Annotated in this window: 49 protein-coding genes and 1 riboswitch (1 of these 50 cut by a window edge); of the genes, 22 read left to right on the forward strand and 27 right to left on the reverse strand. The window is 70.9% G+C overall.

What is annotated here, in order from left to right; genetic code table 11:
- Positions 1 to 670, reverse strand: a 670-nt coding sequence (locus tag ACZ6TB_RS42375; protein ID WP_465565362.1) for a hypothetical protein, incomplete at its 3' end; no start/stop codon positions are given.
- Between the two features lie 278 nt (positions 671 to 948).
- On the opposite strand from ACZ6TB_RS42375, the gene ahcY reads away from it, so the two are divergent.
- On the forward strand, positions 949 to 2,406 hold the full coding sequence (ahcY, locus tag ACZ6TB_RS42380) for an adenosylhomocysteinase (protein ID WP_465565588.1): 1,458 nt from the start codon (positions 949 to 951) through the stop codon (positions 2,404 to 2,406).
- Positions 2,407 to 2,455: 49 nt separating this feature from the next.
- Positions 2,456 to 4,090 carry a Na+/H+ antiporter gene (locus ACZ6TB_RS42385; RefSeq protein WP_465565365.1) on the forward strand — a complete coding sequence of 545 codons (1,635 nt, stop codon included), beginning with the start codon at positions 2,456 to 2,458 and terminating at the stop codon, positions 4,088 to 4,090.
- A 27-nt stretch (positions 4,091 to 4,117) separates the two neighbouring features.
- Here ACZ6TB_RS42385 and ACZ6TB_RS42390 read toward each other — a convergent pair whose 3' ends face one another.
- The 9 genes from ACZ6TB_RS42390 to ACZ6TB_RS42430 form a co-directional block, all read right to left on the reverse strand.
- Entirely contained in the window at positions 4,118 to 5,590 is a 1,473-nt protein-coding gene (locus ACZ6TB_RS42390; RefSeq protein ID WP_465565368.1) for an Ig-like domain-containing protein, read from the reverse strand.
- 185 nt (positions 5,591 to 5,775) lie between these two features.
- Positions 5,776 to 6,147 (reverse strand): hypothetical protein, encoded by a 372-nt coding sequence (locus ACZ6TB_RS42395; RefSeq protein WP_465565371.1) that lies wholly within the window; start codon positions 6,145 to 6,147, stop codon positions 5,776 to 5,778.
- 216 nt (positions 6,148 to 6,363) lie between these two features.
- Positions 6,364 to 7,941, reverse strand: coding sequence for an ABC transporter permease (locus ACZ6TB_RS42400; RefSeq protein WP_465565374.1), 1,578 nt, complete (start codon positions 7,939 to 7,941; stop codon positions 6,364 to 6,366).
- Positions 7,941 to 8,831 carry an ABC transporter ATP-binding protein gene (locus ACZ6TB_RS42405; protein ID WP_465565376.1) on the reverse strand — a complete coding sequence of 297 codons (891 nt, stop codon included), beginning with the start codon at positions 8,829 to 8,831 and terminating at the stop codon, positions 7,941 to 7,943. Before ACZ6TB_RS42405 ends, ACZ6TB_RS42400 begins: the two co-directional genes overlap by 1 nt.
- Positions 8,832 to 8,833: 2 nt before the next feature.
- The gene (locus ACZ6TB_RS42410; RefSeq protein ID WP_465565379.1) at positions 8,834 to 9,439 is read right to left on the reverse strand and encodes a TetR/AcrR family transcriptional regulator; all 606 of its coding nucleotides are present in this window, start codon (positions 9,437 to 9,439) and stop codon (positions 8,834 to 8,836) included.
- Positions 9,440 to 9,473: 34 nt separating this feature from the next.
- Positions 9,474 to 10,370: an ABC transporter substrate-binding protein gene (locus ACZ6TB_RS42415; protein ID WP_465565381.1), complete on the reverse strand. Its 897-nt coding sequence runs from the start codon at positions 10,368 to 10,370 to the stop codon at positions 9,474 to 9,476.
- A complete protein-coding gene (locus tag ACZ6TB_RS42420) occupies positions 10,367 to 12,355 on the reverse strand; it encodes a putative bifunctional diguanylate cyclase/phosphodiesterase (RefSeq protein ID WP_465565384.1) in 1,989 nt (662 codons plus the stop codon). The genes ACZ6TB_RS42415 and ACZ6TB_RS42420 overlap by 4 nt, the downstream gene beginning before the upstream one ends.
- Positions 12,356 to 12,408: 53 nt before the next feature.
- On the reverse strand, positions 12,409 to 13,566 hold the full coding sequence (gene nhaA / locus ACZ6TB_RS42425) for a Na+/H+ antiporter NhaA (protein ID WP_465565386.1): 1,158 nt from the start codon (positions 13,564 to 13,566) through the stop codon (positions 12,409 to 12,411).
- An 80-nt stretch (positions 13,567 to 13,646) separates the two neighbouring features.
- Positions 13,647 to 14,000 (reverse strand): hypothetical protein, encoded by a 354-nt coding sequence (locus ACZ6TB_RS42430; protein WP_465565388.1) that lies wholly within the window; start codon positions 13,998 to 14,000, stop codon positions 13,647 to 13,649.
- A gap of 125 nt (positions 14,001 to 14,125) precedes the next feature.
- On the opposite strand from ACZ6TB_RS42430, the gene ACZ6TB_RS42435 reads away from it, so the two are divergent.
- Both ACZ6TB_RS42435 and ACZ6TB_RS42440 read left to right on the forward strand, forming a co-directional pair.
- A complete protein-coding gene (locus tag ACZ6TB_RS42435) occupies positions 14,126 to 15,268 on the forward strand; it encodes an NHL repeat-containing protein (protein ID WP_465565390.1) in 1,143 nt (380 codons plus the stop codon).
- Positions 15,268 to 15,996 (forward strand): LamG-like jellyroll fold domain-containing protein, encoded by a 729-nt coding sequence (locus ACZ6TB_RS42440; protein ID WP_465565393.1) that lies wholly within the window; start codon positions 15,268 to 15,270, stop codon positions 15,994 to 15,996. The genes ACZ6TB_RS42435 and ACZ6TB_RS42440 overlap by 1 nt, the downstream gene beginning before the upstream one ends.
- On the opposite strand, the gene ACZ6TB_RS42445 is transcribed toward ACZ6TB_RS42440, so the two are convergent.
- From ACZ6TB_RS42445 to ACZ6TB_RS42455, 3 genes are read right to left on the reverse strand one after another with little or no spacing between them, the layout of a single operon-like run.
- Complete coding sequence (locus tag ACZ6TB_RS42445; RefSeq protein ID WP_465565396.1) at positions 15,982 to 16,542, reverse strand: DUF1707 SHOCT-like domain-containing protein; 561 nt, start codon at positions 16,540 to 16,542, stop codon at positions 15,982 to 15,984. The genes ACZ6TB_RS42440 and ACZ6TB_RS42445 overlap by 15 nt on opposite strands.
- Before the next feature lie 26 nt (positions 16,543 to 16,568).
- Complete coding sequence (locus ACZ6TB_RS42450) at positions 16,569 to 17,288, reverse strand: ABC transporter permease (RefSeq protein WP_465565399.1); 720 nt, start codon at positions 17,286 to 17,288, stop codon at positions 16,569 to 16,571.
- On the reverse strand, positions 17,285 to 17,977 hold the full coding sequence (locus ACZ6TB_RS42455) for an ABC transporter ATP-binding protein (RefSeq protein WP_465565402.1): 693 nt from the start codon (positions 17,975 to 17,977) through the stop codon (positions 17,285 to 17,287). Before ACZ6TB_RS42455 ends, ACZ6TB_RS42450 begins: the two co-directional genes overlap by 4 nt.
- Before the next feature lie 113 nt (positions 17,978 to 18,090).
- Here ACZ6TB_RS42455 and ACZ6TB_RS42460 point away from each other — a divergent pair, with 113 nt between their 5' ends.
- Together ACZ6TB_RS42460 and ACZ6TB_RS42465 are read left to right on the forward strand one after the other, a co-directional pair.
- Positions 18,091 to 19,206 carry a sensor histidine kinase gene (locus tag ACZ6TB_RS42460; protein ID WP_465565405.1) on the forward strand — a complete coding sequence of 372 codons (1,116 nt, stop codon included), beginning with the start codon at positions 18,091 to 18,093 and terminating at the stop codon, positions 19,204 to 19,206.
- Positions 19,203 to 19,880, forward strand: coding sequence for a response regulator transcription factor (locus tag ACZ6TB_RS42465; protein ID WP_465565408.1), 678 nt, complete (start codon positions 19,203 to 19,205; stop codon positions 19,878 to 19,880). The genes ACZ6TB_RS42460 and ACZ6TB_RS42465 overlap by 4 nt, the downstream gene beginning before the upstream one ends.
- Here the strand turns inward: ACZ6TB_RS42465 and ACZ6TB_RS42470 are convergent.
- The 7 genes from ACZ6TB_RS42470 to ACZ6TB_RS42500 all read right to left on the reverse strand — a co-directional run bounded on the left by ACZ6TB_RS42470 (position 19,846) and on the right by ACZ6TB_RS42500 (position 29,112).
- The gene (locus ACZ6TB_RS42470) at positions 19,846 to 21,267 is read right to left on the reverse strand and encodes an arabinose isomerase (protein WP_465565411.1); all 1,422 of its coding nucleotides are present in this window, start codon (positions 21,265 to 21,267) and stop codon (positions 19,846 to 19,848) included. The two genes, ACZ6TB_RS42465 and ACZ6TB_RS42470, sit on opposite strands and share 35 nt — an antisense overlap.
- Positions 21,264 to 21,893, reverse strand: a complete 630-nt coding sequence (locus ACZ6TB_RS42475; RefSeq protein ID WP_465565414.1) for a LutC/YkgG family protein — start codon at positions 21,891 to 21,893, stop codon at positions 21,264 to 21,266. Before ACZ6TB_RS42475 ends, ACZ6TB_RS42470 begins: the two co-directional genes overlap by 4 nt.
- The gene (locus ACZ6TB_RS42480) at positions 21,890 to 23,314 is read right to left on the reverse strand and encodes a lactate utilization protein B (RefSeq protein WP_465565417.1); all 1,425 of its coding nucleotides are present in this window, start codon (positions 23,312 to 23,314) and stop codon (positions 21,890 to 21,892) included. The genes ACZ6TB_RS42475 and ACZ6TB_RS42480 overlap by 4 nt, the downstream gene beginning before the upstream one ends.
- A complete protein-coding gene (locus ACZ6TB_RS42485; RefSeq protein WP_465565420.1) occupies positions 23,311 to 24,042 on the reverse strand; it encodes a (Fe-S)-binding protein in 732 nt (243 codons plus the stop codon). Before ACZ6TB_RS42485 ends, ACZ6TB_RS42480 begins: the two co-directional genes overlap by 4 nt.
- A gap of 10 nt (positions 24,043 to 24,052) precedes the next feature.
- Positions 24,053 to 25,432: a rhamnulokinase gene (locus tag ACZ6TB_RS42490; protein ID WP_465565423.1), complete on the reverse strand. Its 1,380-nt coding sequence runs from the start codon at positions 25,430 to 25,432 to the stop codon at positions 24,053 to 24,055.
- Entirely contained in the window at positions 25,429 to 27,453 is a 2,025-nt protein-coding gene (locus ACZ6TB_RS42495; protein ID WP_465565426.1) for a bifunctional aldolase/short-chain dehydrogenase, read from the reverse strand. The genes ACZ6TB_RS42490 and ACZ6TB_RS42495 overlap by 4 nt, the downstream gene beginning before the upstream one ends.
- A 612-nt stretch (positions 27,454 to 28,065) precedes the next feature.
- A complete protein-coding gene (locus ACZ6TB_RS42500) occupies positions 28,066 to 29,112 on the reverse strand; it encodes a LacI family DNA-binding transcriptional regulator (protein ID WP_465565428.1) in 1,047 nt (348 codons plus the stop codon).
- A 147-nt stretch (positions 29,113 to 29,259) separates the two neighbouring features.
- On the opposite strand from ACZ6TB_RS42500, the gene ACZ6TB_RS42505 reads away from it, so the two are divergent.
- The 7 genes from ACZ6TB_RS42505 to ACZ6TB_RS42535 all read left to right on the forward strand — a co-directional run bounded on the left by ACZ6TB_RS42505 (position 29,260) and on the right by ACZ6TB_RS42535 (position 35,984).
- Positions 29,260 to 30,765, forward strand: coding sequence for a sugar ABC transporter ATP-binding protein (locus tag ACZ6TB_RS42505; RefSeq protein WP_465565431.1), 1,506 nt, complete (start codon positions 29,260 to 29,262; stop codon positions 30,763 to 30,765).
- A complete protein-coding gene (locus ACZ6TB_RS42510; protein WP_465565433.1) occupies positions 30,762 to 31,772 on the forward strand; it encodes an ABC transporter permease in 1,011 nt (336 codons plus the stop codon). Before ACZ6TB_RS42505 ends, ACZ6TB_RS42510 begins: the two co-directional genes overlap by 4 nt.
- Positions 31,773 to 31,805: 33 nt before the next feature.
- Positions 31,806 to 32,783 carry an ABC transporter permease gene (locus ACZ6TB_RS42515; RefSeq protein WP_465565436.1) on the forward strand — a complete coding sequence of 326 codons (978 nt, stop codon included), beginning with the start codon at positions 31,806 to 31,808 and terminating at the stop codon, positions 32,781 to 32,783.
- A 15-nt stretch (positions 32,784 to 32,798) separates the two neighbouring features.
- Entirely contained in the window at positions 32,799 to 33,872 is a 1,074-nt protein-coding gene (gene rhaS / locus ACZ6TB_RS42520) for a rhamnose ABC transporter substrate-binding protein (protein WP_465565438.1), read from the forward strand.
- Between the two features lie 5 nt (positions 33,873 to 33,877).
- Positions 33,878 to 34,189: an L-rhamnose mutarotase gene (locus tag ACZ6TB_RS42525; RefSeq protein WP_465565441.1), complete on the forward strand. Its 312-nt coding sequence runs from the start codon at positions 33,878 to 33,880 to the stop codon at positions 34,187 to 34,189.
- A 17-nt stretch (positions 34,190 to 34,206) separates the two neighbouring features.
- Positions 34,207 to 35,373, forward strand: coding sequence for an L-rhamnose isomerase (gene rhaI / locus ACZ6TB_RS42530; protein ID WP_465565444.1), 1,167 nt, complete (start codon positions 34,207 to 34,209; stop codon positions 35,371 to 35,373).
- A 374-nt stretch (positions 35,374 to 35,747) separates the two neighbouring features.
- On the forward strand, positions 35,748 to 35,984 hold the full coding sequence (locus tag ACZ6TB_RS42535; protein WP_465565447.1) for a hypothetical protein: 237 nt from the start codon (positions 35,748 to 35,750) through the stop codon (positions 35,982 to 35,984).
- A gap of 1 nt (position 35,985) precedes the next feature.
- On the opposite strand, the gene ACZ6TB_RS42540 is transcribed toward ACZ6TB_RS42535, so the two are convergent.
- Positions 35,986 to 36,507 carry a TetR/AcrR family transcriptional regulator gene (locus ACZ6TB_RS42540; protein ID WP_465565449.1) on the reverse strand — a complete coding sequence of 174 codons (522 nt, stop codon included), beginning with the start codon at positions 36,505 to 36,507 and terminating at the stop codon, positions 35,986 to 35,988.
- Positions 36,508 to 36,599: 92 nt separating this feature from the next.
- Here ACZ6TB_RS42540 and ACZ6TB_RS42545 point away from each other — a divergent pair, with 92 nt between their 5' ends.
- Both ACZ6TB_RS42545 and ACZ6TB_RS42550 read left to right on the forward strand, forming a co-directional pair.
- Positions 36,600 to 37,493 (forward strand): oxidoreductase, encoded by an 894-nt coding sequence (locus ACZ6TB_RS42545; RefSeq protein WP_465565452.1) that lies wholly within the window; start codon positions 36,600 to 36,602, stop codon positions 37,491 to 37,493.
- Positions 37,480 to 37,570: riboswitch (ZMP/ZTP riboswitch) on the forward strand. (Overlaps the previous gene by 14 nt.)
- Positions 37,571 to 37,590: 20 nt before the next feature.
- Entirely contained in the window at positions 37,591 to 39,015 is a 1,425-nt protein-coding gene (locus ACZ6TB_RS42550; RefSeq protein WP_465565454.1) for a glycine hydroxymethyltransferase, read from the forward strand.
- 3 nt (positions 39,016 to 39,018) lie between these two features.
- On the opposite strand, the gene ACZ6TB_RS42555 is transcribed toward ACZ6TB_RS42550, so the two are convergent.
- Entirely contained in the window at positions 39,019 to 39,810 is a 792-nt protein-coding gene (locus tag ACZ6TB_RS42555) for an SDR family oxidoreductase (protein WP_465565457.1), read from the reverse strand.
- A gap of 66 nt (positions 39,811 to 39,876) precedes the next feature.
- Between ACZ6TB_RS42555 and ACZ6TB_RS42560 the strand changes: the two genes are divergently transcribed.
- Positions 39,877 to 40,635 carry a helix-turn-helix domain-containing protein gene (locus ACZ6TB_RS42560; RefSeq protein ID WP_465565460.1) on the forward strand — a complete coding sequence of 253 codons (759 nt, stop codon included), beginning with the start codon at positions 39,877 to 39,879 and terminating at the stop codon, positions 40,633 to 40,635.
- A 158-nt stretch (positions 40,636 to 40,793) separates the two neighbouring features.
- On the opposite strand, the gene ACZ6TB_RS42565 is transcribed toward ACZ6TB_RS42560, so the two are convergent.
- Both ACZ6TB_RS42565 and ACZ6TB_RS42570 read right to left on the reverse strand, forming a co-directional pair.
- Complete coding sequence (locus ACZ6TB_RS42565; protein ID WP_465565462.1) at positions 40,794 to 40,937, reverse strand: hypothetical protein; 144 nt, start codon at positions 40,935 to 40,937, stop codon at positions 40,794 to 40,796.
- Between the two features lie 32 nt (positions 40,938 to 40,969).
- Complete coding sequence (locus ACZ6TB_RS42570; RefSeq protein WP_465565466.1) at positions 40,970 to 41,482, reverse strand: metallophosphoesterase family protein; 513 nt, start codon at positions 41,480 to 41,482, stop codon at positions 40,970 to 40,972.
- A gap of 408 nt (positions 41,483 to 41,890) precedes the next feature.
- Between ACZ6TB_RS42570 and ACZ6TB_RS42575 the strand changes: the two genes are divergently transcribed.
- Positions 41,891 to 44,104 (forward strand): galactose-binding domain-containing protein, encoded by a 2,214-nt coding sequence (locus ACZ6TB_RS42575; RefSeq protein ID WP_465565469.1) that lies wholly within the window; start codon positions 41,891 to 41,893, stop codon positions 44,102 to 44,104.
- Here ACZ6TB_RS42575 and ACZ6TB_RS42580 read toward each other — a convergent pair.
- Complete coding sequence (locus tag ACZ6TB_RS42580; RefSeq protein ID WP_465565472.1) at positions 44,101 to 45,063, reverse strand: LacI family DNA-binding transcriptional regulator; 963 nt, start codon at positions 45,061 to 45,063, stop codon at positions 44,101 to 44,103. The two genes, ACZ6TB_RS42575 and ACZ6TB_RS42580, sit on opposite strands and share 4 nt — an antisense overlap.
- Before the next feature lie 150 nt (positions 45,064 to 45,213).
- Here ACZ6TB_RS42580 and ACZ6TB_RS42585 point away from each other — a divergent pair, with 150 nt between their 5' ends.
- From ACZ6TB_RS42585 to ACZ6TB_RS42595, 3 genes are read left to right on the forward strand one after another with little or no spacing between them, the layout of a single operon-like run.
- Positions 45,214 to 46,263, forward strand: coding sequence for a substrate-binding domain-containing protein (locus ACZ6TB_RS42585; protein ID WP_465565475.1), 1,050 nt, complete (start codon positions 45,214 to 45,216; stop codon positions 46,261 to 46,263).
- Position 46,264: 1 nt separating this feature from the next.
- Entirely contained in the window at positions 46,265 to 47,278 is a 1,014-nt protein-coding gene (locus ACZ6TB_RS42590) for an ABC transporter permease (RefSeq protein ID WP_465565478.1), read from the forward strand.
- Entirely contained in the window at positions 47,275 to 48,054 is a 780-nt protein-coding gene (locus tag ACZ6TB_RS42595; RefSeq protein WP_465565481.1) for an ATP-binding cassette domain-containing protein, read from the forward strand. The genes ACZ6TB_RS42590 and ACZ6TB_RS42595 overlap by 4 nt, the downstream gene beginning before the upstream one ends.
- A 151-nt stretch (positions 48,055 to 48,205) precedes the next feature.
- Here the strand turns inward: ACZ6TB_RS42595 and ACZ6TB_RS42600 are convergent, their stop codons facing one another.
- Positions 48,206 to 49,003 (reverse strand): SAM-dependent methyltransferase, encoded by a 798-nt coding sequence (locus tag ACZ6TB_RS42600; RefSeq protein ID WP_465565483.1) that lies wholly within the window; start codon positions 49,001 to 49,003, stop codon positions 48,206 to 48,208.
- A gap of 32 nt (positions 49,004 to 49,035) precedes the next feature.
- On the opposite strand from ACZ6TB_RS42600, the gene ACZ6TB_RS42605 reads away from it, so the two are divergent.
- A complete protein-coding gene (locus ACZ6TB_RS42605) occupies positions 49,036 to 50,709 on the forward strand; it encodes a cation:proton antiporter (protein ID WP_465565486.1) in 1,674 nt (557 codons plus the stop codon).
- Positions 50,710 to 50,724: 15 nt separating this feature from the next.
- Here ACZ6TB_RS42605 and ACZ6TB_RS42610 read toward each other — a convergent pair whose 3' ends face one another.
- Positions 50,725 to 56,268 (reverse strand): pentapeptide repeat-containing protein, encoded by a 5,544-nt coding sequence (locus ACZ6TB_RS42610; RefSeq protein ID WP_465565489.1) that lies wholly within the window; start codon positions 56,266 to 56,268, stop codon positions 50,725 to 50,727.
- 195 nt (positions 56,269 to 56,463) lie between these two features.
- Between ACZ6TB_RS42610 and ACZ6TB_RS42615 the strand changes: the two genes are divergently transcribed.
- Positions 56,464 to 56,877: the 5' portion of a helix-turn-helix transcriptional regulator gene (locus tag ACZ6TB_RS42615; RefSeq protein WP_465565492.1), read on the forward strand. The gene runs 405 nt beyond the window's last position; only the first 414 of its 819 coding nucleotides appear in the window; it begins with the start codon at positions 56,464 to 56,466; the stop codon falls past the right edge of the window.

Below are 56,877 nucleotides of genomic sequence, written 5' to 3' on the forward strand. Positions count from 1 at the left end.
CGGCGCCCTCACCCAGCGCGGCGCCCTCACCCAGCGCGGCGCCCTCACCCAGCGCGGCGCCCTCACCCAGCGCGGCGCCCTCACCCAGCGCGGCGCCTCCACCCAGCGCGGCGCCTCCACCCAGCGCGGCGCCCTCAAACCTCTCGCCCGACATTTCCGAAATGTCGGGCGAGTTAGGACCCATGGCGGGGGTGGGCGCGTCGCCGGAGGCCTGCGCGCTCTCGGCCATCTTGATCAGGGGGCGCAGGACGAGGCCGCCCACGAACCAGGTGCCCGCGGCGGCGACGATGGCGGCGAGGACCACAATGATGTCAATCATCCTGACATTTCCGGAATGTCGGCTTTCTACGTCTCGCAGCGGGAGCAGGACCTGCAACTGGGCGCCGGTCTTGAGCGTCTCGGCCCATGACCGCCAGTGTGACCCGTCATCGGCGGTGACGGTCGAATAGCCGTCCTTTACCGGTATCGAGAATTTCGCCGTCGAGCCCCGCTCGGCTCGCACGTCGGCGCCCTGGAGCAGGCGTACGACATATCCGTCGGTCGGCAGCGACCCATTCTTGGCCGCCGCCGCGCGCACCTGAGCGGCACGGGTCGTGAGCGTGTTGTCCACGTCCGCGCGGTCACGGTGGTCGGCGTAGAGCACGACCGCCAGACCGGCCAGCGCCACCACGAGGGCGACGACCGCCGTGATGGCGAGCGTGAGTTGTACGCGAACGGTCCTGGGCCGAAAAACCCGAGGTAGCGCCTCTGGCACGTCCCTACCCTGCCAGTCGAATCACATGGGGCGGCTAAGAATCGCAGTCTCGGGTTACCCTGTAAAGGCCCGGCCGAGAGGCGCTGCAACGGATCACACCCTTCCGCGGTGTTCCGCCACGCTCGGCCGCCAGGCTTGCTGAACGCAAGGGCGCCTCCTGATGAGGGAGGAGCCCTCTTTTCGTGTCCGAAAACGTGTCCGAGAAGCTGCAGGTAGTCAACGGCCTCGAGTTCGCCGTCGCCGATCTCTCGCTCGCCGAGGCCGGCCGTCACCAGCTGCGCCTCGCCGAGCACGAGATGCCCGGCCTCATGTCGATCCGCGAGGAGTTCCGCGAGGCTCAGCCGCTGCGCGGCGCCCGCATCGCCGGCTCGCTGCACATGACCGTGCAGACCGCGGTGCTGATCGAGACCCTGGTCGCCCTCGGCGCCGACGTGCGCTGGGTGTCCTGCAACATCTTCTCCACCCAGGACGAGGCGGCCGCCGCGGTCGTCGTCGGCCGGGGCACCGTCGACGCGCCCACCGGCACCCCGGTCTTCGCCTGGAAGGGCGAGTCGCTGGAGGAGTACTGGTGGTGCACGATGCGCCTGTTCGACTTCGGTAACGGCGCCGGCCCCAACATGATCCTGGACGACGGCGGCGACGCCACCCTGCTCGTGCACAAGGGTGTCGAGTTCGAGGGCGCCGGCGCGGTGCCGCAGGCGACCGAGGCCGACAGCCACGAGTACTCGATCATCCTCGACACGCTGCGCGCCTCGCTCGCCGAGGACGGTCAGCGATTCACCCGGATCGCTTCGGAGATCCGCGGCGTCACCGAGGAGACCACCACCGGCGTCGCGCGGCTCTACAAGCTCGCCAAGGAGGGCACGCTGCTCTTCCCGGCGATCAACGTCAACGACGCGGTCACCAAGAGCAAGTTCGACAACAAGTACGGCATCCGGCACTCGCTGGTCGACGGCCTGAACCGGGCCACCGACGTGATGCTGGGCGGCAAGCTCGCGGTCGTCTGCGGCTACGGCGACGTCGGCAAGGGCGCGGCGGAGACGCTGCGCGGCCAGGGCGCCCGCGTCGTGGTCACCGAGATCGACCCGATCTGCGCGCTGCAGGCCGCGATGGACGGCATGCAGGTCGCCCGTATCGAGGACGTGCTCGCCCAGGCCGACCTCTTCGTCACCACCACCGGCGGCACCGACATCATCACGGTCGAGCACCTGTCCGGCATGAAGCACAACGCCATCGTCGGCAACGTCGGGCACTTCGACGACGAGATCGACATGGCCGGCCTGGCCAAGGTGGCCGGCATCGAGAAGATCGAGATCAAGCCGCAGGTGCACGAGTGGCGCTTCCCGGACGGCCACTCCGTGATCGTCCTCTCCGAGGGCCGCCTGATGAACCTGGGCAACGCCACCGGTCACCCGAGCTTCGTCATGTCGAACTCGTTCAGCAACCAGGCGATCGCGCAGATCGAGCTCTGGACCAAGCCGGGCGAGTACGAGAAGCAGGTGTACGTGCTGCCGAAGCACCTCGACGAGAAGGTTGCCCGGCTGCACCTCGACGCGCTCGGCGTGCAGCTGACCACGCTCACCAAGAAGCAGGCCGAGTACCTCGGCGTCGACGTGGACGGGCCGTACAAGCCCGAGCACTACCGCTACTGATCTTGGATTTCCGACCGGCCGTGCCTTAGGGCGCGGCCGGTCGGGAAAGATGGATCGCGTGCATCACGCCGAGGAGATCCTGCTTTTCATCCTGGCCGCCGTCGCGATCATCGTCGGAACCCGGTGGCTGGCCCGTCGCACGGGCCTGCCCTCGGCCGCCCTCCTCACCATCATCGGCATCGTCTACGCCCTGCTCCCGGGCCCGAACATCGAGCTGCGCCCGGAGCTGGTCCTCACCTTCGTGATCCCGCCGCTGCTCTACAACGCGGCGCTGGATTCGTCCCTGCTCGACATTCGGCACAACCTGCGCACGGTCATCAGCCTCTCGGTGCTGCTCGTGCTGGCCACGGCGATGCTGGTCGGCGTCGGTTTCCACCTGTGGGTCACCGGCGCGACGCTGGCCGCCGGCGTGGCCCTGGGCGCCGCGATCGCCCCGCCCGACCCGGTCGCCGCGCTCGCCGTCGGGCGCCGGGCCGGCCTGCCCGGCAACATGATCACCCTGATCCAGGGCGAGGGCCTGCTCAACGACGCGACGGCGCTGACCATCCTCAGCGTCGCGGTCGCCTCGGTCGACGGCGAGGGCTTCTCGTTCCCGACCGCCGTCGGCGAGTTCGTCCTGGCGGCCGCCGGCGGCGTGGTGTCCGGCGTGATCGTGGCCTACCTCGTACGCCTCCTGCGCCACCTGCGGGACGACCCGATCAGCGCGAACGTCATCTCGCTGGCCACCCCGTTCGCCGCGTTCCTGCTGGCCGAGAGCGTGAAGGTCTCCGGCGTGCTCGCGGTCGTGGTGGCCGGCCTGATCATCGGCCACGACGCGCCGCGCCACTCCTCCGGGGCGAGCCGCCTGCAGACCAGCGCCGTGTGGCGGCTGATCGACTTCATGCTCGAGGGCTTCGTCTTCCTGCTCATCGGCCAGCAGCTCCCGGCCGTCGTCGACCGCCTGCACGAGTACGACACCGCGACGATCTGGACCGCGGTCGGCGTCTCGGTCGGCGTCGTGCTGATCCTGCGCCCGCTCTGGCTGGTGCTCACCCAGCTGCTCCCCGGCCGCATGCACGCCCGCCTCGGCGGCGAGTCGGCCACCGACACCGGCAAGCGCGAGGAGAAGGCGCTCAGCCGCAAGGAGGTGGTGGCGCTCAGCTGGGCCGGCACCCGCGGCGTCATCACGCTGGCCGCGGTCTTCACGCTGCGGGACAACGTGCCCGACCGCGACCTCATGCAGTTCTGCGCCTTCGTGGTCGTGCTGGTCACGCTGCTCGGCCAGGGCCTGACGTTCGCGCCGCTGGTGCGCCGGCTCGGGCTGCGCGCCAACCGGGCCGACCTGGCCCGCGAGCGCAACGAGGCGCGGTCGGCGGCCGTGCGCGCCGCCATCGGCCGCCTCGACGAGATCCAGGAGGAGAAGCACAACGACGTCGAGGACAAGGCCATCGAGACAATGCGCAAGCAGTTGACCGTACGGCTGGACCGGTACCGGAAGCGGCTGGACCTGCTGGAGAAGGCCGAATCGGACGAAGTCCCGGTCTCTCCGCAATACGAGGCCGCTCTCGCCGTACGGCGTGAAGTGATCGACGCCCAGCGTGAGGAACTCCTCCGCTGGCGCGATGCCGGAAACCTCACCGACGAGGGGTTGCGGGTTCTCGAACGCGAGCTCGACCACGAGGAGCGCCTGGCCGAGCGTTCCTGAGCGGTGGCCCGACCTTTTGGCCGGCGCCTAACGGCGATAGCTCCGCTTGCTGCCGTAGCGGACGTTGCCGGCCCTGTCGGAGGCACGCAACTGCACCGTGAACTTCTTGCCGTACTTCCTGGGGTCGAGCCGTAACGTGTAGGGATTGATCCGGTCGGTCGCCACCACCTTGCCGTTGACCAGCATCTCGACCCGCGCGATGCCGTTGGCGTCACTGGCCGACCCGACGATCATGGTCGCCTTCGTCAGCTTCGCGTTGTTCTTGGGCGCGGTCTTGAAGGCCAGGGCGGGTGCGTGGTTGTCGGCGATCACAGTGCGCGTGACGTACCCCTGGTTGCCCAGATCGTCGATGCTCAGCCAGTCGAGCAGCATGCGCCCGTCGGCGCCGATCGGCACCACGACCGAGGTTTGCCGGGTGCTGATCGCGTACGGGTACTGGACCTGGACGTACGCGACGCCATGCGGATCGCTGGTGGTGAGCGTGCTGCGGAAGCTCGTGCCGCGGACGAACGTCCCCTCTCCCGGCGAGACCGTCATCGCCGGCGCGGTCTTGTCGACGTTGACCCGCAGCGATCGGGCCGCCGTGTTGCCGGCCGCGTCCCAGACCCGAAGCTCGACGCTAGCCGCCGGTGCCTGCAACGCCGCGGCCGAGCCCGAGAGCGACGAATCGGTGGAGACGACCGCGCCGTGGATGCGCCACTCGGTGCGCACGATCGGCGACGCGTCCCGGAGCGTGGGGTCGAGGCTGCCGCCCGCGCCGACCCAGCCGCCGCCGGTGTCCAGGCGATTCGACGCGTACGGACTGGTGAAGTCAATGCGCTCGAGCACCGGCGGATCGTCGTCGACGATGTAGTCACCGCAGTGGGTCGTCGTGTTGCCGGCGAGATCGGCGATGATGAAGCACGGCGCCGAGACAGCGTTCGTGGCGTTCCAGAGAAAGCTCCAGGGCGCCGCGGTACGTGTCGCCGCGACGGTGCCGGCCAACCACATGTCGATCTTCGCCGTGTCGGCCGGCACGCCACCGAACGCGATGGTGACCGCCCCGCTGCGCATCGAGGTACGGCTCGCGGGCGTGAGGACTGCCGACGGGACGACATTGTCGACCTTGAGCGGAATGGCCACTATGGCCCGGTTGCCGGCCGCGTCGTACGCCCGCAAGTTGAGCTTGGTCTCGGTCCCGTTGGGCAGCTCGGTGCCGAGCACCTTGCAGATCACCAGTCCCGGCCGCGGCGGCTTGGCCGGAATCCCGCACTTGAATACGGTCGACGTGCCGTCGAGCTGGGTCTCCACCCGGGTCACGCCGACGTCGTCGGTCACGATCGGCGTGAAGGCGAGCTCGGCCGGCAGCAGATGCCGATCGGCCGGAAACCCGAGGTCGCCGAAGACCGGAGCGCTGACGTCCGGCGCCGGGTCATCGGCGAGCGCAGGCGGCGCCGCCGCCGCGAGCAGAGACGCGGCGACCGCCGAGATCAGCAAGACCCGCAACCGCCTACGCCCCATCGAACCCTCCCCCATGATCATCCAGGGCGAGGATCATATACAGCTCCCGCCGCCCCGGAGAACGACGACGGCGCCGTGCACGCGCCATTCGTACCGCACGATCGGCGACGCGACGTGGCGGACGCTCTGCAAGCGGTGGACGGCGCGTGGCTGCGCGGCCGATTCGACGCCATCGACGATCCCGACTACCGCGGCGCCCGGCCCGCCCACGCTGCGTAGACGTGGAACGGGTCGTCCTCGCCGCGCAAGGACATCGTCTCCAGGCGGATCGGGTGGTCCGGGTAGGCGTCGCGGGCGGTCCGGGCCAGGATGTGGCACGCGCCGGCGGCGAAGAACGCCTGGTCGGGCCGCTCCCACGCGACGCGCTGGTCGGAACGCTCGAGGGGCGTCCGGCGGAACGCGCCGGCCCGCTCCGCCGGCGAGACACGACGCTCAGTTCGGCCGGATCCGGTGCAGTCCGCCAGGTGCGCCTCAGCCTCGGCGCGACGCCAACAGGTCGACTTTCGCGATGAGCAACTGTTCTTTGCGCTGATCTCGCTCTCGCCGAAGACGACCAAGCTCGTCCCGGCCGAGGTCGGCGGGAGGCCGGTCCATCCCGGCCTTCGCCTGCACCTCCTTGACCCGGCCCAAGACCCGGGTCCGACTCCCGCGTGGAAATCGTGATCGTGGTCTCGATCAGCAGCCAGTCCCCTTGGAGGTTCTCGCCGTTGATCCGCGCGGACGGCGGTGAGCCCGGCCCTCCCGCAGCACGCCGGGCCCACCGCAACCGGCCACTAGTCGGGGATGTTGCGGCGCCGCAGCCCCGCCACGCCGACCACGCCCAGCACCACCGCCAGGGCGACCAGCACCACCACCGGGGTGGCCGAGAAGTCGCCGCCGGGGAGGTGCGGGATGTGGGTGAACGGGGAGATGTCGAGCACCCACTGGCTCAGCTGGAGGGTCTCGCCGACCAGGAGGATCAGCAGGCAGATCGCGGGCGCCGCCCAGGCGATCAGGGACCAGCGTGGCAGCGTGCCGAACAGCAGGACCGCGATCGCGGCCATCACCCACACGGCGGGGAGCTGGATGATCGTGCCGGCCAGGATGTCGGCGAAGCTGCCGCCGGTGTAGACCAGGGCGGCCACCACGCCCTCGGCGAGCAGGGCGACCGCGGGGCCGAGCAGGGAGAACAGCAGGTGGCTGCCGGCCCAGGCGTAGCGGGAGACGGACGTCGCGAGGACCGCCTCGGCGTGGCCCGTCGTCTCCTCGTCGCGCAGGCGCAGGGTGGCCTGGACGGCGTAACAGGCCGCGATCAGGCCGACGATCCCCGCCGTACCGGCGAAGTAGCTGTCGATCAGCTGATCGGAGCCGCCCAGCCGGGTGAAGATGTCGCTCAGGCCCTGGTTGTCCCGGGCGATGTCGAGGACGCTGCCGCCGACGCCGCCGAAGATCAAACCCAGCAGGGCGAAGCCCAGGGTCCATCCGATCAGCAGGCCGCGGTGCAGACGCCAGGCGAGGGCGAGGGGCGTACGCAGGGAGGCCGGCGCCGACGGACGGCCCAGGCGCGCCGCGAACAAGCCGTCGCCGAGGTCCCGTCGCGAGCGCAGGTAGACGGCGGCGCCGATGGCCGCGGCGGTGAGCAGCACCGCCAGCACGATCGGCCACCAGTTCGCGGCGCCGTACGGGAAGACGCGCGTCACCCAGCCCAGCGGCGACACCCAGGAGAGCCAGGAGAGCCGGCCGTCGCCGAGCGCCGAGATGTCGCCGCCGACCCGCAGCGCGTAGGAGACGCCGAGGACCACGATGGCGATCGAGCGGGCCGAGCGCGCGCTGCTGGTCAGCTGGGCGGCGATCGCCGCGACGGCCGCGAAGATCCAGCCGGCGGCGGTGAACTCGGCGCCGAAGGCCAGCGAGCCGGCGGTGTCGCCGGACTTGCCCGCCATGCCGGCGAAGACCAGCAGGCCCAGCACCAGCGACGCGGCGAGGCTGGTGAGCAGCGCGGCGGCCAGCTGCGCGTGGCGGCCGAGCACGGTCGCGCCGATCAGCTCGGAACGGCCGGCCTCCTCGTCGGCGCGCGTGTGCCGGATGACCGTGAGCAGCGCGAACAGCCCGACGATCACGGGTACGAAGCCCATCCGCCAGGCCGTGAGGTCGGCCAGCGAGTCGCCCTTGAGCAGCCCGTACAGCGCGACGAACCCGCCGTTGTTCCCGCCCGTCGTCGCGAACTGGATGCGCTCGGCGTCGGTCGGGAACAGGCCCTCGAACGAGGCGTAGGTGCCGACCGGGAGCAGGCCGAGGATGACGATCCAGATCGGGGTGAGGAACCGGTCCCGGCGCAGGATGAGCCGTACGATCTTGAAGATGCCGGTCATCACTCGCCTCGCTGGTACTGCCGCAGGAAGAGCTCCTCGAGCGACGGCGGCTGGCTGACCAGGCTGCGCACGCCGACCTTGACCAGGGTCTGCAGGGCCGGCTCGAGCGCGTCGGTGTCCACATCGAAGTGAACCTTGCCGTTCTCGGTGCGCAGGTCGTGCACGCCGACCATGGTGGCCAGGCCGTCGGGCGGTCCGGTCAGCTCGGCCGAGATCGACGTGCGGGTCAGGTGCCGCATCTCGTCGAGCGTGCCGGTCTCCACCGCGCGGCCGTCCCGGATGATCGTGAGACGGTCACACAGCGCCTCGACCTCGGCCAGGATGTGGCTGGAGAGCAACACCGTACGGTCGCCGCGTGTTTTCTCCTGAAGAATGACCTCGCGGAAGACCTCTTCCATCAGCGGGTCGAGGCCGCTGGTCGGCTCGTCGAGGATCAGCAGCTCCACGTCGGACGCGAGGGCCGCGACCAGCGCCACCTTCTGCCGGTTGCCCTTGGAGTAGGTGCGGCCCTTCTTGCGCGGATCGAGCTGGAACCGCTCGAGCAGCTCGGCCCGGCGCGTCGGATCGAGCCCACCCCGGAGGCGGCCGAGCAGGTCGATCACCTCACCGCCGGTGAGGTTCGGCCAGAGCGTCACATCACCCGGCACGTACGCGAGGCGGCGGTGCAGCGCGGTGGCCCGGCCCCACGGATCGCCGCCCAACAGGCTCACCGTGCCGCCGTCGTGCCGCATGAGGCCCAGCAGGATGCGGATCGTCGTGGTCTTGCCGGCCCCGTTCGGGCCCAGGAAACCGTGCACCTCACCGGTCCGGACGTGCAGATCGAGCCCGTCCAGCGCGGTGACCTTGCCGAACCGTTTGATCAGTCCCTCGGCATCGATGGCCTCGGACATGGTTACTCCTCGGGGGTGTGTATCCGCTCCAGCGCGGCTCGCCCGAGCTCGGCCTGCTCGGGAGTCAGAAGCGGAGTGGAGAAGATCTCCAGGGATGCCTTGAGCATCCGGACCCAGCCCTCGGGCTCCCCGGTGTCGACCCCGAGGACACGGGACAGCTGGTCGCGCATGGTGAACATGGACATTTTCATGACGCTGAGCACCGCGACGAAGGCCAGCGGGTCATGCACCTTGAGATCGGTGCCGGCCAGCCACGACTCGCCGTACGCGATCAGGCGGTCGAAGAGCGCGGACGCCTTGGGCGAGCCGTCCATGAGTGAGCGGGTGACATAGCGCTGCCAGAGCAGGATCCGCGGGGTGACCCGGTCGAGCGCTTGAAAGTCGTCGTAACGGGCGCCCAGCGTGATCATCTCGCCCACGACGTAGTCGTCGCAGGCGTCGCGCAGGCCCTCTTTCGAGCCGAAATGGTGACGCAGAAGGCCGGAGGAGACCCCGGCCTTCTGCGCGATGTCACGGATGGTGGCGCCCTCGATGCCGCGCTCGGTGAAGAGCTCGATGGCCGCATCTCGAATGCGGGCCCGTGCGGTGAGGTCGCTGTCCCTACTCACACGTGTAGCTTACTACACACGTGTGTAGCCGGCGCTAGTCTGTAGTGGCGCCGTTCACCACGGCGGTCTTCACGGCGCCGCTGGCGAGGCCCCAGCGCTGGAGGAGATCGCCGTAGGCGCCGGACGCGATCAGCTTGTCGAGCGCGGCCTTGACCGCGTCCCGGAGCTGGCCGTCGCCCTTCGCGAACGGGATGCCGATGTAGCCGGGCTCGTACTGGGCGGCCGACGCCAGCTCGTAGTAGTTGCCGGTGCGGCTGTCGGTGGCCAGGAAGCTGGCGGCCGGGTAGTCGTTGAGCACCGCCGCGGCGCGGCCGGTGCGCAGCTGGAGCAGGGCGTCCGCGTTCGTCTTGTACTCGTTGATCTTCATCGGCCGGTTCCCGCAGCCGGTCTGCGAGCGGTGCAGCAGCTCGGCCTGGACCGTGCCCTTCTCGATCGCGACCGTCTGGCCGCACAGGTTGGCGAGCTCGGCGATGTGGCTCGGGTTGCCCTTCTGCACCAGGATCGACGTCCCGGCCGAGAAGTAGTCGACGAAGTCGGCCTTCTTCTCCCGGTCCCCGGTGTCGGTCACGGCCGACATCACGCCGTCGTACTCGCCGGCCGCCACCTTGTCGATCGCGGTCTGGAAGACGCCGGTCACCAGCTCGACCTTGATGCCGAGCACCTTGCCGAGCGCGTCGGCGAGGTCGGGCTCGAACCCGACGATCGTGCGCCCGTCGGCCGCGAACTGCTCCATCGGCGGGTAGCTGGCGTCGGTGACGAACCGGACCGTGCCGCGGTCGCGGATCGCCTGCGGCAGCTTGTCGTGCAGCGCCTGGTCGAACCGCACGCTGTCGACGGCCGCCGTGGCGTCCGCCTTGTTCTCCAGGGCCGCGTCGCAGCCACCGGCCGCCAGCGCGAGCACCGCGCCCGCCGCGATCAGAACGTTCCTCATCGGACTCCACCTCCAGCTCGGATCTTGTGCGGGACGGGCACCTGCGGCCACGGCACCGGCCGCGACCAGAGGTAGCCCTGCGCGTCGTCGCAGCCGGCCGCGGCCAGCCACTCGGCGATGTCGGGGTTCTCGACGCCCTCGGCGGTCACCCGGCAGCGCAGGCCGTGCGCCAGCGCGATCACCGCGCGGACGATCGCCTGGCTGTCCGGCTCCTCGAGGACGGCGGCCACGAACGTACGGTCGATCTTGATCTCGGACAGCGGCGCGCCACGGAGGCGCCCGAGGCTGCTGGACCTGGTGCCGAAGTCGTCCAGCGAGATCCGAACGCCGCGGGCCGCGACCCGGCGCACGCCGGCGCGCACCCGCTCGAGGTCCTCGACCATGGCGGTCTCGGTGACCTCCAGGGTCAGGCCGGCCGGCGCCGCGCCCAGCTCGTCCAGCAGGCCGGTCACCATCTCGGCGAAGTTCGGCGAGTCGAGGTTGCGGGCCGACACGTTCACCGAGACGGTCCAGTCCCGGCCGGTCGCCGTCCACGCCTGCTGATCGGTCAGCGCGCGGCGCAGCACCCAGGCGGTGAGCGGCTCGATAAGCCCGGACTGCTCGGCCACCGGCAGGAACTCGGCCGGCAGCAGCAGCCCACGCTCGGGGTGCTGCCAGCGCACCAGCGCCTCCACCCCGGTCACCGTGCCGTCGGACAGCCGCACCCGTGGCTGGTAGTGCAGCACCAGCTCGTCGCGCTCGACGGCGCGCCGCAGCTCGGTCCGCAGGCTCAGCCGCTTCCCGGCGGCCTTCTCCCCGGTCTTCGCCGCCGCCTTCTCCCCCGCGTGGATCACGATGCCGGAGCTGCCACGCTTGCCCTGGTACATGGCCGCGTCCGCGTGCCGGAGCAGCTTCTCCAGGTCGTCGCCGTGCCCCGGGTAGAGCGCGGCGCCGAAGCTCGCCTCGATGCTCAGCGGCACGCCGTCGAGCACCATCTCGCGGGTGAGCGAGCCGCGCACGTTCTCCAGCAGCGTGCGCACCCCGTCGGCGTCGAGACCGGGCAGGATCAGCGCGAACTCGTCGCCGCCGAGCCGGGCCGCGGTGTCGCCGGGCCGGACGCCGGCCGCCAGCCGGCCGCTGACCACGCGCAGCAGCTCGTCGCCGGCGTGGTGGCCGAGGGTGTCGTTGACCTCCTTGAACCGGTTGAGGTCGACGATCACGACGGCGCCGCCCTCGCCGTCGCGCTGGGACGCGGCCACCGCGGCGACGGCCCGCTGCCGGAACGCCTCCCGGTTGGGCAGGCCGGTGAGCGCGTCGTGCAGGGCCTCGTGCTCCTGGCGGGCCGCGTACTTGCGCAGCGACCGGGTGGTCGACCAGGAGATCAGCGCCATCGCGAGGTAGAGCAGCCCGAGGCCGCCGCCGAGCCGTCGATAGGTGACGGACATCTGCTCGTGCAGGCGAGCGGCGATCTTGTCGTACGGCAGATAGAGCTCGAGGACGCCGATGGCCTCGCCCGACGCCCGGGCGAAGACCGGCTGGAGCACCCGGATGATCTGGCCGCCCGGGGCCGCGTCGTCGGCGGTCAGCGTGGCCGCGGCCCGGCCCATGGTGGCCGCCTTGAAGGCCGGGTCGGAGACCGGCACCCCGCCCGAGGTGGAGCCGTCGTCGGAGAAGACGACCTGCCCGCTGAAGTTGCGCAGCCGCATCCGCAGCACCGACCCGTGGTACAGGGCGAGGTCGGTCGCCTTGGCCAGGCTGTCCCGCTGCCCGGCGGTGACGCCGCGGCTCAGATCCGCATCGTCCAACGCCGGGGCGATCGCCATCTCGGCGATCACGGCCGCCTGCGCCGTGCCCTGGTCCTGACCCTGTCTGGCGACGTCGTCGCGCACGCCGCTGAGCAGCAGCAGGCCGAGCGCCCCGACCGGGAGGAGGCTGGCAACGGCGTACGTCGCGAAGAGGCGCGATCCCGACCGCGCCCCTCGCTGGGAACTTCCTCGACGCCACACGGAACCGCTTATCGACCCGGTTGCCGTTCGGTTGAGAAGAAGCTCCCCACCAGTTACGAGCCGGACTCCAGCACGCGGCGGTAGTGCTTGTCGCGTACGCGCAAGATCCCCGCGCCCAGCAGCGCCGCGAGCAGGGAGCCCAGCAGGACGCCCAGCTTCGCGTGTTGATCGCGGACGCTGCCGGCGCCGAAGGCCAGCTCGCCGATCAGCATCGACACGGTGAAGCCGACCCCGCCGAGCATCGCCATCCCGGCGACGTCCCACCAGTCCAGCTCGCCGTCGAGCTCGGCCCGGGTGAACCGCTGCACCAGCCAGGTCGCGCCGGTGATGCCGATCGTCTTGCCCACCACGAGGCCGACCACCACCCCGATCGTGACCGCGTCGCGCAGGCTCGCCCCCAGCCCGCCGACCGTGACCCCGGCCGCGAAGAACGCGAACACCGGCACCGCGACGCCCGCCGACACCGGCCGCCACCGATGCTCGAACCGGACACCGAGCTTGACCGGCACGGTGAAGGCGAGCAGCACGCCGGCGACCGTGGCGTGCACGCCCGACTCGTGCACCAGCGCCCAGGTCGCCGCGGCCAGGGGCAGCAGCGCCCACCACGAACGCACCCCGCGCCGGGCCAGCAGCGCGAAGCCGGCCAGCGGCAGCAGCGCGAGCAGCAGCGGCAGGACGTGCAGCGAGGAGGTGTAGAAGATCGCGATGATGGTGATGGCGAGCAGGTCGTCGACGACGGCGAGGGTCAGCAGGAAGGTACGCAGGCCGGCCGGGAGCGCGGTGCTGATCAGGCCGAGCACGGCCACCGCGAACGCGATGTCGGTGGCGGTCGGGACGGCCCAGCCGCGCAGGGCGCCGTGCGCGTTGAACGCCACGTAGATCAGCGCGGGCGCCACCATCCCGCCGACGGCCGCCGCCACCGGCAGCGCGGCCCGGCGCGGATCGCGCAGATCGCCGGCGACGAGCTCGCGCTTGAGCTCGAGGCCGGCCACGAAGAAAAAGATCGCCAGCAGCCCGTCCGCGGCCCACTCGGCCAGGGTCAGGCCGCCGAGGTGGGTCTCGGAGATCTCCCGATAGGCCGCCGACCACGGCGAGTTGGCCCAGATCAGGGCGAGCACGGTGGCGGCGAGCATGAGCAGGCCGCCGGTGGTCTCGGTGCGGAGGATGCCGGCGATGCGCCGAAGCTCGGAACGGGTGCCGCGAGCGAACATGCGTGAGACCGACAAAACGGACCTCCGGGGGTCGACGGGACACATCGCCGACCAGGCTTCCCGGCACACCGGGATCAACCTTAGTGCACGGGACTGCCCTTGATCGCTCGTCGCAACCATCGCAGACCGCGCCCGAGCACGGCCGCGAACGCGATCAGCAGGGCCAGGAGCCAGGGGCGTCCGTGCCCGAGCAGATCGCCGTCCCGGTCGGCGAGAAACCCGACGTAGACCAGCACCGCGAAGACCGTGACGCCGACGCAGGCCCGCCAGTCCACCAGCAGCATCGCCGTCACCCCGGCCACCAGCGCCATCGCCAGCAGCCGGCACGCGTGCTGCCCGGGCGCGAACGTCCCCGCGGCCACGAGGGCGCCGGCGATCACCGCGACACATCCGCCGGCCAGACCGAATGCCACCTCGTCCGCTGAACTCTTCACCCCGACATGGCACCTCACCCGCCTGAGAAATCCCTGCGGCCGGCCTCACCATGATCCTGGCCCGGCCCGCGGGGAGGCCCGCAAGATCGACGCATCCTGTTGCGGGGGAAGCGCGTTAGCCCGGCGTGCGTATCTCTAAGCATGTCCGCCGCGCCGCCGTCACCGGCGCCGTGGCCCTCGCGATCTGTGTCGTGGCGCGGCCGGCCGACGCGGCGGTCGGCACGACCACCCGCATGGCGCCGTCGTTCAACGGCTCGGTCTACGCGATCGCCTATCGCGGCGACACCGTGTTCGTCGGCGGATCCTTCACCAGCACCACGGTCGGCGGCCGCAGCGTCGCCCGGGAGCGGCTGGCCGCGTTCGACTCGCGTACCGGCCGGCTGCTCGACTGGGCGCCCCGGGCCGACGGCACCGTCCGCGCCCTCGCCATCTCCGGAACCTCGGTCTACGCGGCCGGCGACTTCGGCGCCGTCTCCGGGCACGCCCGTGACTCGCTGGCCCGGATCGACGCCGGCAGCGGCGCGGTCGGCACCTTCGCGCACGGCATCGACGGCAGCCCGCGGGCTCTCGCGGTCGGCAACGGCCGGCTCTACCTGGCCGGCACGATCAGCCGGGTCGACCGGCAGGACCGGCAGCGGCTCGCCGCGTTCTCGCTGACCACCGGGGTGCTCGACGACGACTGGACGCCGACCGCGGACAACACCGTCTACTCGCTGGCCTACCGGGACTCGAAGGTCTTCCTGGGCGGCAGCTTCCACCGCACCGACGACGAGCGCTCGACGCTGCGGCTCTCCGCGGTCGACGCGACCAGCGGCGAGCTCGACGAGAGCTTCCGGCCGACGCCACCCTCGGTGGTCTACTCGGTCGCGGTCGACGGCGACGGCGTCTACGTGGCCATGGGTGGCCCGGGCGGACGGGCGGCGGCGTACACCCATGGCGGCCGGACGCGCTGGACGCGGACCTTCGACGGCGACGTCCAGGCGGTCGCGGTGCTGGACGGCACCGCCTACGTCGGCGGGCACTTCGACCGGGCCTGCACCACCGACACCACCGGGGCCCACGGCACCTGCACCGACGGCTCGGCCTCCCGGGTCAAGCTGGCCGCGGTGACCGGCAGCGGCGCGCTCGCCTCGTGGGCGCCGCAGGCCAACGGCATCGTCGGGGTGCGGACGATCGCGGTCGACCCCGAGCACGGCACGGTGGCGGCCGGCGGCGACTTCACCACCATCGGCGGCCGGGCCCAGAAGCGCTTCGCCTCCTTCGGCTGATGCGGCGCGCGGTCCTCTTCGCGGTGGCGCTGGCGGCGGCCGGCGCCACCGGGCCGTCGGCGCACGCGTCGACGGCGCCCCCGCCCCAGCCCCAGCCCCGTTTCACGGTGCGCTTCACGTTCGACGGCGACCGGCCGCTGGCCGACGTCTCGGGGCACGGCCACGACCTGAGCCCGGTGACCCGGCACGGCGGCTCGTTCGCCACGATCGCGCACGACGGCGGGGGCGCATTGACGTTCCCGGCCCCGTGCCACACCGAACCCTGTCCGCGGATCGCCCTGCGTGCCGTCCCGGACGACGACCTGAACCCGGGCGTGCGCCCGATCCGCTACGGCGCGTCGGTGCGGCTCGACCCCGACGAGACGACCAAGGGCGAGAACGTGCTGCAGAAGGGCTACTCGGCCCGGGGCAGCCAGTACAAGCTGCAGATCGACGGGGTGGCCGGCCGGCCGAGCTGCGTGCTGGTCGACGACGAGCGCCCGAAGATCCATGTGGCGCTCGGCTCGGTCACGGTGGCCGACGGCCGCTGGCACACGCTCGAGTGCCGCCGCGCCGGCGCCGGCCTGACGATCCTGGTCGACGGCGAGCGCCGGGGCGGCACGAAGATCCCGGCCGACCTCTCGATCAGCAACCGGATCCCGCTGAGCGTCGGCGGGAAGGGGTCGTTCACCGACAACGACCAGTTCCAGGGGACGCTCGACGACGTGTGGGTCTCAATAGGAGAGTGAGTACGGCTTGCTCACCACGTTCACCTGACCGAACCAGGTGGTGAGCTCGACGCGTACCTCCGGGGTGCCCGGCACCCGGGGCACCGGCGCGAGGTGCAGATTGTGCTGGGAGAAGACCACCGCGCCGGTCAGCTCGACCTCGACGCCCTCGGGCACGGTCACGTTGACCTGACCGAACAGGCACAGCCCGGCGATCTCGATGGCGCGCTGGTCGGTGATCACCTCGCGCAGGTCGATGTCGGTCTTGCCGAAGAAGCAGCGCAGCCACAGCCGCGGCGAGCGCAGCCGCCACCGGCCCCGGCGCTTGGTCTCGCTGAAGACCGTGGTGACGCTGTCGACCGTCTGCGCCGAGCCGACGACCGGCGCCGCGGCGAGGTCGGCGGTGGCCCGCTCGATCTCCTGCGCGCTCTCGGCCGCGTAGACCGCGCCGACCCGGGCGCTGAACTGCTCGAGGGTCAGCCGGCCCTCGCCGCAGGCGCGTTGAAGGATCTCGGCGGCCCGCTCACGCTCGTGGTCGGACGGTGACATCGGCGCCGGTGAGCTCACGGTCAGCACTGTAGTCCGTGCCGCCGTCACGTGATGTCCCGTCGCGCGGTGACGGCGGCCCCGGCGAGGGCCAGCGCGGCGGCGTAGAGGGCCAGGACGAGCGCGGCCGACCACGGCGCGGGGCGACCGGCCGTGTTGGGCAGTCCGACCAGCGCCTGGCCGAGCGCGAACGGCAGCCAGCGGCTCGCGTCGCCGATCAGCTCGCCGACCACGCCCTCGATCAGCGCGATCCAGGCCAGGGCCGCGGCGATCGCGGCGCCGAGGTTGGTGATCAGCGCGCCGACGCCGACGCCGAGCGCGGCGAACGCGATGTTCCAGCCGACCCCGCCGGCCACGGTCCGCCACAGCACGCCGCTCGCCAGGTCGATCCCCGAGCCCTTGGCGGCCAGCCAGATCGCGTCGGTCACCAGCGCCGTCACCGCGGCGGACGCGCCGAAGACCGCGCCGGCCGCCGCCGAAACGATCAGCTTGTCGCGGACGACCCGGCCCCGGCGCGGCCGGGCGAGGAACGTGTCGGTGATCGTCCGGTGCCGGTACTCGCCGGCGATCGCGAGGATCCCGAGCAGCAGGCCGAAGAGCGCGACCAGACCGATGTGCGCCATCGCGTTGCGCTGCCCGGCGTCGCTCGCCGGATCGTCCCGGCGGAACATCAGCCCGCTCACCCCGGCCGCCACCACGACCTGGGCGATCGCCAGCAGCAGCCAGGTGCTTCGCGCGGTGGTCAGCTTGCGCAGCTCGGCCCTCATGCCACACCCCCGGTGAGCCGCAGGAACGTGTCCTCGAGACCGGCCGGCTCGTCGAGCGGCCCGGCGTGGCGCAGCTCGCCGTCGCCCAGGATCACCACCCGGTCGGCGATCTGCTGCACCTCGGCCAGCACGTGGCTGGAGACGACCACGGTCCGGCCCTCGGCGCCGAGGTCCCGCAGCGTCCCGCGCAGCCAGGCCAGCCCGGCCGGGTCGAGCCCGTTGCCCGGTTCGTCGAGCACCAGTGCCTCGGGGTCGCCGAGCAGCGCGGTGGCCAGGCCAAGCCGCTGCCGCATGCCGAGCGAGTAGCCGCGCACCCGGCGATCGGCGGCGGCGGCCAGCCCGACCTGGTCGAGCACCGGGGCGACCCGCGACGCCGGCAGGCCGGACTGCTCGGCCGAGATGGTCAGATGCTGTCGCGCCGTGCGGCCGGGGTGGAAGCCGGTCGCGTCGAGCAGGGCGCCCACCACCCGGCGGGGCTGCGGCAGGTCGGCATAGCGGCGACCGCCGATCGTGGCGGCGCCGGCGGTCGGGCGGACGAGCCCGAGCAGCATCCGCAGCGTCGTCGTCTTGCCGGCCCCGTTGGGCCCGAGGAACGCGGTCACCCCGGCGGTCATCGAGCAGGTCAGATCTCGTACGGCGGAGATCGCCCCGAACTGCTTGGAAAGTCCATCGAGCACGATGTCGGTCATGGGGCCGACTCTGGCCGAACGGGTGGCGCCCGCGAGTCGCCCGGCCGCGGCATCTTCGGCGTACAGCATCGGCGGTATCCCCCCGGCCCCCGGTTCCGCCGTACCGTTTGCTCATGCGCCAGCTGCAGCGGTGGGCCGACGCCGCGACCGCCGCGGCGGTGCTCGTGGCCGCGCTGCTCACCACCTCGGCCGGGCAGCACCTGCGCGACCCGGTGGCGGGCGGGCTGGCGCTGGTCGCCTGCGGCGCACTGGTCGTACGCCGCCGCCGGCCGTTCCCGGTGCTGCTGGTCTCGACGATCGCCGCCGAGGGCTACCTGGCCCGGGTGTCCGGGGGCGGCGGCACGCTGATCCTGGCCGCGCCCCTGATCGCGCTCTACACCGTGGCCGAGGCCGGCACGCGCCGTCGCTCGGTGTGGGTCGGCGGCGCGCTCGTGCTGCTGATCGGCGTCTTCCACACCGCGGTCAAGTCCGGCCGCTGGCTCGGCGCCGAGAACATCGCGCTGGCCGCGCTCGGCGGGCTCGCGGTGGCGGCCGGCGAGGCGTCCCGCAACCGGCGCGCCTACCAGGCCGAGGTGCTGCTGCGGGAGCAGGAACGGGTCACCGCCGAGCGGCTGCGGATCGCCCGCGACCTGCACGACAGCGTCGGCCACCACCTCGCGCTGATCAGCGTCCAGGCCGGGGTGGCCGGGCACGTGCTGCCGGACGAGTCGGCGCCGGTGCGCGAGACCCTCGACCAGATCCGGCAGAGCGCGCGCTCGGCGCTCGACGAGCTGCGCGACGCGGTCGGCCTGCTGCGCCGCCCGGACGAGCCGGCCGCCCCGGTCGAGCCCGCGGTCGGCCTGGCCGAGCTGGACGACCTGCTGTCCACGTTCGAGCGGGCCGGGCTGCGGATCACGTGCCGGCGCGACGGCGCGGAATCGTTGCCGCCGGCCACCGACGTGGTCGCCTACCGCGTGGTGCAGGAGTCGCTGACCAACGTCCGCAAGCACGCCGGGCCGGTCGCCGTGCGGCTCCGGCTGCATCGGCGCGACGCCCTGCTCAGCGTGGTCGTCGAGAACGACGGCGTGCTCGTGGAGACCGACGGGCCGGCCGCGAGTGGCGCCGAGGGGCACGGCCTGGCCGGCATGCGCGAGCGGGTGACCGCGCTCGGCGGCTCGTTCACGGCCGGGCCGCGCCCGCTCGGCGGCTTCCGGGTGAGCTGCCGGCTCCCGGCGGAGCACCCGGCATGATCCGGGTGGGCCTGGCCGACGATCAGCCGTTGCTGCTGGCGTCCTTCGCCACGCTGATTGCCTCCGCCGGCGACATGACCGTCTCGGGCACCGCGCGCAACGGCCACGAGGCGGTCGAGCTGGCCCGCGCGGGCGAGACCGACGTTCTGCTGATGGACATCCGGATGCCGGTGCTGGACGGGCTCGGCGCGACCCGCGAGATCACCGCCGGCCGGCCCGACGTACGCGTGCTGATCCTGACCACGTTCGAGATCGACGAGTACGTCTTCGAGGCCCTCCGCGCGGGCGCCAGCGGCTTCCTCGGCAAGAGCGCCGAACCGCGGGAGCTGCTGCACGCGGTCCGGGTCGTGCACCGCGGCGACGCCCTGCTCACCCCGGCCGCCACCCGCAGCCTGATCGCCCGCTACCTGTCGCACCCCGAGCGGCCGGCCACGCCCTCGCCACGGCGGCTGGCCGAGCTCACCGAGCGGGAGCGGGAGATTCTCATGCTGGTCGGCGCCGGACTGTCCAACGACGACATCGCCCGGCATCTCGTGGTCAGCCCGCACACGGTGAAGACGCACGTCAACCGCACGATGGCCAAGCTGGGCGCGCACGACCGCGCCCAGCTCGTGGTGGTCGCCTACGAGACCGGCCTGGTCACACCGACCGGAACTCGATCCCGAGGAGGCTAGCGGCGGCCCGGTAGTCGGCGGCCCGGTGCCCGACCGAGAGCGACCAGTGGTGGCCGACCCCCGACGCGCTCCAGTCGTCGACCCACTCCCCCGGGTCGCGGCCGAAGTCGACCCGCGACGTCGTGTTGCCGATCGCCAGCAGCGGACCGTCCACCACCGTGCCCTCGGCGGCGATGAAGGAGAGCGAACCGTCGCGGTCCTGGCCCAGCCCGAGCAGGGTCACGGGACCGTGGCGTACGTCGAACTCGACGCTCACGCCCCATCCCCGCTTGCCGTGGTAGACGCCCAGCCCGCGCAGCAGCGGCCGTTTGGCGCTCAGCGCCAGGTGCGCCGGACCGTCGTGACCCATCTCGACCACGTTGTCCTCGAAGTTCAGCGCCTGGATCTCGCAGAACGAGCCGCCCGCGCCCGCGACCTGGGTGGCCAGCTGGGCCACGGTCGTGCGCAGCTCGTACTCGCCGGTCGCCGGAATGCCCCGGGCCGTGAGCAACGACGCGCCCAGGATCATCCCGGCACCGATCCGCTCGTGCAGTTCGCCGTTCAGACCCCGGTGGTAGTAGGCGAGGCTGTCCAGATCGAAGTCGTCGGCCAGCCGGTCGAGGCCGACCGAGACCCGCGCGCCCCAGGCGAAGTCCTCCTCCTTGACCGACTCGTCGAGCACGAAGATCTTCCGGGCCAGCTCCATCCGGTCGGCCACCTCGTCCTCGGTGACCGCCAGCACCCGTTCCCGCAGGTCGTCGAATTCGAGCACCTCGACGTGCGAGCCGAACGTGGCCGGCAGCAGCGTGAGGTCGGTGGAGACGTCGAGCATGCCCGGGTAGAGGTGGCCCATCAGCCCGTGCCGGGTGTTGCGCAGCGCGGCCCGCACGTGCGCGGCCCGGATCCAGCGGCCGATCCGCTCCCACACCGACTCCTGCCGCAGCCAGCCGGTGACCGACCGGAACGGGATGCCGGCCCGGCGGAACAGGTTGCCCGTCTCCGGCACCGGGCACTGCCCGCAATACGCGAGCCACGCCCCGGTGTCGAAGGTGGCGTGGTCCATCTTCTCGGTCGGCTGGAGGTCGATCACCAGCACCGGCGTGTTCGCGCGCTGGGCGATCGGCAGGACCATCGACGAGGTCAGGTAGGTGGTGAGGAACAGGACGATCAGGTCGCAGTCGGCGCGGCGCAGCATCTCGGCGGCGGCCGCGCCCTCCTGCGCGTCGGAGATGAAGCCGGCGTCGGTGACCTCGGCGTCCATCTCGGCGAACCGCTCGGAGACGTAGCGGGCCGACTCCTGAAGCTGCGGAAGCAGGTCCGGGAACTGCGGCCAGTACGTGCCGAGGCCGCCCGCGACCAGCCCGATCCGGGTCTTGCGGCGTTGTTTGGGACTTTGTTCGAGTATCACGAGGCCTCCAGGAGGATGACGTGCAGGTTGCGGGGGCCGTGCACCCCCTCGACCCGGTTGAGCTCGATGTCGCTGGTGGCGGACGGGCCGCTGATCCAGGTGAGCGGGCGGCGCGGGTCGAGCCGGGCGACGGCCTCGGGCACCGAGGCGACGACCTGGTCCCGCCGCAGCACGCAGATGTGCAGGTCGGGCAGCAGCGAGATGATGCGGCGGCCCTGGTCGGGGGACGCGTCGAGCACGATGGTGCCGGTCTCGGCGACCGCCACCGCGGCGGCCGTGACCACGCCGTCGGCAGCCGCGATGCGGTCGGCCGGCAGCCCGTCGTCGACGATGACCGTCGGCTCCGCGGGCAGCCAGTCCGCCGGCAGCCCCGGCGGCACGACAATCGTCCCCGCGCCGACCACGTCCGCGATCACTCGCCGGACCCCGCCCGCCGTCGCCGCCATCCCTTTGCCCGATTTATCGGTATTTATCAGGTGGACGACCGCCTTGTAATCCGTGAGGCGATCGACCAAGAGCTCCACATCGACCGGCGTCGACCCGCGCCGATAGTCGCGCGGGATCTCGGCCGGTGGCGCGCTCCGCACCAACGCGGCCCGGATCCGGTCCAGGATGACGTCCTTCATCGCCCCCGCCACCAACCGCGGAACGTCTCCTCCGGCGGCGCCGGCAGGTCGCGGCCGGCCGACCACCCGTTCAGCGGCGGCGGCAACCCCCGGCCGCGTCGGCCCGCGAGCTTGGCCAGCTTGGCCGCGTGCTGCGCCGCGGCGTACAGGCGCGGATGGTCCATGGTGTAGGCCGCCGCCGCCATCACCGCCGCCTCCGACCGCGGGTGCGGCGCCTGATTCCGCAGGTGCACCAGGATCGACGGGATGTCGATCATGACCGGGCAGGCGTCGAAGCAGGCGCCGCAGAGCGACGACGCGTACGGCAGCGTGGCGTTGTCGTCCACGCCGGTGAGCTGCGGCGACAGCACCGCTCCGATCGGACCGGGATACACCGACCCGTACGCGTGCCCGCCCGTCCGCTCATAGACCGGGCACACGTTGAGGCACGCCGAGCACCGGATGCAGTGCAGCGCCTGCCGCCCCACCTCGTCGGCCAGCACGGCACTGCGCCCGTTGTCGAGCAGCACCAGGTGGAAGCTCTGCGGCCCGTCACCCGGGGTGACCCCGTGCCACATCGACGTGTACGGGTTCATCCGCTCCCCGGTCGACGCCCGCGGCAGCAGTTGCAGGAACACCTCGAGGTCCTGCCACGACGGCACCAGCTTCTCGATGCCCATCACGGTGATCAGCGTGTCCGGCAGGGTCAGGCACATCCGCCCGTTCCCCTCCGACTCCACCACCGCCAGCGTCCCGGTCTCGGCGACCGCGAAGTTCGCCCCCGAGATCGCCACCTTCGTCGACAGGAACGTCTCGCGCAGGTAGCGCCGGGCCGCCGCGGCCAGCACCGCCGGCTCGTCGGTCAGCTCCGGATCGACGCCCGGCATCGCGGCCAGGAAGATCTCCCGGATCTCCGAGCGGTTCCGGTGGATCGCCGGCACCAGGATGTGGCTCGGCTTGTCGTTGCCGAGCTGCACGATGAGCTCGGCGAGATCGGTCTCGACCGGCGTGATCCCGGCCGCCTCGAGCGCCTCGTTGAGCCCGATCTCCTGGGTGGCCATCGACTTGACCTTGATGGCCCGCGTCTCGCCGGTCCGCCGCACCAGGTCGGTGACGATCGCGTTGGCCTCGTTGGCGTCGGCCGCCCAATGCACCACCCCACCGGCGGCGGTCACGTTCTCCTCGAGCTGCTCCAGCATTTCCGGGAGATGAGCCATCGTGTACGCCTTGAGCGCCGCACCCGCCGCCCGCAGCTCCGGCCAGTCGGGCAGCTCGGCGATGACCCGCCCGGACTTCTCGCGGATCGTCGTCGTCGCGTGCTGCAGGTTGCGCCGCAGTTGCGCGTCGCCCAGCGCCCGCCGGGCCGCGACCGGGAACGGCTCGTCCCCCCGCAGATGCCCCACCCCGCGCGGCGCCCGCGCCGGCATCCCCAGAAACGTCATGACGCCGCCTCGGTCGAGGCCAGAATCTCGGCCAGGTGCACGGTGCGGACGCCGGTGCGCAGCCGGGACAGCCCACCCCCGATGTGCATGAGGCAGGACGCGTCGCCCGCCGTGCACACGTCCGCGCCCGTCTCGAGCACGTGCCGCATCTTGTCGGCGAGCATCGCGATCGACGTATCCGCATTTTTCACGGAAAATGTGCCGCCGAAGCCGCAGCATTGCTCCGCCGCCGGCAGCTCGACCAGATCGAGCCCGCGCACGTTCCGCAGCAGCCGCAGCGGCTTGTCCCCCACCCGCAGCACGCGCAGCGAGTGGCACGTCGGGTGATATGTCACCCGGTGCGGGAAGTAGGCGCCGACGTCCTCCACCCCGAGCACGTCGATCAGCAGTTCCGACAGCTCGAAGGTGCGCGCCGCCACCGCGGTCGCCTTCTCGGCCAGCCGCTTGTCACCCGCCGCCACCGTCGCATGCTGATGCCGCACCGAACCGGCGCAGCTCCCGGACGGCGCCACCACGACGTCGAAGCGCTCGAAGGTCCGGATATAGCGCTTGATGAGCGGCAAAGCGTCCTTCTGGTAGCCGGTGTTGATGTGCATCTGGCCGCAACAGGTCTGCTCCGGCGGAAAGACGACCTCGTGGCCGAGCCGTTCCAGCAGCAGCACGGTCGCCTTGGCCGCGGCCGGGAACATCGTGTCGGCCAGGCAAGTCGCGAACAGAGCGATGCGCACCCGCGGCCCCCTACCCGGCGATCCGCTTGGCGGCCGCTCGCCAGGCGCCGGCATCCCCGCCCGGCTCGTAGCGCACGATCCGCTGCGTCTCACGGAGGACCGCCCGCAGCGCCGCCAGGTCCCCGTCGATCACCCCCGCCGCCCGCGCCTGCACCAGCACGTTGCCCAGCGCCGTCGCCTCGACCGGCCCGGCCAGCACCGGCAGCCCGCACGCGTCGGCGGTGAGCTGGCAGAGCAGCTCGTTGCGCGCGCCCCCGCCGACGATGTGCACCGCGTCGACCGACCGGCCGGCCAGCTCCTGTGCCCGATCCACCGCCCGCCAGTGCGCCAGCGCCAGACTGTCCAGAATGCACCGCGTCACCACCGCCGGCGAGGCGTCCGCCGGCAGCCCCGCCGTCCGGGTCAGCCGCCCCGACATATCTCCCGGAGGCAGAAATGTCGGGTCGTCGAGGTCCACGACGTGCTTCAGCGCCGGCTCGTCGAACGCCGCCCGGAGCAAATCGGAAATGTCCGGGGAACCCCACTCGCGCATGGCCTCCTGGAGGGGCCACAATCCCATGACATTTCGTAAATATCGGATGGTCCGGTCTACGCCGCCCTCGTTGGTGAAGTTTGCGGCGCGCGACGCGGCCGACAGCACCGGCGCGTCCAGTTCGAGGCCGACCAGCGACCACGTCCCGCAGGAGATGTAGGCGAAATCCCCGGCGGCGGGCACACCGACCACCGCCGAGGCCGTGTCGTGCGAGCCGACGGCCACCACCGGCGTTCCGTCGTAGTGCCCGATCGTCGAGCCCGGCTGCCGGAGAGGCGGGAAGAGCGACGGACGCAGGCCCACCTCGGAGATCAACGGCAACGACCATTCGCGCGTACGGACATCAATCAGTTCCGTGGTCGAAGCGTTCGTGTACTCCGCGCCCAGCTCGCCGGTCAGCCAATAGGCCAGCAGATCGGGGATGAGCAGCATCTGCTGGGCGGCCTCGTACTGCGGGGTGCCGCGCGCGGCCAGGAGCTGGTAGATCGTGTTGAACGGCAGCTTCTGCAGCCCGGTGACCTGGTAGAGCCGCTCGTCGGTCACCGGCGAGGACACGCCGTCGGTCCGCGAGTCCCGGTAGTGCACCGGGTTGCCGAGGAGCGCGCCCGACGCGTCGAGAAGGCCATAGTCGACGGCCCACGAGTCGATCCCGATGCTGTCCACCGGCCCGGCCGCGCGCAGGCCGTCGAGCACGCCGCGGTAGAGCGACAGGATGTCCCAGTGCAGCGTGCCGCCGGCGCGCACCGGCTCGTTCGCGAACCGGTGCGCCTCGGCCAGCTCGACCCGGCCGGGCTCGACCCGGCCGACCATGACGCGCCCGCTGGACGCGCCCAAGTCGACCGCCGCGAAGGCTTTCATCGCAGGAAGGCAGCCGCGACACCCGCATCGACGGGGATGTGCAGGCCCGTCGTGTGGGTCAGGTCGCCGCCGGTCAGCGCGAAGACCGCGTTGGCCACGTGCTCGGGCAGCACCTCGCGCTTGAGCAGGGTGCGCTGCGCGTAGTACTCGCCGAGCTTCTCCTCCGGCACGCCGTAGACGGCGGCCCGCTTCGCGCCCCAGCCGCCCGCGAAGATCCCGGATCCGCGCACCACGCCGTCGGGGTTGATGCCATTCACGCGTACGCCATGAGCACCGAGCTCGGCCGCCAGCAGGCGCACCTGATGCGCCTGGTCCGCCTTGGTCGCGCCGTAGGCGACGTTGTTGGGCCCGGCGAAGATCGAGTTCTTGCTCGAGATGTAGACGACGTCGCCGCCCATGCCCTGCGGGATCATGACCCGGGCCGCCTCGCGGGACACCAGGAACGAGCCCTTGGCCATCACGTCGTGCTGGAGGTCCCAGTCGGCCTCGGTGGTCTCCAGCAGCGGCTTCGAGATCGACAGGCCGGCGTTGTTCACCACCAGGTCGACGCCGCCGAACGCCAGCACCGCGTCCCGCAGCGACTCGACGATCGCGTCGGCGCTGGTCACGTCGGCGGCCACGGCGATCGCCAGGTCGGCGCCGCCGATCTCGCCGGCGACCGTCGTGGCCGCCTCGAAGTCGCGGTCGGCCACGATCACGCAGGCGCCCTCGGCCGCCAGCCGCAACGCGATCGCCCGCCCGATGCCGGAGCCGCCGCCGGTCACGTACGCGATCCGGGTCGCCAGCGGCTTCGGCTTCGGCATCCGCTGAAGCTTCGCCTCCTCCAGCGCCCAGTACTCGATGCGGAACTTCTCGGCCTCGTCGATCGGCGCGTAGGTGGAGACCGACTCCGCGCCGCGCATCACGTTGATGGCGTTGACGTAGAACTCGCCGGCCACCCGCGCGGTCTGCTTGTTGGCGCCGAACGAGAACATGCCCACGCCCGGAACCAGCACGATCGCCGGGTCGGCGCCGCGCATCGCGGGCGAGCCGGCGGTCGCGTTCCGCTCGTAGTAGCCGCGGTAGTCCTCGCGGTACGCCTCGTGCAGCTCCCGGGCCCGGGCCACGACCTCGTCGAGCGGGGCGTCGGGCGCGGTGTCGAGCACCATCGGCTTGACCTTGGTGCGCAGGAAGTGGTCCGGGCAGGAGGTGCCGAGCGCGGCCAGCTCCGGCAGCCGCTCGCTGTTGACGAAGTCGAGCACGACGTCGTTGTCGGTGTAGTGCCCCACCTGCGGACGGTCGGTCGAGGCCAGCCCGCGCAGGACGGGGAAGAGTGCCGCCGCCCGTTCCCGCTTGTCGACGGCGGTCTCATGAACGCGCGCCCCGAACGGATCCTTCCGCCCGTGCGACTCGAGGTAGGCGGCGGCGGTCGAGATGATCTCCCGTGAGTTGGCCTCGCACTCGGCGCTGGTCGCGCCCCACGCCGTGATCCCGTGCCCGCCCAGGACCACGCCGATGGCCTGCGGGTTCGCCCGCTGAACGGCGGCGATGTCGAGCCCGAGCTGAAATCCGGGCCGGCGCCACGGCACCCAGAGCACCCGATCGCCGAAGATCTCCTTGGTCAGCGCCGGCCCGTCGGCGGCGGTCGCGATCGCGATGCCCGAGTCGGGGTGCAGGTGATCGACGTGCGCGACGTCGACGAGCCCGTGCATGGCGGTGTCGATGCTCGGCGCCGCCCCGCCCCGCCCGTGCAGGCAGAAGTCGAAGGCCGCCACCATCTCGTCCTCGCGCTCGACGCCCGGGTAGACCCCGGTGAGCGCGCGCAGACGGTCGAGCCGGAGCACCGCGAGGCCCTTCTCGGTGAGCGTGCCGAGGTCGCCGCCCGAGCCCTTGACCCAGAGCAGCTCGGCGGGCTCGCCGGTCACCGGGTCGGTCTCGGTCCCCTTGGCCGAGGTGTTACCCCCGGCGTAGTTGGTGTTGCGCGGATCGGCGCCGAGCCGGTTGCTGCGCTCCAGAAGCTCACGGACTGCGGGATTCGTCATGGGGTTCGCTTCCGCTCATGAAACGTTTCAGACGTTGCACGCAGATTACGGCGCGCCCCCGCTCGCGGTCAAGACGCAACAGCTCTGCTTACCTCCGCGCGCGCCCGCTACGCCCAGCTCTGCTCACCTCTACGCGCGCCGCCCGCCCAGCTCTGCTTACCTCCGCGCGCGCCCGCTACGCCCAGCTCTGCTCACCTCTACGCGCGCCGCCCGCCCAGCTCTGCTTACCTCCGCGCGCGCCGCCACGCCCCGCTCTGCTCACCCCTACGCGCGCCCCACGCCCAGCTCTGCTTACCTCCGCGCGCGCGCCCGCTACGCCCAGCTCTGCTCACCCCTACGCGCGCCCCACGCCCAGCTCTGCTTACCTCCGCGCGCGCCCGCTACGCCCAGCTCTGCTCACCAATACGCACCCCCGCCCGCCCAGCTCTGCTCACCTCCGAGCTGGCTGCGCCACCTTGCTCTCCCACGCAGGCACCATTCGTCCCACGACCCGACCTCCCGGCCTCAACCGACAACCGCGGCACCGAGCTCGGCCGCACCTCCCCGAACGCGTTTGACCGACGGCAGCGCGCCCGACCGCCTCCCCGTCACCCTCCGCCGCCGCCAACCGGCTTACGGTCGAGCGTTCCGACTTCGGCTGAGCGATATCGTCGACGCCCGAGCCACCAACTCCGGGGTGAAGAACAACTGCTGGTGCTCGTGTGCCGGGTTGGTGGCCTCGTCGAGCACCAGGTTGGCCGCCGCCCGGCCCAGCTCCTGCCGCGGCTGGCGCACCGAGGTCAGCGGCACGGCCGCGGCCGCCGCGAAGTCGATGTCGTCGAAGCCGACGATGGCCAGGTCGTCCGGCACCCGCAGGCCCGCCCCGATGCCCTGCTGCAACAGGCCCAGCGCGAGCAGATCGTTGGCGCAGAACGCGGCCGTGGGGCGGCGCCGCGCCGGCAGACCGGCCAGGCGCTCGCCGGCCGACCGTCCTTCCGCGACGGTCATCGCCTCGGTCGGCAGGTGCACCAGGTCGTCGGCGGGCAGCCCCAGCTCCTCCCACACCTCGCGGGCGCCCTGCAGACGCTCGCCGACCTGGCCGAGCGACTCCGGCCCGCCGATGAACGCGACCCGGCTGTGCCCCTGCTCGACCAGATGCTCGACCGCCACCCGGCCGCCGTGCACGTCGTCGACCGCCACCGAGCAGCAGCTCGCGTCGCGGCTCGTCCGGTCGACTATCACCAGCGGGACGCCGCGCCGGGACAGGTCCTCGAGGTAGCTCGCCTCCGGGTTCACCGGCGTGATCAGGATGCCCTGCACGCGCTGCTGGAGGAGCCGGTCGAGGTGGGCCTCCTCGCGCTCGGCGCGGCTGTTGCTGTTGCAGATGAACAGCGACAGGTCGGCGTCCTCGGCGGCGAGCTCGATGCCCTGGGCCACGTCGTGGAAGAACGGGTTGGTGCCGTCCAGCATCACGTAGGCCAGGGTGCGGCTCGTCCCGGCCCGCAGCTGCCGCGCCGACTCGTTGCGCACGAAGCCCAGGTCGGCCATGGCCCGCTCGACCCGCTCACGGGTGCGCGCGCTCACCACCTCGGGGCGGTTCATGACATTCGAGACCGTGCCCAGCGAGACGCCGGCGGCGGCGGCCACGTCCTTGACGGACGGCGTCCTGCCGTTCAGCACGAGGACCCCCTTTGAAACGTTGAAGCAGCATCTTACGGTACGCGACCCCAGCGTAATGGCTGTGTTTCCGGACCGTTTCCATCCAGTGCTTGACATGTGTGATCGGGGCCACCTACGTTTGTGAAACATTTCAAAGAGGAGGTACTCGTGCCTGAGGCACCTGCCTTGCTCGAGGTACGCGACGTGACGAAATCCTTCGGCGCGGTCGCCGCCGTCCAGGGCGTCAGCTTCCCGCTGTACGGCGGCGAGGCGCACGCCCTCGTCGGCGAGAACGGTGCCGGCAAGTCCACGATCGTGAAGATGCTCGCCGGCGTGCATCGCCCCGACACCGGCACGCTGCGCATCAACGGAAGCGACGTCGACTTCGCCGGGCCGGCCGACGCCAAGGCGGCCGGCATCGCCGTGATCTACCAGGAGCCCACGCTCTTCCCCGACCTCGACGTGTCCGAGAACATCGCGATGGGCAACCAGCCACTGACCAGGCTGCGCCAGATCGACCGCAAGACCATGCACGCCAACGCCGAGGCGCTGTTCCGCCGGCTGGGCGTCCACATCGAACCGACCCGGCCGGCCCGCGGCCTCTCGATCGCCGACCAGCAACTGGTCGAGATCGCGAAGGCGCTCTCCAGCGAGGCCCGCATCCTGATCATGGACGAGCCGACCGCGGCGCTCTCCGCGGTCGAGGTCGAGCGGCTCTTCGCGGTGGTGCGGTCGCTGCGCGACGAGGGCGCCGCGATCCTGTTCATCTCGCACCGCTTCGAGGAGATCACCCAGCTCTGCCAACGCGTGACGATCATGCGCGACGGCAAGCACGTCGCCACCGAGCCGGTCGCCGACCTGACCGTCGACGACATGATCCGCCGGATGGTCGGCCGCGACCTGAGCGCGCTCTTCCCCAAGCAGGACGTCACGCCCGGCGACGTGATGCTCGAAGTCAAGGACCTCACCCGGGAGGGCGTCTTCCGTGACGTCTCGTTCGAGGTGCGGGCCGGCGAGATCGTCGCGCTGGCCGGCCTGGTCGGCGCCGGCCGCTCCGAGGTGATGCAGGCGGTCTTCGGCGTCGATCCCTACGATTCCGGCTCCGTAAAAATACGGGGGAAGCAGCTCAAGTCCGGCAGCCCGCGCAAAGCGATGGCCGCCGGCATGGCCCTCGTCCCCGAGGACCGCCGCCAGCAAGGCCTGATCATGGACCTGTCGATCGAACGCAACATCACGCTCCCGCGAGCGCGCAAGCTCGCCCGGCTGGGCCTGCTCTTCGGCGGCGCGGAGGAACGGGCGGCCGCCACCTGGGCCGAGAAGCTGCAGACCAAGCTGGGCAAGCTCTCCGACGCGGTCGGCACGCTCTCCGGCGGCAACCAGCAGAAGGTCGTCCTGGCCAAGTGGCTGTCCACCGGCCCGCAACTGCTGATCGTCGACGAGCCCACCCGCGGCATCGACGTCGGCACCAAGGCCGAGGTGCACCGGCTGATGTCCTCGCTCGCCGCCGACGGCCTCGCGGTCGTCATGGTCTCGTCCGAGCTGCCCGAGGTGCTCGGCATGGCCGACCGGGTCGTGGTGCTGCGCGAGGGCCGGGTCGCGGCCACATTGAGCCGCGCCGAGGCGACCGAGGAGTCCGTCATGTACGCCGCGATGGGTCAGGAGGCCGCGGCATGACTCTCGCGCTCCCCAAACCACGGAAGCCGGCGATGAACTTCCTGAAGACCCGCGAGCTGGGCATCGTCCTCGCTCTCGCGGCGCTGGTCCTCTACACGACGATCAGCAATCCGCGCTTCCTCTCCGGGCAGAGCATCCGCGACAACCTGCTGAACACGGCGATCCTCGCGGTGATGGCCACCGGCCAGGCGATCGTCGTGATCACCCGGAACATCGACCTGAGCGTCGGCTCGGTGCTCGGCCTGTCCGCCTTCTCGGTCGCCACCCTGATGAGCGACCACCGCGGCCTTCCGATGATCGTCGCGATCCTGGTCGGCCTCGCCGTGGGCGCGGCCTGCGGCCTGCTCAACGGCGTGCTGGTCCGGTACGGCAAGGTGCCCGCGCTCGTGGTCACGCTCGGCACCCTCTACATGTACCGCGGCATCGTCTACCAGTGGGCCGGCGGCTCCCAGGTCAACGCCGACGAGCTGCCCCCGCACTTCTTGGGCTTCGCCAACGACAACCTCCTCGGCGTACCGTGGCTCGTTCTGATCGCCCTGATCGTGGTCGGCGGCGGGTCGCTGCTGATGCGCAACTACCGCGTCGGCCGCGAGCTGTACGCGATGGGCTCGAGCCCGCAGGCGGCCGAGCTGGCCGGCATCAAGGTCGCCCGCAACCTGCTCGGCGCGTTCCTGCTCAGCGGCGCGCTGGCGGGCCTGGCTGGAGTGCTGTTCGCGGCCCGGTTCGGCACCGTCGACGCGAGCGCCGGCACCGGCTACGAGCTGAACGTGGTGGCCGCCGTCGTGGTCGGCGGCGTGGCCGTCTTCGGCGGCAGCGGCACGGTCTGGGGCGCCGGCCTCGGCGCGCTGCTGCTCACCGTGATCAGCAGCGCCCTCGCGGTGCTCGACATCAACCAGTTCTGGCAGCAGGCCATCGTCGGCGCGCTGATCATCCTGGCCATCTGCGCCGATCGCCTGGTCGCCGTCCGCATCGCCCGCTCGCTGCGAAAGAGGGACGCGCGTGCTTGAGCTAACCCGCGGCGGAAAACAGAAGGAAAACGGATGAAGAGATTGGGCAGCTGGGACGCGATCATCATCCTGCTGACGGTCGTCGTCCTGATCATCGCGTCGGCGACCGTCGACAACTTCGGCACGAGCCGGAACTTCACCTTCATGGTGCTCGACCTGATGCCGATCATCCTGGTCGCCCTGCCGATGACGATGATCATCGTGACCGGCGAGATCGACCTGTCGGTGGCCAGCATCCTGGGCCTGACCAGCTCGCTGATGGGCTGGCTCTGGAACCACGACCTGTCGATCGAGACGATCATCCCGCTCTGCATCCTGATCGGCGCGGTCGCCGGCGCCCTCAACGGCTTCCTCATCACCGGCCTCGGCCTGCCGTCGCTGGCGGTCACGATCGGCACCCTCGCCCTCTACCGCGGCCTGGCCCTGGTCGTGCTGGGCGACACCGCGGTGGCCGACTTCCCGTTCAACTACACCGGCTGGGTCACCGGCACGCTGGGCGGCGGCAGCGTCCCGAACGTGCTGATCCCGATCGTGATCCTCGCCGCGATCTTCGGCATCGTGCAGCACGCCACCCCGGTCGGCCGCTCGCTCTACGCGATCGGCGCCAACGCCCAAGCGGCGCATTTCTCCGGCATCCGGGTGGCCAGGACCAAATTCTGGTTGTACGTCGTCAGCGGCGCCGTCTCCGGGCTGGTCGGAGTGCTGTGGACGCTGCGCTACTCCAGCGCCCGCGCCGACAACGGCGCCGGGCTCGAGCTCGCCGTGGTCGCGGCCGTCCTGCTGGGCGGCGTATCGATCTTCGGCGGAAAGGGCAGCCTGCCCGGCGTCCTCGCCGGTGTGGTGCTGCTGACCGCGCTGCAGAACGCGCTGCGCCTGGAGGACGTCTCCGGGCAGGCGCTGAACATCGTCACGGGCGCCCTGCTCGTGCTGTCCGTCCTGCTTCCCAACGTCGTCACCACCGTTCGCGGCAACTGGCAGCGCCGTCGGCTCCGCCAGTCCGCCGCTCAGTAGATCTTTGGAGCCAGCATGTTCCGACACCGCTTGGCCGTCTCCGTATCCGCGGCCTCGATCCTGACGCTCGCCGTCGCCGGTTGTGGTGGCACAACCAAGGACAGCACCTCGAACTCGGGCGGCGGCGCTCCCGCGTCGGCCGCCGCGAACCCGAACGCGCAGCTGAAGACCGGTCTGAAGATCGCCTACCTGCCGAAGCAGCTGAACAACCCGTACTCCGACGTCGAGACCTCGGGCGGCGAGGAGGCGGTCAAGGAGCTGCAGGGCGAGTACAAGAAGGTCGGCCCGAACGACGCGTCGGCGTCGTCCCAGGTCTCCTACATCAACACCCTGATCCAGCAGCAGCAGGACGTCATCGTCATCGCCGCGAACGACCCGAACGCGGTGTGCCCGTCGCTGAACCAGGCCCGGGCCGCGAAGATCAAGGTCGTCACGTTCGACTCGGACGCCTCCAAGGACTGCCGGGACGCGTTCATCAACCAGGCCACCACCGAGGGCATCGGCCAGTCGCTGGCGAAGATGGCGCTCGACCAGGCCGGCGCGAACGGCGGCGAGATCGCGGTGCTGTCGGCGACGCCGAACGCCACGAACCAGAACTCGTGGATCGCGGTGATGAAGACCGAGCTGGCCAAGCCCGAGTACTCGAAGCTGAAGCTGGTCAAGGTCGCCTACGGCAACGACGACGATCAGAAGTCGTTCCAGGAGGCCCAGGGACTCGTGCAGTCGTACCCCAATTTGAAGGTGATCGTCGCCCCGACCACCGTGGGCATCGCGGCCGCCGCCCGCTACATCGGCTCGTCGTCCTACAAGGGCAAGGTCGCCGTGACCGGTCTCGGCCTGCCGAACCAGATGCGCCAGTACGTCAAGGACAACACCGTCAAGAAGTTCGCGCTGTGGAATCCGGCCGACATCGGCTACCTCGCGGCCTACGCCGGCGCGGCCCTGGCATCCGGGCAGATCACCGGCGCCGAGGGTGACAAGTTCAAGGCCGGCAAGCTCGGCGACTACACCGTCGGCGCGAACGGCGAGATCGTCCTCGGCCTGCCGACCGAGTTCACCGCCGACAACATCGACAAGTTCAACTTCTGATTCACATGCCCCGATACTGCTTCAACCTCCAGGTTCGTCCCGAGCGGATGGCGGAGTACGTGGAGCGGCACCAGGCCGTGTGGCCCGAGATGCAGGACGCACTTCGGGCCACCGGCTGGCGCAACTACTCCCTGTTCCTGCGCTCCGACGGCCTGCTGATCGGCTACGTGGAGGCGGACGACCTGGCGGCGTCCCAGGCGGCAATGGCGGCGCTGGACGTCAACACCCGGTGGCAGGCGGAGATGGCTTCGTTCTTCGCCGGCACCACGCCGACCGAGGGTTTCCCTCCGCTCACCGAGGTCTTCCACCTCGACTAGGAAAGATGTGACGAACCATGGCTGACCTTGCCGCAGTCAAGCGCGCGCTCGCCGCGCAGCGCATCGAGACCCCGTCCTGGGGCTACGCCAACTCGGGCACCCGCTTCAAGGTGTTCGCCCAGCCCGGCGTGCCACGCAACCCGGAGGAGAAGATCGCCGACGCCGCGACCGTGCACCGGTTCACCGGCGTGGCGCCGTCGGTCGCGCTGCACATCCCGTGGGACAAGGTGGACGACTACGCGGCCCTGTCGGCGTACGCGTCGGATCAGGGCGTCGAGATCGGCGCGATCAACACCAACGTCTTCCAGGACGACGACTACAAGCTCGGCTCGGTCACCAACCCCGATCCCGGTATCCGCCGGAAGGCCACCGATCACCTGCTCGAGGCGATCGACATCATGGACCGCACCGGCTCCCGCGATCTCAAGCTGTGGTTCTCCGACGGCATCAACTACCCCGGCCAGGACGACCTGCGCACGCGCCAGGACCGCATGGCCGAGGCGCTGCGGGAGACGTACGACCGCTTGGGGGAAGATCAGCGCATCGTGCTGGAGTACAAGCTGTTCGAGCCCGCCTTCTACGCCACCGACATCCCCGACTGGGGAACGTCCTACGCGCACTGCCTGACGCTCGGCGACAAGGCGACGGTCTGCATCGACACCGGCCACCACGCCCCCGGCACCAACATCGAGTTCATCGTCGCGTTCCTGCTGCGAGCCGGCAAACTCGGCGCCTTCGACTTCAACAGCCGCTTCTACGCCGACGACGACCTGATGGTGGGCGCCGCCGACCCGTTCCAGCTCTTCCGCATCATGTACGAGATCGTCCGGGCCGAGGCGCTAGACCCGTCCTACGGCATCGCCTTCATGCTCGACCAGTGCCACAACATCGAGCGCAAGATCCCCGCCATCATCCGCTCGGTGATGAACGTCCAGGAGGCGACGGCCAAGGCCCTGCTGGTCGACCGCGACGCGTTGTTCGCCGCCCAGCGAAACGGCGAGGTCCTGGAGGCGAACGCGGTCTTCATGGACGCCTACAACACCGACGTCCGCCCGCTGCTGGCCGAGGTCCGCGCGGACGCCGGCCTCGACCCCGACCCGGTCGCCGCCTACAAGCGAAGCGGCTACGACGAGAAAATCATCGCCGACCGAGTCGGCGGCACCCAAGCGGGCTGGGGAGCGTAGTCAAGGGCCAGATCGATTTCATTCGTCAAGGGCCAGATCAAATTCATTCGTCAAGGGCCAGATCAAATTCATGATGTCCCGCGTGGGTGGGGCGTGCGGACCGCTGCTCCCGCGGGGACCCGGCCGGGCCGAGCAGGGCGCTGACGCGCCCAAGACGCTCGGCCCACCCGGGCGACGTGCGTGAGCGGTAACGCTCACCCCAAACCCCGAGATGAGTCGCGCGAGGGTCGCCGCGGCCAGCGCGTCGTGCAGGATCGGCGCTCGAAGGTGCGGCGTTGGCGTCGGCCGGGCGGGCAGGCGGGCGGGCGGCAGCCGGAGTAGACGAGCTCCGAAATCGCTAAAGCGTGGGCGAACTGTGGCCGATACATGCGGCCATGGATCAGATCGTGGACAACGCCTACACCGTGACCAGCAACCTGTTCGGTCCGGAGTCGGGCATTCCGTGGTGGGCCTGGTTCTTCGTGGTCGCCGCGATCATGTTCAAGATGCTCGTTCCGACGCCCAAGACCGCCCGGGACATCGCGGACGAGCGGGACCAGATGATGCTCGACGAACTGATCGGGGCCGACGGCGGCAAGAAGGGCAAGAAGAAGGACAAGAAGAAGAAGTAGTTCAGGGCCGCAGGCCGGTGGTCACAATCTCGATCATGCGGGTGCGATCGGGGGCGGCCACGCAGGCGCCGAGCAGGGCCTTGACGTCGTCTCGGGTGGCGTCGGGGCGGACGGCTCCGGCCTTTTGCGCCTCGGTCAGCAAGCGCTGCTCGACCGTGTCCAGGCCTCGGCCCGTGCGGGCCGCGGCGGCTTCGACGTCGAACCCGCCGCCGGCCAGGGCCTCGGCCAGGCCTCGGTTCGCGGCCGCCTGGCCGACCATGTAGGCGAAGAAGCGGAAGAACGCCTCGCCGGGCGGGGCCACGGCCAGCAGGCGCTCCGCCTCGCCGACGATCTCCTCGACCCGGGCCAGCACGATCGCCTCGTAGAGCGACTCCTTGGTCGGGAAGTGGCGGCTCACCGTGCCCGTGCCGACCCCGGCCCGGCGACCGACCTCGGCGACCGTCACCGACAGGCCCTCCTCGGCGAACGCGGCCATGGCTGCCTCGACCACCTTGGCGCGATTGCGCTCCGCGTCCGCACGCATCGGCGCCTCCTCTGATCGGAACGAGCCCTGGCTAAACGGGACGGGCATCCCGTATATTCGGGATGCTCGTCCCGATTATAGGAGGCGCCATCGTGTGGACCATCCCCGATCAGGCCGGTCGCATCGTCCTGATCACCGGAGCGACATCCGGCATCGGCTTCCAGAGCGCGCGCGAGCTGGCCGGGCGCGGCGCCACGGTGATCGTCGCCGGGCGTGAGCCGGACGAGGCCGCGGCGCGGGTCGGTGGCGCGCCACTCCGGCTCGATCTCGCCGATCTCGCGGCGGTCCGAAGGGCGGCCGCCGACTTCCGCGATCGGCACGACCGGCTGGATCTGCTGATCAACAACGCGGGGCTGATGATTCCGCCGTACGGCCGGACGCGTGACGGCTTCGAGCAGCAGTTCGGGGTCAACCACCTCGGGCACTTCGCGCTGACCGGCCTGCTGCTCGACCGCCTGGCCGCCGGGCGCGAGCCGCGGGTGGTCACGGTCAGCAGCAACGGGCACAAGCGCGGGGCCATCCGCTTCGACGACCTCGCCTGGGAGCGGGGCTATCACGCCATGAACGCGTACGCGATGTCCAAGCTCGCGAATTTGCTCTTCGCGGCCGAGCTCGGGCGGCGGTTCCCGTGGCTGACCAGCGTGGCGGCTCATCCCGGGGCGGCCCGCACGAGGCTCATGCGCACGAGTCCCTGGCATTTCCGGTTCGTCGTCTCACCCCGTACGCGCTGGGTGTTCTCGTGGTTGATCCAGAGCGAGGAGGCCGGCGCGCAACCGGTTCTCCGTGCCGCCACCGACGCCGGGGTCCGCGGTGGCGAGTATTTCGGGCCCGACGGCTGGGGCGAGTTCACCGGTAAGCCCGTGCTGGTCACGCCCTCGGCGGCCGCACAAGATCCAGTTTTGGCGAAGCGGCTGTGGGACACGTCGCAGACGCTGACGGGGGTGAACTGGCCCGCCGCCGCCGGTATGCTCACCGACGGGCCGTGACTGGCGCGTTCGGATGGGGAACCATCGTGGAGCGGCCCCGTCAAAAAGACGACTTGCCGTGCGCCTGGGCCCCCCGAAGCCGTGATAGGGAGGGTTCATGCCCGAGTTGAACGCCGAATCGAATGCCTTCCGCTCCGCGCTCGAGGTCGTCCGCGCCGTCGAGCCCCGCATCGCCGACGCGATCGCCAAGGAGCTGACCGACCAGCGCGAGTCCCTCAAGCTGATCGCCAGTGAGAACTACGCCTCCCCGGCGGTCCTGCTCGCGATGGGCAACTGGCTCTCCGACAAGTACGCGGAGGGCACCATCGGCCGCCGCTTCTACGCCGGCTGCCAGAACGTGGACACCGTCGAGGCGATCGCCGTCGAGCACGCGAAGGCCCTGTTCGACGCGCCATATGCGTACGTGCAGCCGCACTCCGGCATCGACGCGAACCTGGTCGCCTACTGGGCGATCCTCGCCGACCGGGTCGAGGCGCCGTTCCTCAAGAAGTTCGAGAAGCGGCAGGTCAACGACCTGACCGACGCCGAGTGGGCCGAGCTGCGGGCGGCCTTCGGCAACCAGCGCATGCTGGGCATGTCGCTCGACGCCGGCGGCCACCTCACCCACGGCTTCCGCCCCAACATCTCCGGCAAAATGTTCGACCAGCGCAGCTACGGCGTCGACCCGGCCACCGGTCAGATCGACTACGCGGCCCTGCGCGCGACGGCCCGCGAGTTCAAGCCGCTCATCATCGTGGGCGGCTACTCGGCGTACCCCCGGAAGGTGAACTTCGCGACGATGCGCGAGATCGCCGATGAGGTCGGCGCCACCTTCATGGTCGACATGGCGCACTTCGCCGGCATGGTCGCGGGCAAGGTCTTCACCGGCGACTACAACCCGGTCGAGCACGCGCACATCGTCACCACCACCACGCACAAGAGCCTGCGCGGTCCGCGTGGCGGTGCGGTGCTGGCCCAGGAGTCGCTCGCCTCGCAGGTCGACCGGGGTTGCCCGATGGTTCTCGGCGGCCCGCTGTCGCACGTCATGGCGGCCAAGGCGATCGCGTTCGCCGAGGCCCGCGACCCTTCCTTCCAGACGTACGCCCAGCAGATCGTCACCAACAGCCAGGCGCTCGCCGAGGGTCTGCTGAAGCGCGGCGTCCGGCTGGTCAGCGGCGGCACCGACAACCACCTCGTGCTGCTCGACGTGCACCCGTTCGGTCTGACCGGCCGCCAGGCCGAGCAGGCCCTGCTCGACTCGGGCGTGGTCACCAACCGCAACGCGATCCCGCAGGACCCGAACGGCGCCTGGTACACCTCCGGCATCCGGATCGGCACGCCGGCGCTCACCTCGCGCGGCCTCGGCGCCGACGAGATGGACCAGATCGCCGAGCTCATCCACACGGTCCTGGCCAACACGAGCTCGGCCGAGGGCTCGAAGGCCAAGTACAACCTGGACCCGGCCCTGGCCGACCGGGTGAGCAAGCAGGCCACCGAGCTGCTCGCGCCGTTCCCGCTCTACCCCCAGGTCGACCTCGGCTGAGAATCAGGCCGACTCCGCCAGATCCCGCCACTGCTGCCAGGTCGAGAGGCGCTCCTCGTAGAGCTTCTCGGCGATCGGGTACGGGTAACCGCCCAGGAACAGGCGCAGTGGCGGGTCGGGCAGGTCGACGAGCCGCATCAGCACGTCCGCCGTCGAGGCCGGGTCGCCGGGTGCGCGATGCCCGCGGCTCACCCGGCGTGCCTCCCGGATCGGCTCGTACGCGTCGATCGGCGTCGCCTGCACCGCCGACGCCCCGGCCCAGTCCGTGCCGTACGGGCCCGGCTCGACGATCGTCACCCGGATGCCGAAGCGGGCCACCTCCTGGGCGAGCGCCTCGCTCATCCCCTCCAGCCCCCACTTGGACGCGTGGTAGAGCCCGAGCGTGGGGAACGCGGCCACGCCGCCGATGCTGGAGACCTGCACTAGGTGGCCGCTCCGCTGGGCCCGCATGATCGGGAGCGCCGCCTGGGTGACCCAGAGCGCGCCGAACAGGTTGGTCTCGATCTGCGCGCGGGCCTGCGCCGCGCTCACCTCCTCGACGGCGCCGAACAGGCCGTACCCGGCGTTGTTGACCACCACGTCGAGGCGCCCGAAGGTGTCGGCGGCCTTGCCGACGGCCTCGACCACGGCGTCGCGATCGGTCACGTCCAGTTCGAGGGGCAGTAGTCGGTCGTGCGCGTCGAGGGTCGCGATGTCGCGGGCCGTCGCCGCGACCCGGTCGCCGCGGTCGAGGGCCGTCCGCGCCCAGACCCGGCCGAAACCGCGGGAGGCGCCGGTGATGAACCATGTCTTCATGACCCCGACGGTGCCCGGCTCGGGACGAGGTAGCCAGCACCCCGCCGGGGATAGGCTCGGCGCACGATGACGCTTCTCGGGGAGTTCCTCCAGGCGCGCCGGGCCCGGGTGCGCCCGGACGAGGTCGGGCTCGCGGTGCACGGGCGGCGTCGGGTGCCCGGGTTGCGGCGGGACGAGCTGGCGTCGCTGGCCGGTCTGTCGGTGCAGTATCTGACGCGGCTCGAGCAGGGCGTCGATCGGCACCCATCGGCGCAGGTGCTGGACGCGTTGGCGGCGGCGCTGCGGCTGGAACCGGACGCGGTCGCGCATCTGCATGCGCTGGCGGCCGGGCGGCCGGTCACCCAGGGCGCGGCGACGGCCGAGATGCAGGGGCTGCTGGACGCTTGGGGCGGCATTCCGGCGTACGTGCGGGATCGTCGCTTTTTCGTGCTGCTGGCCAACAAGGCCGCCGTTTCGCTCGCGCCGCTCTACGAGCCCGGGCGCAACCTCGTGCGAGACGTCTTCCTGGATCCGTGCGCGCGCACGCTGTTTCCCGATTGGGCCGAGATCGCCGCCCAGTCCGTCGCGATGCTGCGGGCGTCGGCCGATCCGGGCGATGCGCTGGTCGCCGAGCTGAGCGCGCACGAGGAGTTTCGCGAGCTGTGGGAGCGCCACGACGTGCGGCTGTCGCGCGACGAGGTCAAGCGATTCGACCACCCGCACGTGGGCCGGTTGACGCTGCGCCGCCAGACGTTGACCGTCGCCGGCGCCGAGGGCCTGGTGGTCATCGCGTATCAGGCCGAGCCGGGCAGCCCATCGGCGGACGCGCTGGCTCGGCTGGTCTGATCGCGCGCGGGCCCGGCTGCTCTGATCGCGCGCCGGCCCGGCTGCTTGATCGCGCGCCGGCCCGGCTGCTTTGATCGCGCGCGGGCCCGGCTGGTCTGATCGCGCGCCGGCCCGCCTGCTTTGATCGCGCGCCGGCCCGGCCGGGCCGCCTGCTCTGATCAGAAGCCGCCCGTGTGGTGGTTGATCGTCGGCCCCGCGTCGGGCGGCGGAGGCGGGGTCGGCATCGACCGTCCGCGGCGGGCGCTGACGCCCGCGACGATGCCGGCGGCCGCGATGACCAGAATCAGGATCAGTATCACCATGCCGTGAGTGTGCGCTCCGCGCGCCACCGTGGCTAGGACGGATGCCGGCGCGAGGGCAGCGCGTGCAGGGTGACGTCGCCGAGCCGGCCGTCGGCGATGGTCGCAGTCATGAACGTCGCGTGCGGCTGGCGGCGCCGGTCGGTGGGCGACCCGGGGTTCAGCAGGCGCAAACCGGTCGTCGCGGTGGTGTCCCAGGGAATGTGCGAATGGCCGAAGACCAGGACGTCGACGTCGGGAAAGCGGGCCGCGCACCGCGCCTCGCGGCCGGTCGCCGGGCCGGTCTCGTGGACCACCGCGAGGCGCAGGCCGTCCAGCGTCGCCCGGGCGATCTCGGGCAGGCGGGCGCGCAACCCCCGGCCGTCGTTGTTGCCGTAACACGCGATCAGGCGGCGCGAGCGGGCCGACAGCGCGTCCAGGGCCGCCTCGTCGACCCAGTCGCCGGCGTGGATCACGACGTCGGCCTCCTCGACGGCCGCCCACAGCGGCGGCGGGAGGTCGCGCGCCCGCTGCGGCAGATGCGTGTCGCTGGTCAGAACGAGGTGCATGTGATCCACCGTAGAGGAAGCGCTCTCCTGGAACCGGTTCCGGAGAAACGGGCGACATTTCCGACTGGGGCGGTAGTGGCGCTTTTGCTGATCAGCGGCGGAACCGGTTCCGGCGCTTTGGTTATCGGCTCCGAACAGGTCCGTCACACCGTACGAACGGGAAGTTGTTGCAAGGCTCTGAACAGCGACTATGCCCGAACGGGCAACCCGCCATGACGAACGCTTGTGACATCCGCAAGTCCACGACGGTTATCGATCGGTTCCGGAACCGTGGCCAACTCTGGACAGGGTCGCAGCCCCGTACCTAGCTTCGATGGCGGGGGAGCGCTCTCCCCGTAAATGTGGAGAGATCGGCCTCCCCGAGGGTGCAAGCAGTCCCCCTTGCAGTTCCCCGCCCAAGGAGAAGCAATGACCATCCCCGTCAACTCCGCACCTCCGCGGAGACGCTCCCCCTGGCGCCTCGGCGCGATCGGCGGCCTCGTGGCCGCCGTCATCGCCGGGTACGCCGCCTTCACGACCGTCGGCGCCAGCGCCGCGGAAACCCTGCTCTCGCAGGGCAAACCGGCCACGGCGTCGTCGACCGAGGCGGCCGGCGCCTACCTCGCCTCCGAGGCGGTCGACGGCAACCTCGGCACCCGGTGGTCCTCGGCGTTCTCCGACCCGCAGTGGCTGCAGGTCGACCTCGGCAGCTCGCAGGCGATCAGCCGGGTCGAGCTCAACTGGGAGACCGCCGCGGGCAAGGCGTTCCAGATCCAGGTCTCGGACAACGCCAGCACGTGGACGTCGATCTACTCGACCACGACGTCGACCGGCGGCAACCAGTCGCTGACGGTCAGCGGCACCGGCCGGTACGTGCGGATGTACGGCACGCAGCGTACGACCGGCTATGGCTACTCGTTGTGGGAGTTCAAGGTCTACGGCGGCGGTGGCACGACCACGCCGACGACCCCGCCCACCTCGCCCACCGGTCCGACGCTCCCCGGCGGCGGCTCGCTGGGCTCGAACGTGATCGTGTTCGACCCGGGCATGTCGAGCGCCTCGATCCAGAGCCAGGCCGACACGATCTTCCACCAGCAGGAGTCGAACCAGTTCGGCACCCAGCGGTACGTGCTGGCGTTCAAGCCGGGCACCTACAACGGCCTGAACATCCAGGTCGGCTTCTACACCTCGGTGGTCGGCCTCGGCCAGAACCCGCAGGACACCCGGATCAACGGCGACATCACCGTCGACGCCGGCTGGATGCAGGGCAACGCGACCCAGAACTTCTGGCGGTCGGTGGAGAACCTGTCGCTCTACCCGGTCTCCGGTGACGACCGCTGGGCCGTCTCGCAGGCCGCGCCGTTCCGCCGGATGGACATCCACGGCGGCGTGAACCTGGCCCCCAACGGCTACGGCTGGGCGTCCGGCGGCTACATCGCCGACTCGCGGATCAGCGGCACCGAGGGTCAGTACTCGCAGCAGCAGTGGTTCACCCGCAACAGCCAGATCGGCTCGAACTCGAACGCGGTGTGGAACCAGGTCTTCGTCGGCGTCCAGGGCGCCCCGGGGACCAGCTTCCCGAGCCCGGCCTACACCACGATCGGCACCACCCCGGTCATCCGGGAGAAGCCGTACCTGTACCAGACCGGCGGCAACTACGCGGTCTTCGTGCCCAACCTCCAGACCAACGCCGCGGGCGTGACCTGGGCGAACGGCAACACCCCGGGCACGTCGCTCCCGCTCAGCCAGTTCTATGTGGCCAAGCCCGGTGACAGCGCGGCGACGATCAACCAGGCACTCGCGCAGGGCCTGAACCTGATCTTCCAGCCGGGCATCTACCACGTCAGCCAGACGATCAACGTGAACCGGGCCAACACCGTCGTGCTCGGCCTCGGCTACGCGACGATCATCCCGGACAACGGCGTCACCCCGATGCAGGTGGCCGACGTGGACGGCGTGAAGGTGGCCGGCCTGCTGTTCGACGCCGGCGCGACCAACTCGGCGAACCTGCTGGTGATCGGGCCGTCCGGAAGCTCGGCGAGCCACGCGTCGAACCCGACCACGGTCCAGGACGTGTTCTTCCGGATCGGTGGCGCGGGCCCCGGCAAGGCCACCAACAGCCTGCTGGTGAACAGCAGCAACACGATCATCGACCACATCTGGGCGTGGCGGGCCGACCATGGCACCGGCGTCGGCTGGACGGTCAACACCGCGGACAGCGGCCTGATCGTGAACGGTCAGAACGTCACGGCGTACGGCCTGTTCGTCGAGCATTACCAGAAGAACGAGATCGTCTGGAACGGCAACGGCGGCCGCACGTACTTCCTGCAGAACGAGCAGCCGTACGACCCGCCGTCCAACGCCGCCTGGCGCAGTGACGGCACCGGGTACCCGGCGTACAAGGTGGCCGACTCGGTGACCAGCCACGAGGCCTGGGGCATGGGCAGCTACGCGTACTTCAACGCGAACCCGGCCGTGCACTCGGCCAACGGGTTCCAGGCGCCGGCGAACGGCGGGGTGAAGCTGCACAACATCTTCACCATCTCGCTCGCCTCGGGCACGATCGACCACGTGGTCAACAACATCGGGGCGGCCGCCACGGCCGACGCGGTGGTTCCGCGTACCGTGACCAACTTCCCCTAAGCAGTAATTTCCCCGCTGCCGCGCGGGATCAGGGTCGTCGGGATCCTGATCTCGCGCGGCGGTGCTTTGTCACCGTCGATCCGCTCGAAGAGGGTCAGAGCGGCGGTCCGGCCCATCCGCGCCGGGTCGGGCGCGACGACGGTCACCGGCGGGTCGAGCAGGTCGGCGAGCGGGAAGTCGTCGAAGCCGATCAGCGCGACCGTCCGCTCCAGACCCAGCCGGCGCAGCGCCCGCACCACCCCGATGGTGATCAGGTTCTGGGTCGCGAAGATCGCGGTCGGCGGGTCCGGCCCGCGCAGCACGGCGATGGTGGCGCGCTCGGCGGCGGCGCTGTCGAGCAGGTCGTGCACCACCGGGCCGGCGCGTCCGCCGAGCGCGCGCAGATAACCCCGATACCGGTCCCGCGCCGTCGTCAGCCTGCGCAGATTTCCCAGGTACGCGATCCGCCGATGCCCATGCGTGACCAGATGCCGCGCCGCCGTGCCCGCCCCGGCCGCGTTCGTGGACACGATCGTGTCGCCGGTGGTGTTCGTTGGGCGTCTGTCGACAAAAACGATGGGTCCGATAAATCTGGATAAATAACCCTGGTCGTCCCCGGTCGGCGCGAGAATCAGGCCGTCGATCTCCCGCTGGGCCAGGGCCGAAGCGAGCTGCCGTTCCCGGTCGGGCTCGGGGCTGCCGGCCAGCACCTGGACTCCCCGTGCGCCGGCCTCGTCGGAGACGGCCCGGTGCAGCGCGGCCGAGAAGGGGTTGGCCAGGTCGTCGAGCAGCACGCCGATCGTGTCGGTACGCCGGTCGTTGCGTCGCAACTGGCTCGCTCCCAGGTTGGGCCGGTAGTCGAGTCGCCGCACGGCGGCCCGCACCCGGTCGGCCAGATCGGGCGCCACGGTCGTCTCCCCGTTGACCACCCGGGAGACGGTCTTGAGGCTCACCCCGGCGGTCCGGGCCACGTCATTCATGGTCGGCCGATGCGCCATTCGTTGATTCCCGTCAATGTCGATCACCAAGCGCAACATCTCGGAAACTCATTGTTGACACGGGATGAACGCGGGCGTCTACTGCGAGACAACGTTGTCTCTCGATGTGTGCTAAATCGATTCGGAGGAGACATGCGGGATCCAACCCTGTCCAGAACCGGAAGGGTGGTGGCCGCCGGCTGCGTGATGACGCTGGCCCTCGGATCGGCCGCCGCCTGTAACAGAGGAAACGGCGAGGATGTCGTCGGGCTGATCACCAAAACCGACACGAACCCGTTCTTTGTCACGATGAAGAGGGGCGCCCAGAAGGAGGCCCGAGCCGAGCAGCTCGAGCTGCAGACGTTCGCCGGCAAGCAGGACGGCGACAACGAGGCACAGGTCCAAGCGATCGAGAACCTCATGTCGTACGGCGCCAAGGGCTTTCTCATCACCCCGAACGACTCGAAGGCGATCGTCCCCTCCATCGACAAAGCGCATGAGCAGAAGATGCTGGTCATCGCCCTCGACACGCCGGTCGACCCGCCGAACGCGGCGGACGCCACCTTCGCCACCGACAACTACCAGGCCGGAAAGTTGATCGGCCAGTGGGCGAAGGCGAAGTTCGAGAAAGAGGGCAAGCAGGCGAAGATCGCGATGCTGGACCTCAACGCCAACGGGGTCTCGGTCGACGTGAAACGGGACCAGGGCTTCCTCGACGGCTTCGGCATCCAGGTCGGGGACGCCAACAAGATCGGCGACGAGAACGACCCCCGGATCGCCGGACACGACGTCACCGACGGCGCCGAGGACGGCGGCCGGACGGCGATGGAGAACCTGCTGCAGAAGGACCCGTCGATCAACCTGGTCTACACGATCAACGAGCCCGCGGCGGCCGGCGCGTACCAGGCCATCAAGAACGCCGGCAAGGACAAGGACATCACGATCGTCTCGATCGACGGCGGCTGCCCGGGCGTCGACAACGTGTCCAAGGGCGTCATCGGCGCCACCTCGATGCAGTTCCCGATCAAGATGGCCCAGATGGGCGTCGACGCCATCGCCAAGTTCGCCAAGGACGGCACCAAGCCACAACCGACGCCGGGCAAGGATTTCTACGACACCGGCACCCAACTCATCACCGACGACCCGCAGGCCGGCGTGGAGGCGAAAGACTCCACGTGGGGCAAGCAGAACTGCTGGGGTTGATATGGCCACTGCCACCGCTGACTTCGAGGTGCGCAAGCACGACTCGTTCGGCCTGCGCGTCCAACATCTCCTTCACTCCAACCCGGTCCTCGGGCCGCTGGCGGTGCTGATCGTCGCGATCATCGCGTTCTCGATCGTCAACGCCCGGTTCCTGACCGCGACGAACCTCTCCCTCGTCCTCCAACAGGTCACGGTGATCGCCACGCTCGCCCTCGGGCAGACGCTGATCATCCTGACCGCCGGCATCGACCTGTCGGCCGGCGCCATCGCGGTCTTCTCCTCGGTGCTGATGGCGAACTTCTGCACCAAGGCCGGGATGCCCGGGGTGATCGCCCTGGTGCTCGGCCTGGCCTGCGGCACCGTGATGGGCGCGATCAACGGCGTGCTGGTCACCAAGATCAAACTGCCACCGTTCATCGTCACCCTCGGCACGCTGACCATCTTCTTCTCGCTGAACTCGGTGGTCAGCAACAGCGAGACGGTGCGGGGCTCGGACATGCCCGGCCTGATGACCTGGACCGGCAACTCGATCCCGCTCGGGAGCTTCCGGCTCACGTACGGGTCGATCATCATGCTCCTGCTCTTCGGCTACTTCTTCTATGCCCTGTCCCGTACGGCGTGGGGCAAGCACGTCTATGCGACCGGTGACGACGTGGAGTCCGCCCGGCTGGCCGGCATCCAGACCGGTCGTGTGCTGTTCTCCGTCTACACCGTGGCCGGCCTGCTCTACGCGGTCGGCGGGTGGATCCTCATCGGCCGGCTCGCCTCGGCCAGCCCCAACGTCGGCACCGAGTACAACCTCGACTCGATCACCGCGGTCGTGCTCGGCGGCACCAGCCTCTTCGGCGGTCGCGGCAGCGTGATCGGCACCCTGATCGGCGCGCTCATCGTCGGCGTGTTCCGCAACGGCCTGCAGTTGGCCGGCGTCGAGGTGGTCTGGCAGGGCTTCGCGATCGGCCTGCTGGTGCTGATCGCGGTCTCGCTCGACCAGTGGATCAGGAAGGTGAAGACGTGACCGCCACCCCGGTTCTGCAGGCGAAGGGCCTGAGCAAGCGGTACGGCCGCGTCGTCGCCATCGACGGGAGCGATCTCGAGCTGTACCCCGGCGAGATCCTCGCGGTGATCGGCGACAACGGCGCCGGCAAGTCCAGCCTGATCAAGGCGCTCTCCGGCGCGCTGGTCCCGGACGAGGGCGAGATCTTCCTGGACGGCAAACAGGTCCATTTCCGTACGCCGATGGACGCGCGCTCGGCCGGGATCGAGACCGTCTACCAGACCCTCGCGGTCGCCCCCGGCCTCGACATCGCCGACAACCTGTTCCTCGGCCGCGAGGAGCGCAAGCCCGGCCCGCTCGGCTCGGTGTTCCGGATGCTCGACCGCGCGCACATGCGGGCGGAGGCCAAGCGCCACATGAGCGAGCTCGGCGTCGCCACGTTGCAGAACATCGGCCAGGCCGTCGAGTCGCTTTCCGGCGGCCAGCGGCAGGCGGTGGCGGTGGCCCGCTCGGCCGCCTTCGGCAGCAAGGTGGTGATCCTCGACGAGCCCACCGCGGCGCTCGGCGTCAAGGAGGGCAACCGCGTGCTCCAGCTGATCCGCGACGTCCGCGACCGCGGCCTCCCGGTGATCCTGATCAGCCACAACATGCCGCACGTCTTCGAGGTGGCCGACCGCATCCACATCCAGCGGCTGGGCCGCCGGGCCACGGTCATCACCCCGAAGTCCCACTCGATGTCCGAGGCGGTAGCCATCATGACCGGCGCCGCCGAGCCGCCCCCGGAGGCCGCGGCCTAGATGCCGAGACGGGCGCTGCTCCCCACATGGAGCGGCGCCCGCCTCGTCAACCAGCGGAGGACGAGATGATCCCGCCGCGGATGTTGTTCCGGGCAGACCACCGGCCTGCGCCCATGACCACCCGCCGGACGCTGGGACGACCGGGGGTGAGTCAGCGCCGGCGGGCCAGGGCGGCGAACTCGTCGACCTCGGGGACGGTGTCGTCGGTGGCGCCGGGGCGCCAGCGGGAGCAGGAGACGATGCCCGGGTCGAGCAGGTCGAAGCCGGTGAAGAAGCGGGCTATCTCGGGCGGCTTGCGCAGCGTGATGGTGGGGCGGCCGAACTGGTTGTAGTGCGCGACCGACTCGTCGCTGGCCGCGCCGAAGACGACGTTCGTGGCGTGGTTGACGGCCAGGTAGCTGCCGGGTGGTAACGCGTCGCGCAACGTGGCCACCAGGGACGCCGCCCGGTCGGTGTCGTCGATGTGGTGCAGCACGCCGACCAGCATCAGGGCGATCGGGCGGTCGAAGTCCAGGGTCTTGGCCGCCGCCTGGAGAATCGGGGCGGGGTCGTGCAGGTCGGCCTCGAGGTAGACGGTCTCGCCCTCGGGGGTGCTGGTCAGCAACTGGCGGGCGTGCAGCAGCACGAGCGGGTCGTTGTCGACGTAGACGACCTTCGCGTCGGGAGCGATCCGCTGGGCGACCTGGTGCGTGTTCTCCGTCGTGGGCAGGCCGCTGCCGATGTCGAGGAACTGCCGCACGCCGAGGTCGCCGGTCAGGTGGGCGACCGCCCGGCCGAGGAACGCGCGGTCGGCCCGCGCCTGGTCGACGATGCTGGGCAGGATCTGCCGTACCTGCTCGCCGACCTCGCGATCGACGGCGAAGTTGTCGGCGCCGCCGAGCCAGTAGTTCCAGATCCGGGCCGAATGCGGCCGCGAGTCATCCACGCCCGGAGGCGTTTCCTGGGCCATGGGCCGACACTAGACCCTTTAGCCTGATCATCGTGGACGGCGTTCAGCTACTGCTCATCATCGGGGCCGGCATCGCGATCTCGGCGGTGGCCAAGAAAAGGAACATCGAACCGGGCATGGTGATCGTGGTGCTCGCGGCCGCGGCGTCGTTCATCCCGGGCGTGCCCCGGCTCGAGCTGGACAGCGAGCTCATCCTCGCCGTCGTGGTGCCGCCGCTGCTGTACTCGGCGACCCGGGGGGCGTCGTTCGCTGCCTTCGGCGCCAACATGCGGGCCATCATCACGCTCGGCGTGCTGCTCGTGCTGCTCACCACCGGGCTGCTCGGACTGGTCGCGGGCTGGATCCTGCCGTCGCTCGGCGCCGGCGCCTGGGTGCTGGGCGCGGTGCTGGCGCCACCCGACACGATCACGACCGTCTCGCACGGCGACGAGATCGGGCTGCCCAAGCGGGTCACCTCGATCCTCACCGGCGAGAGCCTGGTCAACGACGCGACCGCGCTGACCTTGTTCGCGATCGCGCTCGGCTCGGTCAAGGGCGAGCACACCACCTGGGTGCACGGCGGGGTGGAGCTGCTGCGCAACGCGTTCGTCGGCCTCGCCATCGGCGGCCTGTTCGCGCTGGCGACGCTGTGGATCCGCAAGCAGCTCGGCAACCCGACCCTGGAGACGGCGCTCGTGCTGCTGGTGCCGTTCACCGCCTACCTGGTCGCCGAGGAGGTGCACGCCTCCGGCATCCTCGCGGTGGTCATGGCGGCCTTCTCGATCAGTGTCAACCTGACCCTCGACCCCAAACATCAATACCCGGGCGCCTACCGTACGCGGTTGCAGGAAGAGGCGTTCTGGCCGGTTCTGGACTTTCTCCTCGAGACGTTCGTCCTCGCGTACATCGGCCTGCAGTTGAAGTTCGTTCTTCAGGACCTTCTCGACGCGAAGGAGCTGACCCGCACACTGGTCGCGTCGGGCGTGCTGCTGGTGGTGGCGATCGTCTTCCGGCTCGTGGCGGTCTACCTGCTCTTCGGCCGGTGGACGCTGAGCGTCTGGATGATCAAGAAGCGGGTCGAGCGGAACGACGCCTTCCGGGCCGAGTACGAGAAGCACCAGGAGCAGCAACGGCGGCGCCGGCGCGGCGGGCAGCCGTTCGACCCGCCGACGCAGAAGGAGACGCTGCTGGTCGGCTGGGTCGGCGTGCGCGGCATCATCACGCTGGCCGCGGCGGGCTCGATCCCGGAGAGGGTGCCCGGGCGGGAGGCGATTTTGGCGATCGCGCTGTTCTTCACGCTCGGCACGCTGCTGATCCAGGGCACCACGGTCGGGCGGCTGACCCGCTGGTTGAAGTTCGACCTCACCGCCGAGCGGGCCGCGGAGGAGGAGATGCGCGAGCGTGGCCGGCAGATCATGGTCGGCGTGATGCTCGATCGCGGTGCCGATCGCGGTGCCGATCGCGGTGCCGATCGCGGTGCCGATCGCGGTGCCGATCGCGGTGCCGATCGCCCTGTCGACCGCGATGTCGACCGCGATGTCGACCGCGACAAGATCTCCGACAAGCAGCGGCTCGCGCTCGGCGAGGCGGTGGCCAACCACACCGTGACCGAGGAGATCGCTCGCGCCCTGGTCCAGGACATCGACCTGCGCCAGGCCGCCCTGCACACCATGCCGCCGCGACCGGGCGGACCGGTCGGGCCACCCGGCGGGACGGCCGAGCCCTGATCTGCGCGGGTTGGGTCAGAACAGGGGCTGGTCGGCCTCGATCTGGCGCAGGTCGGGAAGATAGGGATCGAGGTCGCCGGGCTCGAACCGCGCCATGCCGATCACGTGCCAGAACTGGTTCGTCACGACGCCCTCGGTCTTGTACCGGCCGTCCGGCGTCACCGCGACCCAGCCGTTCGGCAGGCCGAGCAGCGTCGCCGCCTCGGTCGCCGTGCCGTCGCCGGCGCGCCGCCAGAGACGTACCGTCCCATCGGCGCCCGCGCTGGCCAGGAGCCGCCCGTCGGGGCTGAACGCCACCGACCAGACGCGGCGCTCGTGCCCGTGCAGCCGGTCCACCAGCTCGCCGGTGCGGACCGACCAGATGTCGACCGTGTGCTCGTCGCCGCCGGTCGCGAGGAACTCGCCGCCGGGGTCGAAGGCGAGCGTCCACAAGCGGGTCTCGCCCGGCTTTATCCGGTGCCGGACGGTGCCGTCCGCCGCGTTCCGGATCACCGCGACGCCGTCGTGTCCGGCGGTCGCGATCAGCTCGCCGTCGGGGCTGTAGGCGAGCGCGAACACCCGGCCCAGCTGCTCGGCCGTGACGAGCCGCGACGCGCCCGTACGCCAATCCCACACGTGCAGCCGGTTGTCGCCGGCCGCGGCGAGCGCGGTGCCGTCGGGGCTGAACGCCAGGGCACGGACCCGGCCGCCGTAGCCGGTGAGCATCTGTACCGTACGGCCGGTGGACCGGAACATGATCTGCACGGTGTCGTCGTCGTTGGCCGACGCGATGAGCTCGCCGTCGGGGCTGAAGACCGTCGCCCACACGGTCTCGGTGGCGAACTCGAGGATGCGGTCCTCCTCCACCCCGCCGTCCGGGCCGGCGTCCGCGGCCATGGCCGAATCCCACAGGTAGATCCGGCCGTCGTTGCCGGCGGTCGCGATCTCGTCGGTGACCGGGCTGAAGACGCCGGTCACCAGCAGTTCGGGCGGGTGACGCAGCACGGCCGCACATCGTCCGGCACTGGTGTCCCAGATCCGGACGACGCCGTCGTTGCCGCCGACGGCGAGCAGGCTCCCGTCCCGGTGGAACGACACCCCCAGCGCCCGGCGGCCGTGCCCGCGCAGGGTGCGCAGCAGCTCGCCGGTGCGGGCGTCCCAGAGCTTCGTCGTGTAGTCGTTGCTGCTGGTGACGAGCTGCGATCCGTCGGGGCGGAACATCATCGGCCAGACCGAGGCGTGGTGCGCGGCGAGATCGAGCCGCACGGCGCCGCTGTCGGCTTCCCACAGACGTACGGCGCCATCGCTGTCCCCGCTGGCGAAGGCGCTGGCGTCGGGACTGAACGAGATGCGGTAGACGGCGCCGGTGTGCCGCCCCAGCTCACGGCCGACCGGGTCGGGTCCTGTCACCTCCCATCGACGTACGAGACCGGAGGTGTCGGCACTCACGATCGAGCGCCCGTCCGGATGGAAGTCGAGGGCGTAGACCGCGGCCGTGTGTCCTTCGAGCCGATGCTCGAGCCGGCCGTCCGGCCACGACCAGATGCTGACCACGCCGTCCTGCCCTCCGCCGGCCAGGCGCGTGCCAAGCCGGTCGAAACGCATCCAGTACGTGCACCGGCCGTCCGCGTCGAGTTCCTGCCGGAGCGTCCCGGTCACCATGTCCCACATTCGCGCGTGGCCGCCGTCGTCCCCGGTCGCGAGGTAGCGGCCCGGGCCGTCGAAGGACGCCGTCCAGACCGGAGAGACGTGGCCGCCGAGCTCCCATCGCACCTGGCCGGTCGCCGTCTCCCAGACCCGGACCACGCCGTCCCGGGAGCCCGCGGCGAGCAGGGTGCCGTCGGCGCTGAAGAGCATCGGCCACACCCAGGCGTCGCAGCCCGCGAGCAGTTGCAGGCACGCACCGGTGTTGGTGTCCCAGATCCGGACCGTCCCGTCGAGCGAGCCGGACGCGAGCAGCGGTGCGCCGGTGCTGAACACCACGACGTAGGTCCGGTCCCGATGTCCGGTCAGCGTGCGCACCGGCTCGCCGGCCACCGCGTCGCAGATCAGGATCGAGCCGTCCTCGTTGCCGATCGCCAGCAGGGCGCCGTCGCCGCTGTATGCCACCGGCTGCGGCAGCCGCCCCTCCTCGAAGCCGAACCGCACGCCGATCGACGGCGGCATCGTCGCCGTCTCGACCGGCTGACCCGGCGCCACCACGGCCGCGCCGCCGGCCCGGGCCCGGGCCAGCAGCTGGTCGTCGGCCACCACGTTGACCAGCACGGCCCGCTGCCACCGGACGTCGTCGGCGATCACCGCGGTGAGGTCGGCGCCGAGCAGCCGCGCGCCGCTCAGGTCGGCGCCGGCCAGGTTGCCGCCGATCAGCCTCGTCCCGCCGAGCTGCGCCCCGCGCAGGTCGGCGTCGGTGAGATCGGCGCCGGTCAGGTCGGCCTCGTCGAGCACCGCCCCGCGGAGCCGGGCGCCGGTCAGCTTCGCGGCGCGCAGATCCATGGTGCGCATCCGGGCGTCGGTCAGGTCGGCGCCGGTCAGGTCGGCGCGCGGCCACATCCGGCCGTCGAAGTCCTCGTTGCTGAGCTGGGCGCCCCGGAGCATCACGTCGGACAACTCGATGCGGGACAGCACGCGAGCCACGTTCGCCCGGCCCATCTCCCCCGCGCCGGACGACTCGGCCCCCACCGCCGTCGCCCACCGGTGCAGGGCGGTGGCGTCGGCCAGGCCGCAGAGGAAGTCCACCGTGAGCGGCGAGAGCCCGTGCCGTTCGAGCTGCGGCAACCGTCCGTCCGGGTCGGCCCCGAGCCGGTCGGCGACCCACCGGGCCACCAGCCACTCGCGCACCGACTCGTGGATGAAGCCGAACATGCCGTCTTCCGTACGGACGAGCAGGCTTCCGGCCCCGACCGTGTAGACGATCTGCTCGGTGGAGAGGTGGCCGCCGGCCAGGTCGACCAGGGTGCGTGCGACGTCGCCGAGATCGTCGGCGTCGATCATCACCGCGTCGGCCTCCCACATCCGCAGCGCCAGTTCGGTGACGGCGGCCCACAGGTCGTCGATGTCGAAACCGCGCAGCGCGCCCGGGATGCTCTGCGTGCGAGCCGTCTCGTGGGCCAGCCAGTGGTCGAGGATCTGCTTGTAGAGCCCGGCCAGGTTGACCTGAACCCCACTCTCGGCGACGGCCCGCAGCCAGTTCTCGTCGAGCTCGGCGATGAAGGTCAGCATGCGCGGGTTCTGCGCCAGCGCCCGCAGCCCGGGCACCCGTTCCAGCAGCTCGATGCGCCGGTCGGCCGCTCCGGTGTCGCCGTCGTACCGGTTCGTCAGCAGCATGCGGGCCTGGTCGTCGGACAGGTCGGAGAGCGAGAAGATGCGACGCTCGGGCAGCCGGCGGACCCGCGCGCCCATCGCCGTGAGGATCTGGTCGTGGGTCTGGAAATGCTGGGTGCGGCTGGCCACCACGATCTTCGCGGCGTCGATCATGCCGGCGAGCAGCGTCTGGAGGTGATCGGCGGCCCGCTCGTACGTGGCCCGGACGACCAGCTCGTCGAACCCGTCGAAGATCAGGACGACCCGGCCCTCGCGCACCATGTAGCGCAACGCGCGCATGTCGATGTCGTCGTGCATCGTGGCCAGGTGGGCGGCGACGTGCTGCTCGAGGGACTGCGACTTGTCGAGCATCCGCAGGTCGATCAGGATCGGCGTCAGGTGCGGGTGGACGACGGGGAGGCGCCGGGCCAGCTCGCGCAGCGCGAACGTCTTGCCCCGGCCGAAGTCGCCGAGCAGCAGCACGAACCGGCCGTCCGGCGCGCTGACCTGAGCAAGCAACTCCGCCACAACGTCGGGGCGCACCGGCGACTCGGGGGCGAGCGTGTCGGTGAACCGGTGCGGCACGTAGGCGGCCGGCCGGTAGCGCTGGTCGGCGACGAGCCGATCGGACTGCGTGCGGACGAAGCCGGAGAGGTCGATCAGGCCCTGGAACTGAAGGAAGCTGCGCACCGTGATGTGCCGGCGTGCCGCGTACTGCCGCAACTCCTCGGACGGGCTCGCGCCCTGGTGGACCAGGGTCAGCGGCTCGGTGTCGGAGAAGTTGACGACGGCCTGGAACTCGTCGATCTGCTCCTCGCCGAACTCGCCCACCCACCCGCCGATTCGCAGCTGCCGGGTGCGGCCCTCCTCCTGGAAGGTGACCCGCAGGTAGGGCGGCCGGGACTTGATGCGCTGGACGATCGCGTCGGCGTTGCGGGCCAGACAGACGTCGGCGACCTGGTCGAGCAGCGCCTGACGGGCGTCGCGCGGGCCCGGGGCATCGTCCTCGGCCGGCGTCTCGTCCGTCCAGTCGGCGCCGGGCTCACGCCAGATCGGCTCGCGGGACTGCCGTTGGCCGGTCCGCCCGCCCGGCAAGCCGAACGTGCCGTGCGTCCCGAGCCATTCCTCGGCGAGCTCGGTGGCCGGGTGGGCCTCGTCGTCGGCGACCCACGTCTTGCCGTCGGCGTCGTAGCGACGGACCGCGCGGGTCAGACCGTCCGGCGAGATCCTGAGTAGCTGATAGCGGGTGGTGCCCTCGTCCGGGCGGCCGACGCCGAGCGCGAGCGTGCCGGCGTCGAGGCGACCGGCCCGGCCCGTGCCGTGGCCGTGCAGCAGCAGGTTGACGTGCGTGCCGAGGGCACGGCTCAACAGGTCGGCGTCGGTCAGCGCTCCGTCGGTGCCGGCCTGGTCGCCGAGCGGATTGTGGTGGACGAGTCCGATACGGAACCAACCCTGACTTTCGTACGACGTGAGGCTGTCGGCGAACCACTCGACCTGCTCCGGGCCGACGGCGCCGTCGTGACTCATGCCCTCCGGCCCGTCGTGCAGAGTCGAGTTCAGACCGGCCACCACGATCCGCAGGTCACGCATCTCGAACAGGCTCCACGGCCGCTCGGCGTGCATCCGCATCGAACGGGACTCCTCGGGCCAGTCGTCGAGCAGGAGCGCGAACCGCTGCCAGTTGCTCCAATACGGCTGGCGGCGAGGCGTTTCGTCGGCTTCGCATTCGTTGAAGTACGCCTGGGTCGCCGGCAGGTTGACGTCGTGCTCGCCCGGGATGATCGCGACCCGGTCGTAGCCGATGCCGAAGCGCTCGGTGAGCCGCTGGAGGAACGCCCGGACCAGGTCGTATTCGCGCGGGCGCCCGGTGCGCCCGAGGTCTCCGGTGACCACCACGAGGTCGGGCCGGGCGTCGATCGCCTCCAGATCCGCCACCAGCCGGTCGGCGAAGGCGGCGTGGGTCTCGGGGTCGGCCGTCCGCCCGAGCAGGCTGTCCGGCGCCATGTCCAGGTCGGAGAGGTGCAGGATGCTGCGGGCGGTTTCGGCGGCCTCGGCGGTGAGGTCGTCGAGCGTGACCCCGAGCGCGGTGGCGAAGACGGCCGCCTCGTCCATGTCGATGCCGCGGCGGCCGTTCTCGATCCTGGCGATCACTTCTCTGGTCAGCGACGGCATGCCCTGACGGGCGCATTGCTCGGCGAGCACGCGGGCCGACCAGCTCTGCTCCGTCCGAAGCCGGCGGATGTTGGCGGCGACGATCTCGTTCAAGGCCCGGCGCCCCATAGCGGCTCCTCACCGTCACCGCAGGGTGATCGTTTGCTTACGGAGGCGACAAGGTCACCTTATTGCCCGCGTCAACCGGCCTCCTCCTTCCCGGCAGCCTTCTTGCCAGGGACTGGTTGTCCCCGGTTGAGTCCGGCCTTCCTGAAATCTCCCGTTCGGGTCAGTCTTGATCCGTCACCACGGGAGGCTGATCGCATGGACCGGGCGCAACTCGCCGACTTTCTCCGGACCCGCCGCGAGGCGCTCCAGCCGGAGGACGTCGGGCTGCCGCGCGGTCAGCGGCGGCGGACCGGCGGGCTGCGCCGGGAAGAGGTCGCGGCGCTGGCCGGCATGTCGAGCGACTACTACGGGCGCATCGAGCAGCAGCGCGGGCCGTTGCCGTCGGAGCAGATGCTCGCCGCCATCGCCCGGGCGCTGCACCTGAGCCTCGACGAGCGGGACCACCTGTTCCGGCTCGGCGGGCACCCGGCGCCGCAGCGGGCGCTGCGCGAGGACCACGTCGCGCCCGGCGTGATGCGGATCTTCGAGGGGCTCGAGGACACGCCGGCGATGGTGCTGTCCCGCCTCGGCGAGACGCTGCTGCAGACCCGGCCGGCGGTGGCGCTGTTC

The sequence above is a fragment of the Actinoplanes sp. NPDC051537 genome, from assembly GCF_055586105.1.

Bases quoted from the DNA above. Each gene is read 5' to 3' on its own strand.
- ACZ6TB_RS42385 (WP_465565365.1), top strand. From the start codon at position 2,456: ATGGATCGCGTGCATCACGCCGAGGAGATCCTGCTTTTCATCCTGGCC.
- ACZ6TB_RS42390 (WP_465565368.1), bottom strand. From the start codon at position 5,590: ATGGGGCGTAGGCGGTTGCGGGTCTTGCTGATCTCGGCGGTCGCCGCG.
- ACZ6TB_RS42400 (WP_465565374.1), bottom strand. From the start codon at position 7,941: ATGACCGGCATCTTCAAGATCGTACGGCTCATCCTGCGCCGGGACCGG.
- ACZ6TB_RS42405 (WP_465565376.1), bottom strand. From the start codon at position 8,831: ATGTCCGAGGCCATCGATGCCGAGGGACTGATCAAACGGTTCGGCAAG.
- ACZ6TB_RS42415 (WP_465565381.1), bottom strand. From the start codon at position 10,370: ATGAGGAACGTTCTGATCGCGGCGGGCGCGGTGCTCGCGCTGGCGGCC.
- nhaA (WP_465565386.1), bottom strand. From the start codon at position 13,566: ATGTTCGCTCGCGGCACCCGTTCCGAGCTTCGGCGCATCGCCGGCATC.
- ACZ6TB_RS42440 (WP_465565393.1), top strand. From the start codon at position 15,268: ATGCGGCGCGCGGTCCTCTTCGCGGTGGCGCTGGCGGCGGCCGGCGCC.
- ACZ6TB_RS42450 (WP_465565399.1), bottom strand. From the start codon at position 17,288: ATGAGGGCCGAGCTGCGCAAGCTGACCACCGCGCGAAGCACCTGGCTG.
- ACZ6TB_RS42455 (WP_465565402.1), bottom strand. From the start codon at position 17,977: ATGACCGACATCGTGCTCGATGGACTTTCCAAGCAGTTCGGGGCGATC.
- ACZ6TB_RS42460 (WP_465565405.1), top strand. From the start codon at position 18,091: ATGCGCCAGCTGCAGCGGTGGGCCGACGCCGCGACCGCCGCGGCGGTG.
- ACZ6TB_RS42465 (WP_465565408.1), top strand. From the start codon at position 19,203: ATGATCCGGGTGGGCCTGGCCGACGATCAGCCGTTGCTGCTGGCGTCC.
- ACZ6TB_RS42475 (WP_465565414.1), bottom strand. From the start codon at position 21,893: ATGAAGGACGTCATCCTGGACCGGATCCGGGCCGCGTTGGTGCGGAGC.
- ACZ6TB_RS42480 (WP_465565417.1), bottom strand. From the start codon at position 23,314: ATGACGTTTCTGGGGATGCCGGCGCGGGCGCCGCGCGGGGTGGGGCAT.
- ACZ6TB_RS42490 (WP_465565423.1), bottom strand. From the start codon at position 25,432: ATGAAAGCCTTCGCGGCGGTCGACTTGGGCGCGTCCAGCGGGCGCGTC.
- ACZ6TB_RS42495 (WP_465565426.1), bottom strand. From the start codon at position 27,453: ATGACGAATCCCGCAGTCCGTGAGCTTCTGGAGCGCAGCAACCGGCTC.
- ACZ6TB_RS42510 (WP_465565433.1), top strand. From the start codon at position 30,762: ATGACTCTCGCGCTCCCCAAACCACGGAAGCCGGCGATGAACTTCCTG.
- ACZ6TB_RS42515 (WP_465565436.1), top strand. From the start codon at position 31,806: ATGAAGAGATTGGGCAGCTGGGACGCGATCATCATCCTGCTGACGGTC.
- rhaS (WP_465565438.1), top strand. From the start codon at position 32,799: ATGTTCCGACACCGCTTGGCCGTCTCCGTATCCGCGGCCTCGATCCTG.
- ACZ6TB_RS42525 (WP_465565441.1), top strand. From the start codon at position 33,878: ATGCCCCGATACTGCTTCAACCTCCAGGTTCGTCCCGAGCGGATGGCG.
- rhaI (WP_465565444.1), top strand. From the start codon at position 34,207: ATGGCTGACCTTGCCGCAGTCAAGCGCGCGCTCGCCGCGCAGCGCATC.
- ACZ6TB_RS42535 (WP_465565447.1), top strand. From the start codon at position 35,748: ATGGATCAGATCGTGGACAACGCCTACACCGTGACCAGCAACCTGTTC.
- ACZ6TB_RS42540 (WP_465565449.1), bottom strand. From the start codon at position 36,507: ATGCGTGCGGACGCGGAGCGCAATCGCGCCAAGGTGGTCGAGGCAGCC.
- ACZ6TB_RS42550 (WP_465565454.1), top strand. From the start codon at position 37,591: ATGCCCGAGTTGAACGCCGAATCGAATGCCTTCCGCTCCGCGCTCGAG.
- ACZ6TB_RS42555 (WP_465565457.1), bottom strand. From the start codon at position 39,810: ATGAAGACATGGTTCATCACCGGCGCCTCCCGCGGTTTCGGCCGGGTC.
- ACZ6TB_RS42560 (WP_465565460.1), top strand. From the start codon at position 39,877: ATGACGCTTCTCGGGGAGTTCCTCCAGGCGCGCCGGGCCCGGGTGCGC.
- ACZ6TB_RS42565 (WP_465565462.1), bottom strand. From the start codon at position 40,937: ATGGTGATACTGATCCTGATTCTGGTCATCGCGGCCGCCGGCATCGTC.
- ACZ6TB_RS42570 (WP_465565466.1), bottom strand. From the start codon at position 41,482: ATGCACCTCGTTCTGACCAGCGACACGCATCTGCCGCAGCGGGCGCGC.
- ACZ6TB_RS42575 (WP_465565469.1), top strand. From the start codon at position 41,891: ATGACCATCCCCGTCAACTCCGCACCTCCGCGGAGACGCTCCCCCTGG.
- ACZ6TB_RS42580 (WP_465565472.1), bottom strand. From the start codon at position 45,063: ATGAATGACGTGGCCCGGACCGCCGGGGTGAGCCTCAAGACCGTCTCC.
- ACZ6TB_RS42585 (WP_465565475.1), top strand. From the start codon at position 45,214: ATGCGGGATCCAACCCTGTCCAGAACCGGAAGGGTGGTGGCCGCCGGC.
- ACZ6TB_RS42590 (WP_465565478.1), top strand. From the start codon at position 46,265: ATGGCCACTGCCACCGCTGACTTCGAGGTGCGCAAGCACGACTCGTTC.
- ACZ6TB_RS42600 (WP_465565483.1), bottom strand. From the start codon at position 49,003: ATGGCCCAGGAAACGCCTCCGGGCGTGGATGACTCGCGGCCGCATTCG.
- ACZ6TB_RS42610 (WP_465565489.1), bottom strand. From the start codon at position 56,268: ATGGGGCGCCGGGCCTTGAACGAGATCGTCGCCGCCAACATCCGCCGG.